The organism is Enterobacter sp. MGH 33 (genome assembly GCF_000534535.1).
GTDB lineage: Bacteria > Pseudomonadota > Gammaproteobacteria > Enterobacterales > Enterobacteriaceae > Enterobacter > Enterobacter hormaechei_C.
In genome coordinates this window covers 3,725,383-3,779,502 of sequence record NZ_KI973212.1, presented here as the reverse complement: position 1 = coordinate 3,779,502, position 54,120 = coordinate 3,725,383, and the positions used below count along the sequence as shown (strand labels likewise).

At 52.2% G+C, this 54,120-nt stretch carries 69 protein-coding genes, 1 tRNA gene and 1 pseudogene (1 of these 71 only partly in view); 56 read left to right on the top strand and 15 right to left on the bottom strand.

All coding sequences use genetic code 11. The features are described from left to right. Nucleotides 1–31: 31 nt before the first annotated feature. Nucleotides 32–721 (bottom strand): uracil-DNA glycosylase, encoded by a 690-nt coding sequence (ung, locus tag L379_RS06460; protein WP_032654620.1) that lies wholly within the window; start codon nucleotides 719–721, stop codon nucleotides 32–34. 315 nt (nucleotides 722–1,036) lie between these two features. Here ung and grcA point away from each other — a divergent pair, with 315 nt between their 5' ends. After that, nucleotides 1,037–1,420, top strand: a complete 384-nt coding sequence (gene grcA / locus L379_RS06465) for an autonomous glycyl radical cofactor GrcA (RefSeq protein ID WP_003860727.1) — start codon at nucleotides 1,037–1,039, stop codon at nucleotides 1,418–1,420. A gap of 51 nt (nucleotides 1,421–1,471) precedes the next feature. Here the strand turns inward: grcA and srmB are convergent, their stop codons facing one another. Continuing rightward, a complete protein-coding gene (srmB, locus tag L379_RS06470) occupies nucleotides 1,472–2,800 on the bottom strand; it encodes an ATP-dependent RNA helicase SrmB (protein ID WP_017383554.1) in 1,329 nt (442 codons plus the stop codon). Nucleotides 2,801–2,932: 132 nt separating this feature from the next. On the opposite strand from srmB, the gene L379_RS06475 reads away from it, so the two are divergent. Next, nucleotides 2,933–3,670, top strand: coding sequence for a tRNA(1)(Val) (adenine(37)-N(6))-methyltransferase TrmN (locus tag L379_RS06475; RefSeq protein WP_032654617.1), 738 nt, complete (start codon nucleotides 2,933–2,935; stop codon nucleotides 3,668–3,670). Here the strand turns inward: L379_RS06475 and nadB are convergent. Next, complete coding sequence (gene nadB / locus L379_RS06480) at nucleotides 3,655–5,274, bottom strand: L-aspartate oxidase (RefSeq protein WP_017692868.1); 1,620 nt, start codon at nucleotides 5,272–5,274, stop codon at nucleotides 3,655–3,657. The genes L379_RS06475 and nadB overlap by 16 nt on opposite strands. Nucleotides 5,275–5,699: 425 nt before the next feature. On the opposite strand from nadB, the gene rpoE reads away from it, so the two are divergent. The 5 genes from rpoE (at nucleotide 5,700) to L379_RS06505 (ending at nucleotide 10,044) form a co-directional block, all read left to right on the top strand. Continuing rightward, nucleotides 5,700–6,275 carry an RNA polymerase sigma factor RpoE gene (rpoE, locus tag L379_RS06485; RefSeq protein WP_006176728.1) on the top strand — a complete coding sequence of 192 codons (576 nt, stop codon included), beginning with the start codon at nucleotides 5,700–5,702 and terminating at the stop codon, nucleotides 6,273–6,275. Between the two features lie 31 nt (nucleotides 6,276–6,306). Further along, on the top strand, nucleotides 6,307–6,957 hold the full coding sequence (rseA, locus tag L379_RS06490) for an anti-sigma-E factor RseA (RefSeq protein WP_015572138.1): 651 nt from the start codon (nucleotides 6,307–6,309) through the stop codon (nucleotides 6,955–6,957). Continuing rightward, nucleotides 6,957–7,910 (top strand): sigma-E factor regulatory protein RseB, encoded by a 954-nt coding sequence (rseB, locus tag L379_RS06495; RefSeq protein ID WP_003860717.1) that lies wholly within the window; start codon nucleotides 6,957–6,959, stop codon nucleotides 7,908–7,910. The genes rseA and rseB overlap by 1 nt, the downstream gene beginning before the upstream one ends. Further along, complete coding sequence (gene rseC / locus L379_RS06500) at nucleotides 7,907–8,383, top strand: SoxR-reducing system protein RseC (RefSeq protein WP_006811609.1); 477 nt, start codon at nucleotides 7,907–7,909, stop codon at nucleotides 8,381–8,383. The genes rseB and rseC overlap by 4 nt, the downstream gene beginning before the upstream one ends. 431 nt (nucleotides 8,384–8,814) lie before the next feature. Further along, on the top strand, nucleotides 8,815–10,044 hold the full coding sequence (locus L379_RS06505) for a tyrosine-type recombinase/integrase (protein WP_032654614.1): 1,230 nt from the start codon (nucleotides 8,815–8,817) through the stop codon (nucleotides 10,042–10,044). Here the strand turns inward: L379_RS06505 and xis are convergent. The 10 genes and pseudogenes from xis to L379_RS06550 all read right to left on the bottom strand — a co-directional run bounded on the left by xis (nucleotide 10,022) and on the right by L379_RS06550 (nucleotide 16,944). Beyond that, the gene (gene xis / locus L379_RS06510; RefSeq protein ID WP_369797644.1) at nucleotides 10,022–10,276 is read right to left on the bottom strand and encodes an excisionase Xis; all 255 of its coding nucleotides are present in this window, start codon (nucleotides 10,274–10,276) and stop codon (nucleotides 10,022–10,024) included. The genes L379_RS06505 and xis overlap by 23 nt on opposite strands. Before the next feature lie 76 nt (nucleotides 10,277–10,352). Continuing rightward, nucleotides 10,353–10,595, bottom strand: coding sequence for a DUF4060 family protein (locus tag L379_RS06515; RefSeq protein ID WP_032654610.1), 243 nt, complete (start codon nucleotides 10,593–10,595; stop codon nucleotides 10,353–10,355). Continuing rightward, nucleotides 10,582–11,193, bottom strand: a complete 612-nt coding sequence (locus L379_RS06520) for an ASCH domain-containing protein (RefSeq protein ID WP_032635810.1) — start codon at nucleotides 11,191–11,193, stop codon at nucleotides 10,582–10,584. The genes L379_RS06515 and L379_RS06520 overlap by 14 nt, the downstream gene beginning before the upstream one ends. Before the next feature lie 34 nt (nucleotides 11,194–11,227). Next, nucleotides 11,228–12,313 (bottom strand): RecT family recombinase, encoded by a 1,086-nt coding sequence (locus tag L379_RS06525; protein WP_022651666.1) that lies wholly within the window; start codon nucleotides 12,311–12,313, stop codon nucleotides 11,228–11,230. A 9-nt stretch (nucleotides 12,314–12,322) separates the two neighbouring features. After that, the gene (locus L379_RS06530; protein WP_022651665.1) at nucleotides 12,323–15,388 is read right to left on the bottom strand and encodes a RecE family exodeoxyribonuclease; all 3,066 of its coding nucleotides are present in this window, start codon (nucleotides 15,386–15,388) and stop codon (nucleotides 12,323–12,325) included. Between the two features lie 122 nt (nucleotides 15,389–15,510). Beyond that, nucleotides 15,511–15,798: a hypothetical protein gene (locus L379_RS06535; protein ID WP_022651664.1), complete on the bottom strand. Its 288-nt coding sequence runs from the start codon at nucleotides 15,796–15,798 to the stop codon at nucleotides 15,511–15,513. A gap of 83 nt (nucleotides 15,799–15,881) precedes the next feature. Next, entirely contained in the window at nucleotides 15,882–16,040 is a 159-nt protein-coding gene (locus tag L379_RS26120) for a YdaE family protein (protein ID WP_032654607.1), read from the bottom strand. A 9-nt stretch (nucleotides 16,041–16,049) separates the two neighbouring features. Next, a complete protein-coding gene (locus tag L379_RS06545) occupies nucleotides 16,050–16,235 on the bottom strand; it encodes a YdfD/YebW family protein (RefSeq protein WP_022651662.1) in 186 nt (61 codons plus the stop codon). Further along, nucleotides 16,235–16,475 (bottom strand): annotated as a pseudogene (locus tag L379_RS26350) (hypothetical protein). Before L379_RS26350 ends, L379_RS06545 begins: the two are co-directional and overlap by 1 nt. 58 nt (nucleotides 16,476–16,533) lie before the next feature. After that, nucleotides 16,534–16,944: a helix-turn-helix domain-containing protein gene (locus tag L379_RS06550; protein ID WP_032645736.1), complete on the bottom strand. Its 411-nt coding sequence runs from the start codon at nucleotides 16,942–16,944 to the stop codon at nucleotides 16,534–16,536. Nucleotides 16,945–17,059: 115 nt separating this feature from the next. Here L379_RS06550 and L379_RS25205 point away from each other — a divergent pair, with 115 nt between their 5' ends. From L379_RS25205 to L379_RS26345, 8 genes are all read left to right on the top strand, one after another. After that, a complete protein-coding gene (locus L379_RS25205) occupies nucleotides 17,060–17,287 on the top strand; it encodes a transcriptional regulator (RefSeq protein WP_022651660.1) in 228 nt (75 codons plus the stop codon). A 2-nt stretch (nucleotides 17,288–17,289) separates the two neighbouring features. Beyond that, nucleotides 17,290–17,832 carry a toxin YdaT domain-containing protein gene (locus L379_RS06560; protein ID WP_006811599.1) on the top strand — a complete coding sequence of 181 codons (543 nt, stop codon included), beginning with the start codon at nucleotides 17,290–17,292 and terminating at the stop codon, nucleotides 17,830–17,832. 435 nt (nucleotides 17,833–18,267) lie between these two features. Continuing rightward, nucleotides 18,268–19,260: a replication protein gene (locus tag L379_RS06565; protein WP_032654604.1), complete on the top strand. Its 993-nt coding sequence runs from the start codon at nucleotides 18,268–18,270 to the stop codon at nucleotides 19,258–19,260. Continuing rightward, complete coding sequence (locus L379_RS06570) at nucleotides 19,244–19,936, top strand: replication protein P (protein ID WP_032654601.1); 693 nt, start codon at nucleotides 19,244–19,246, stop codon at nucleotides 19,934–19,936. The genes L379_RS06565 and L379_RS06570 overlap by 17 nt, the downstream gene beginning before the upstream one ends. An 11-nt stretch (nucleotides 19,937–19,947) precedes the next feature. Continuing rightward, entirely contained in the window at nucleotides 19,948–20,634 is a 687-nt protein-coding gene (locus L379_RS06575; RefSeq protein WP_032654598.1) for a DUF1627 domain-containing protein, read from the top strand. A gap of 3 nt (nucleotides 20,635–20,637) precedes the next feature. Continuing rightward, nucleotides 20,638–20,898, top strand: coding sequence for a DUF977 family protein (locus tag L379_RS06580; RefSeq protein ID WP_032654595.1), 261 nt, complete (start codon nucleotides 20,638–20,640; stop codon nucleotides 20,896–20,898). Next, nucleotides 20,895–21,314 (top strand): hypothetical protein, encoded by a 420-nt coding sequence (locus L379_RS0124235; protein WP_023304246.1) that lies wholly within the window; start codon nucleotides 20,895–20,897, stop codon nucleotides 21,312–21,314. Before L379_RS06580 ends, L379_RS0124235 begins: the two co-directional genes overlap by 4 nt. Before the next feature lie 319 nt (nucleotides 21,315–21,633). Beyond that, nucleotides 21,634–21,759, top strand: coding sequence for a hypothetical protein (locus L379_RS26345; protein ID WP_255248575.1), 126 nt, complete (start codon nucleotides 21,634–21,636; stop codon nucleotides 21,757–21,759). 132 nt (nucleotides 21,760–21,891) lie between these two features. Here L379_RS26345 and L379_RS06585 read toward each other — a convergent pair whose 3' ends face one another. Then, on the bottom strand, nucleotides 21,892–22,272 hold the full coding sequence (locus L379_RS06585; protein WP_006811590.1) for a hypothetical protein: 381 nt from the start codon (nucleotides 22,270–22,272) through the stop codon (nucleotides 21,892–21,894). A 449-nt stretch (nucleotides 22,273–22,721) separates the two neighbouring features. Between L379_RS06585 and L379_RS06590 the strand changes: the two genes are divergently transcribed. From L379_RS06590 to L379_RS06775, 41 genes are all read left to right on the top strand, one after another. Then, nucleotides 22,722–23,126, top strand: a complete 405-nt coding sequence (locus tag L379_RS06590; RefSeq protein ID WP_032654593.1) for a hypothetical protein — start codon at nucleotides 22,722–22,724, stop codon at nucleotides 23,124–23,126. A 156-nt stretch (nucleotides 23,127–23,282) separates the two neighbouring features. Then, complete coding sequence (locus tag L379_RS06595) at nucleotides 23,283–23,516, top strand: DinI family protein (RefSeq protein WP_006811588.1); 234 nt, start codon at nucleotides 23,283–23,285, stop codon at nucleotides 23,514–23,516. Nucleotides 23,517–23,920: 404 nt separating this feature from the next. Continuing rightward, entirely contained in the window at nucleotides 23,921–24,520 is a 600-nt protein-coding gene (locus L379_RS06600) for a DUF1367 family protein (RefSeq protein WP_032654587.1), read from the top strand. 5 nt (nucleotides 24,521–24,525) lie between these two features. Next, a complete protein-coding gene (locus tag L379_RS06605) occupies nucleotides 24,526–24,726 on the top strand; it encodes a hypothetical protein (RefSeq protein ID WP_032654584.1) in 201 nt (66 codons plus the stop codon). Further along, nucleotides 24,717–25,010: a DUF1364 family protein gene (locus L379_RS06610; RefSeq protein WP_032654581.1), complete on the top strand. Its 294-nt coding sequence runs from the start codon at nucleotides 24,717–24,719 to the stop codon at nucleotides 25,008–25,010. Before L379_RS06605 ends, L379_RS06610 begins: the two co-directional genes overlap by 10 nt. Then, nucleotides 25,007–25,363 carry a RusA family crossover junction endodeoxyribonuclease gene (locus L379_RS0124225; protein ID WP_023304241.1) on the top strand — a complete coding sequence of 119 codons (357 nt, stop codon included), beginning with the start codon at nucleotides 25,007–25,009 and terminating at the stop codon, nucleotides 25,361–25,363. The genes L379_RS06610 and L379_RS0124225 overlap by 4 nt, the downstream gene beginning before the upstream one ends. Continuing rightward, nucleotides 25,360–25,497 carry a YlcG family protein gene (locus L379_RS25935; RefSeq protein WP_048244230.1) on the top strand — a complete coding sequence of 46 codons (138 nt, stop codon included), beginning with the start codon at nucleotides 25,360–25,362 and terminating at the stop codon, nucleotides 25,495–25,497. The genes L379_RS0124225 and L379_RS25935 overlap by 4 nt, the downstream gene beginning before the upstream one ends. After that, the gene (locus tag L379_RS06615; RefSeq protein WP_032654578.1) at nucleotides 25,497–26,306 is read left to right on the top strand and encodes an antitermination protein Q; all 810 of its coding nucleotides are present in this window, start codon (nucleotides 25,497–25,499) and stop codon (nucleotides 26,304–26,306) included. The genes L379_RS25935 and L379_RS06615 overlap by 1 nt, the downstream gene beginning before the upstream one ends. 419 nt (nucleotides 26,307–26,725) lie before the next feature. Beyond that, nucleotides 26,726–26,802, top strand: a tRNA-Arg gene (locus tag L379_RS06620). 152 nt (nucleotides 26,803–26,954) lie between these two features. Then, nucleotides 26,955–27,926 (top strand): P63C domain-containing protein, encoded by a 972-nt coding sequence (locus tag L379_RS06625; protein ID WP_032654574.1) that lies wholly within the window; start codon nucleotides 26,955–26,957, stop codon nucleotides 27,924–27,926. A gap of 178 nt (nucleotides 27,927–28,104) precedes the next feature. After that, nucleotides 28,105–28,491, top strand: a complete 387-nt coding sequence (locus L379_RS06630; protein WP_032654570.1) for a phage holin family protein — start codon at nucleotides 28,105–28,107, stop codon at nucleotides 28,489–28,491. Further along, a complete protein-coding gene (locus tag L379_RS06635; RefSeq protein WP_022651286.1) occupies nucleotides 28,478–28,759 on the top strand; it encodes a phage holin family protein in 282 nt (93 codons plus the stop codon). The genes L379_RS06630 and L379_RS06635 overlap by 14 nt, the downstream gene beginning before the upstream one ends. Then, entirely contained in the window at nucleotides 28,759–29,388 is a 630-nt protein-coding gene (locus L379_RS06640) for a glycoside hydrolase family 19 protein (RefSeq protein ID WP_032654568.1), read from the top strand. The genes L379_RS06635 and L379_RS06640 overlap by 1 nt, the downstream gene beginning before the upstream one ends. A gap of 7 nt (nucleotides 29,389–29,395) precedes the next feature. Then, on the top strand, nucleotides 29,396–29,665 hold the full coding sequence (locus L379_RS06645) for a hypothetical protein (RefSeq protein WP_023314673.1): 270 nt from the start codon (nucleotides 29,396–29,398) through the stop codon (nucleotides 29,663–29,665). A gap of 1,095 nt (nucleotides 29,666–30,760) precedes the next feature. Continuing rightward, complete coding sequence (locus L379_RS06655; RefSeq protein ID WP_003859853.1) at nucleotides 30,761–30,991, top strand: hypothetical protein; 231 nt, start codon at nucleotides 30,761–30,763, stop codon at nucleotides 30,989–30,991. Nucleotides 30,992–31,210: 219 nt separating this feature from the next. Then, nucleotides 31,211–32,209: a terminase small subunit gene (locus tag L379_RS06660; protein WP_032654560.1), complete on the top strand. Its 999-nt coding sequence runs from the start codon at nucleotides 31,211–31,213 to the stop codon at nucleotides 32,207–32,209. Then, nucleotides 32,187–33,494 carry a terminase large subunit domain-containing protein gene (locus L379_RS06665; protein ID WP_032654557.1) on the top strand — a complete coding sequence of 436 codons (1,308 nt, stop codon included), beginning with the start codon at nucleotides 32,187–32,189 and terminating at the stop codon, nucleotides 33,492–33,494. Before L379_RS06660 ends, L379_RS06665 begins: the two co-directional genes overlap by 23 nt. A gap of 1 nt (nucleotide 33,495) precedes the next feature. After that, nucleotides 33,496–34,884: a DUF4055 domain-containing protein gene (locus L379_RS06670; RefSeq protein ID WP_032654554.1), complete on the top strand. Its 1,389-nt coding sequence runs from the start codon at nucleotides 33,496–33,498 to the stop codon at nucleotides 34,882–34,884. A gap of 1 nt (nucleotide 34,885) precedes the next feature. Further along, nucleotides 34,886–35,977, top strand: a complete 1,092-nt coding sequence (locus L379_RS06675) for a phage minor head protein (protein WP_032654550.1) — start codon at nucleotides 34,886–34,888, stop codon at nucleotides 35,975–35,977. 86 nt (nucleotides 35,978–36,063) lie between these two features. Then, nucleotides 36,064–36,834, top strand: a complete 771-nt coding sequence (locus L379_RS06680) for a hypothetical protein (protein ID WP_017693495.1) — start codon at nucleotides 36,064–36,066, stop codon at nucleotides 36,832–36,834. A 12-nt stretch (nucleotides 36,835–36,846) separates the two neighbouring features. Then, the gene (locus L379_RS06685) at nucleotides 36,847–37,800 is read left to right on the top strand and encodes a major capsid protein (RefSeq protein WP_032654547.1); all 954 of its coding nucleotides are present in this window, start codon (nucleotides 36,847–36,849) and stop codon (nucleotides 37,798–37,800) included. Next, entirely contained in the window at nucleotides 37,725–38,081 is a 357-nt protein-coding gene (locus L379_RS26115) for an Ig-like domain-containing protein (protein WP_127353320.1), read from the top strand. Before L379_RS06685 ends, L379_RS26115 begins: the two co-directional genes overlap by 76 nt. Nucleotides 38,082–38,117: 36 nt before the next feature. Then, entirely contained in the window at nucleotides 38,118–38,600 is a 483-nt protein-coding gene (locus L379_RS06690) for a DnaT-like ssDNA-binding protein (RefSeq protein ID WP_032654543.1), read from the top strand. Nucleotide 38,601: 1 nt separating this feature from the next. Continuing rightward, a complete protein-coding gene (locus tag L379_RS06695; RefSeq protein ID WP_032654540.1) occupies nucleotides 38,602–38,862 on the top strand; it encodes a hypothetical protein in 261 nt (86 codons plus the stop codon). Nucleotides 38,863–38,865: 3 nt separating this feature from the next. Continuing rightward, nucleotides 38,866–39,216: a hypothetical protein gene (locus L379_RS06700; protein WP_032654538.1), complete on the top strand. Its 351-nt coding sequence runs from the start codon at nucleotides 38,866–38,868 to the stop codon at nucleotides 39,214–39,216. Nucleotide 39,217: 1 nt separating this feature from the next. Beyond that, entirely contained in the window at nucleotides 39,218–39,802 is a 585-nt protein-coding gene (locus tag L379_RS06705) for a hypothetical protein (RefSeq protein WP_032654536.1), read from the top strand. Continuing rightward, nucleotides 39,799–40,209: a DUF4128 domain-containing protein gene (locus L379_RS06710; protein ID WP_032654534.1), complete on the top strand. Its 411-nt coding sequence runs from the start codon at nucleotides 39,799–39,801 to the stop codon at nucleotides 40,207–40,209. The genes L379_RS06705 and L379_RS06710 overlap by 4 nt, the downstream gene beginning before the upstream one ends. 69 nt (nucleotides 40,210–40,278) lie before the next feature. Next, the gene (locus tag L379_RS06715) at nucleotides 40,279–40,950 is read left to right on the top strand and encodes a phage tail protein (RefSeq protein ID WP_032654532.1); all 672 of its coding nucleotides are present in this window, start codon (nucleotides 40,279–40,281) and stop codon (nucleotides 40,948–40,950) included. Between the two features lie 61 nt (nucleotides 40,951–41,011). Continuing rightward, a complete protein-coding gene (locus L379_RS06720) occupies nucleotides 41,012–41,323 on the top strand; it encodes a phage tail assembly chaperone (RefSeq protein ID WP_032654531.1) in 312 nt (103 codons plus the stop codon). Next, a complete protein-coding gene (locus tag L379_RS0124215) occupies nucleotides 41,320–41,634 on the top strand; it encodes a DUF1799 domain-containing protein (RefSeq protein WP_032654529.1) in 315 nt (104 codons plus the stop codon). The genes L379_RS06720 and L379_RS0124215 overlap by 4 nt, the downstream gene beginning before the upstream one ends. Next, nucleotides 41,631–44,543, top strand: coding sequence for a phage tail tape measure protein (locus tag L379_RS06725; RefSeq protein ID WP_032654527.1), 2,913 nt, complete (start codon nucleotides 41,631–41,633; stop codon nucleotides 44,541–44,543). Before L379_RS0124215 ends, L379_RS06725 begins: the two co-directional genes overlap by 4 nt. A gap of 74 nt (nucleotides 44,544–44,617) precedes the next feature. Further along, nucleotides 44,618–44,971 carry a hypothetical protein gene (locus tag L379_RS06730; protein WP_020690998.1) on the top strand — a complete coding sequence of 118 codons (354 nt, stop codon included), beginning with the start codon at nucleotides 44,618–44,620 and terminating at the stop codon, nucleotides 44,969–44,971. Between the two features lie 58 nt (nucleotides 44,972–45,029). Continuing rightward, nucleotides 45,030–45,377, top strand: a complete 348-nt coding sequence (locus L379_RS06735) for a phage tail protein (RefSeq protein ID WP_015570921.1) — start codon at nucleotides 45,030–45,032, stop codon at nucleotides 45,375–45,377. Beyond that, the gene (locus L379_RS06740; RefSeq protein WP_032654526.1) at nucleotides 45,374–46,129 is read left to right on the top strand and encodes a phage minor tail protein L; all 756 of its coding nucleotides are present in this window, start codon (nucleotides 45,374–45,376) and stop codon (nucleotides 46,127–46,129) included. The genes L379_RS06735 and L379_RS06740 overlap by 4 nt, the downstream gene beginning before the upstream one ends. Nucleotide 46,130: 1 nt before the next feature. Further along, nucleotides 46,131–46,841 carry a C40 family peptidase gene (locus tag L379_RS06745; protein ID WP_032654525.1) on the top strand — a complete coding sequence of 237 codons (711 nt, stop codon included), beginning with the start codon at nucleotides 46,131–46,133 and terminating at the stop codon, nucleotides 46,839–46,841. A 33-nt stretch (nucleotides 46,842–46,874) separates the two neighbouring features. After that, nucleotides 46,875–47,504 (top strand): tail assembly protein, encoded by a 630-nt coding sequence (locus L379_RS06750; protein ID WP_015570918.1) that lies wholly within the window; start codon nucleotides 46,875–46,877, stop codon nucleotides 47,502–47,504. A gap of 52 nt (nucleotides 47,505–47,556) precedes the next feature. Continuing rightward, nucleotides 47,557–51,102: a TipJ family phage tail tip protein gene (locus L379_RS06755; RefSeq protein ID WP_032654524.1), complete on the top strand. Its 3,546-nt coding sequence runs from the start codon at nucleotides 47,557–47,559 to the stop codon at nucleotides 51,100–51,102. A gap of 43 nt (nucleotides 51,103–51,145) precedes the next feature. After that, the gene (locus tag L379_RS06760) at nucleotides 51,146–51,460 is read left to right on the top strand and encodes a hypothetical protein (protein ID WP_017382568.1); all 315 of its coding nucleotides are present in this window, start codon (nucleotides 51,146–51,148) and stop codon (nucleotides 51,458–51,460) included. Next, nucleotides 51,461–52,132 (top strand): hypothetical protein, encoded by a 672-nt coding sequence (locus L379_RS06765; RefSeq protein ID WP_022651030.1) that lies wholly within the window; start codon nucleotides 51,461–51,463, stop codon nucleotides 52,130–52,132. Between the two features lie 107 nt (nucleotides 52,133–52,239). Further along, nucleotides 52,240–52,473 carry a phage exclusion lipoprotein Cor gene (locus L379_RS06770; RefSeq protein WP_032654522.1) on the top strand — a complete coding sequence of 78 codons (234 nt, stop codon included), beginning with the start codon at nucleotides 52,240–52,242 and terminating at the stop codon, nucleotides 52,471–52,473. Between the two features lie 59 nt (nucleotides 52,474–52,532). Then, nucleotides 52,533–53,849 (top strand): phage tail fiber protein, encoded by a 1,317-nt coding sequence (locus L379_RS06775; RefSeq protein WP_032654520.1) that lies wholly within the window; start codon nucleotides 52,533–52,535, stop codon nucleotides 53,847–53,849. On the opposite strand, the gene L379_RS26340 is transcribed toward L379_RS06775, so the two are convergent. Then, a protein-coding gene (locus L379_RS26340; RefSeq protein WP_234863320.1) for a phage tail fiber protein crosses the window boundary here: on the bottom strand, nucleotides 53,815–54,120 show its end. 567 nt of this gene lie beyond the right edge of the window; the window shows 306 of its 873 coding nt (coding positions 568–873); its start codon lies off the right edge, out of view — the gene reads right to left on this strand; the stop codon is at nucleotides 53,815–53,817. The two genes, L379_RS06775 and L379_RS26340, sit on opposite strands and share 35 nt — an antisense overlap.

Genomic DNA, 54,120 nt, shown 5'->3' with positions numbered 1-54,120 from the left:
TGTGCCGGGCCTGACCCGGCACATTCAAACCCTACTCGCTCTCTGCGGGTAACACAGGCATCCAGTCAATCGGCTTTTCGCCACGCTTTTCCAGCCACTCATTCGTCAGAACAAAATGATTACTGCCAAAGAAACCGCGATGCGCAGACAGCGGCGACGGGTGCGGTGCCTTCAGCACGTAATGACGCTGACGATCGATAATCGCCCCTTTCTTTTGGGCATGCGAACCCCAGAGTAAAAACACGACGCCTTCACGATGCTCATTGATCAGGCTGATAACCTTATCGGTAAAGGTTTCCCATCCCAGACTGGCGTGGGAGTGTGCCTGACCCGCCCGGACGGTTAATACGGTATTCAGCAACAGCACGCCCTGGCGCGCCCAGCTTTCCAGATAACCGTGATTAGGGCGGGTAAAACCCGGAATCGTTCCTTCCAGCTCTTTATACATATTCAGCAGAGAAGGGGGGATGGCCACGCCCGGACGCACGGAAAATGCCAGTCCGTGAGCCTGCCCGGGGCCGTGGTACGGATCCTGCCCCAGGATAACCACCTTTACATCACTCAGTTCGGTGTAGCGGAAGGCGTTAAACACATCTTTCTGCGGCGGATAAATTGTCTGGCCGGCCTGCCGTTCAGCCGCAACGGTACTGAGGGTGTTAATAAAATAGGGCTGCTGCTTCTCTTCTGCCAGCACGTCATGCCAGGTTAAAGGTGTTGTCATCTCGCTCTCCTGCGGATCTCATTCTGTGTCTAGCTTACCTGCTAAACCCCAATGAGCAAAATTACCCGCGGAAAAGCAGGCTAAGTGTCTCAATTTATGTTGAAAACCAGGCAGGATAAGTTGAATTGGTAAACCTTTAAAATTGATCTAAAACAAAAAATACAGACCACACTCTTTGTGTGGTTGGTGGTTTTGTTGATTTAAATCAATAAATCACCCGGGTCTGAATGTTATATATACACACAACAAACAATGGTTTTACCAATTGGCCGCAAAAGGCCAGCATCAGTTAATGTAGCCTAAGGGAGGCAACACATGATTACAGGTATCCAGATTACTAAAGCTGCAAATGACGATCTGCTGAACTCTTTCTGGCTGCTGGACAGCGAGAAAAACGAAGCGCGCTGTGTAGTAGCGAAAGCAGGTTTTGCGGAAGACGAAATCGTTCCGGTGAGCAAACTGGGCGAAATTGAATACCGTGAAATTCCAATGCAAGTGCAACCAGAAGTACGCGTGGAAGGCGGTCAGCACCTGAACGTTAACGTCCTGCGTCGCGAAACGCTGATGGATGCCGTTGAGCATCCGGAAAAATACCCGCAGCTGACCATCCGTGTGTCTGGCTATGCGGTGCGTTTCAACTCTCTGACCCCGGAACAGCAGCGCGACGTTATCGCGCGTACCTTTACTGAAAGCCTGTAAAGTTCAGCTTCGGGGGTGGAATAAAAAAGCCGGGAATGTCCCGGCTTTTTTTTACTCTTCAGTTTTTGTCTCTGGCGCAGCAGAACTTGGCTTACGGCGCTTACCAATATTTTTGGTATCGCGGTGGCGCTGTTTAACGCGCGGCTTCTCTTTTTCTTTCTCTTTTCTCTCAGCACGTTTCGCGAGCGCTTTCTTGGACGGTTTACCCGTCATTTTTTCACTCGGCGCACGTGTGGTCGGACGAAGCCCGTCAATCACGCGAGCTTTCAGCGGCTCCTCAACGTAGCGGCCAATTTTCTGTAGCAGCAGATGGTCGTGCGCTTCTACCAGAGAGATAGCAATACCTTTGCGGCCCGCACGGCCGGTACGACCAATACGGTGCAGGTAAGTATCACCGCTGCGCGGCATATCAAAGTTGATTACGTGGCTCACGTCCGGGATGTCGATCCCACGCGCGGCAACATCGGTGGCAACCAGCACATTCACGCGGCCATCGGTCAGGCGCTTAATCCCTTCGGTTCGCTTAACCTGCGCCATTTCACCTTCGAGATAGCAGTTGTTAATGCCGGCGTTGCGCAGCATTTCTGCCAGCTCATGCACGCGCTCACGTTTGCGTACGAAGACGATGGTACGGGTTGCCTCTTCCTGCTTCAGCAGGTGTTTCAACAACTCAACCTTATGCTCAAGGTTATCTGCGCGGTAGTACCACTGGTGGATCTTCTTACGCTCACGGGTCGATGGCGTAGCGGACACTTCCACCGGATCTTCCAGCAGACGTTCGGCGAAATCTTTAATGGCATCCCCTTCAAGGGTTGCCGAGAACAGCATTGTCTGATTACGCCAGCGCGTTTCACCCGCGATGTGTTCGATATCCTGGGCAAAGCCCATGTCCAGCATGCGGTCAGCTTCATCGAGAATCAGCGTTTCCACCGCGCGGCAGTCGAAGTTCTCTTCTTTTATGTATTGCAGCAGACGGCCCGTCGTCGCGACAACGATATCCTGGTTTTCGCTGAACACTTCGGCGTGGTTCATATACGCTACGCCGCCGGTGATGGTCGCGATATCCAGATGGGTGTTCGCCGCCAACTCACGCGCGTGTTCGGCAACCTGCATCGCCAGTTCACGGGTCGGGGTCAGGATCAAAATGCGCGGCGGGCCTGATTTTTTACGCGGAAAGTCGAGCAAATGCTGCAACACAGGCAGCAAGTAGGCTGCTGTCTTCCCCGTGCCGGTTGGCGCAGAACCGAGCACATCGCGGCCCTCAAGCGCAGGCGGAATGGCCGCGGCCTGAATGGCGGTCGGGCGTGTAAAGCCTTTGCTCTCAAGGGCATTGAGCAGGCTTTCATCGAGTTCAAGTTCGGAAAAAGTCGTTACAGTCATGTTCTACCTCTGTGTGGGGCGCTGATTATAGACGTTACGGCTGTAATCTTCATCTGTTTGTATGGATATCGCTTTTCGACCACTTCGCTTTCCCCTATGCTACTCCAGTTTCACTCAGAAGGTTGCCCTGACATGTCTCAACTCAAAGCGCAGTTGCGCCGCGATGGTTTTACGTTTAAACAGTTTTTTGTGGCGCACGATCGTTGTGCGATGAAAGTCGGTACAGACGGTATTTTACTGGGTGCATGGGCGCCTGTCGCAGGTGTAAAACGCATTCTGGATATTGGTACGGGCAGCGGACTTCAGGCGCTGATGCTGGCGCAGCGAACGGAAGAACACGTCACGATCGACGCCGTTGAGCTTGATCCTCAGGCGTCCCGGCAGGCAAGTGAAAACGCTGCCGACTCTCCGTGGGCAGATCGCATCAGGGTAGAATGCGCCGATGTCCTGACCTGGGCGTCGGAGCAAACCGCGCGTTACGATTTGATTGTCAGCAATCCGCCCTATTTCACGCCAGGCGTGGAATGTGGAACGCCGGAACGCGAGCAGGCACGTTACACCGGCTCGCTCGATCACAAGGCGCTACTGACCAGTGCGGCGGAGCTCATCTCGGAAGAGGGATTTTTCTGCGTGGTCTTGCCTGAAAGCACGGGTAATACCTTCATTGAGATCGCACGGGGGATCGGCTGGAATCTGCGTCTTCGTACCGATATTTCGGATACGGAAGGACGCTTACCGCACCGCGTGTTGCTGGCGCTCTCGCCGAAAGAGGGGGAATGCTTTATCGACAGGATGGTCATTCGTGGGCCAGACCAGCGTTATTCCGAAGATTACACTGCCCTGACCCAGGCCTTTTATCTGTTTATGTGAACCTGCGGCGTCAACACCGACGGGCCGGACATTTCAAGCGGTTCGGGATAGTCCAGCGTATAATGCAGGCCACGGCTCTCTTTGCGCATCATCGCACAGCGCACAATCAGCTCGGCAACCTGCACAAGGTTGCGCAGCTCCAGCAGATTATTAGAAACGCGGAAGTTGGCGTAATATTCATCAATTTCCTGCTGCAACATCATGATGCGGCGTAACGCGCGTTCCAGGCGCTTCGTTGTGCGTACAATCCCGACATAATCCCACATGAAAAGCCGCAGCTCGTGCCAGTTATGCTGGATAACCACCAGTTCGTCCGGGTTTTCTACCCGACTTTCATCCCATGCCGGCAAGTGTGTTGTCGGACGTGCATAGGGCATGCGTTTGGTAATATCTTCCGCAGCCGACCACCCATACACCAGACACTCCAGCAGCGAGTTTGAGGCCATGCGATTCGCACCATGCAGGCCGGTGTAGCTGACCTCGCCGATCGCATACAAACCATCCACGTCGGTACGACCATGATCGTCAACCATCACCCCGCCACAGGTATAGTGTGCGGCAGGTACAATCGGCACCGGATCGCGGGTTAAATCAATACCCAGACTCAGCAGCTTTTCATAAATCATCGGGAAGTGCTGGCGAATAAAGTCTTCCGGTTTATGGCTAATGTCCAGATACATACAGTCGACGCCAAGCCGCTTCATCTCGTGGTCAATGGCGCGGGCCACGATATCCCGCGGGGCAAGTTCACCTCGGGGGTCGAAGTCCGGCATAAACCGGGAACCGTCCGGACGCTTCAGATACGCGCCTTCGCCGCGCAACGCTTCAGTTAACAGGAAGTTACGTGCCTGCGGGTGGAAAAGGGCGGTAGGATGGAACTGATTAAACTCCATATTCGCCACGCGGCAGCCTGCGCGCCAGGCCATGGCGATACCGTCTCCGGAGGCGATATCCGGGTTAGTCGTGTACTGGTAAACCTTGGAGGCGCCGCCAGTCGCCAGCACAACGGCTTTTGCCTGGCAGGTTTCCACCTTCTCTTTATTCCGATTCCACACCCATGCGCCGACAACACGGCGCGTGCCGGGCAGGCCAATCTTATCGGAAATAATCAGGTCGACGGCGTTGCTGCGCTCCAGCACCCGAATATTAGGATGGCTGAGGGCTTTGCTGACCAGCGTGGTTTCAACCGCTTTTCCGGTTGCATCAGCAGCGTGCAGAATACGGCGGTGGCTGTGCCCGCCTTCACGGGTCAGGTGATAGCTCTCTTCACCATTAGGCTGAACATGCGTATCAAACAGCACGCCCTGATCGATAAGCCATTGCACGCAGTGGCGGGCATTGCTGGCGACAAACTCTGCCGCATGCTCATCCACGATCCCGGCGCCGGCAATCAGGGTGTCTTCTACGTGCGAGGCTATACTATCCGTTTCATCAAACACGGCGGCAATACCGCCTTGTGCATAGAAGGTGGAACCTTCGCTCATCGGCCCTTTACTCAGCACGATTACGTTCTGATGTTCCGCCAGGCGCAGTGCGAGGGATAGGCCGGCAGCACCGCTGCCGATGATCAGTACATCACAATGAAGTTCAGGCGTCGTGTTCATGATGTTTGTTTAATTTACTAAACATGGTGTGGGGAGAATAGCATTGTGATGCGAGATATCGCACGTTTTTTTTGTTGTGTGTTGCAATGACTAAACGGAAGGCCAGAAGTTAAATCTGCGCTAAATGGCCGGAAATATTTTGCGAAGCAGATCGTTAGCTTCAGATTTTGTGGTGAAATAAAGCCTGTGTTGCGTTACTCTTCTGACGATAAAGTTGATGATTCTTGTCAGAAAGCGGGTGCGTATCGTGAACAGACTTATAATGAGAGAAAATGAACGGTCTGCGGCGCGATGAACAAAAACAAAGGCGTTACGGAACTTATTGAAGAACAGACACTCTAATTTGGTGCTTGCTCAAAGTGCAATGTTGTTAGAGTGGCGTTTCGATAACGCGTGGAATTTGGTTTGGGGAGACATTACCTCGGATGAGCGAGCAGTTAACGGACCAGGTCCTGGTTGAACGGGTCCAGAAGGGAGATCAGAAAGCTTTTAACCTACTGGTGGTGCGCTACCAGCATAAGGTAGCGAGTCTGGTTTCCCGCTATGTACCGTCAGGCGATGTTCCTGATGTGGTGCAAGAGTCTTTTATTAAGGCCTATCGCGCGCTGGATTCATTCCGGGGGGATAGTGCTTTTTATACCTGGCTGTATCGTATTGCAGTCAATACGGCTAAGAATTATTTGGTTGCTCAGGGCCGTCGTCCGCCTTCAAGTGACGTTGACGCTATCGACGCAGAAAACTTCGAAAGTGGCGGCGCGCTGAAAGAAATTTCGAACCCTGAGAACTTAATGTTGTCAGAAGAACTGAGACAAATCGTTTTTCGCACGATCGAGTCGCTCCCGGAAGATTTACGCATGGCAATTACGTTACGGGAGCTGGATGGCCTAAGCTATGAAGAGATAGCCGCCATCATGGATTGTCCGGTCGGCACGGTTCGTTCACGAATTTTCCGTGCGCGAGAAGCCATTGATAATAAAGTTCAACCGCTTATCAGGCGTTGACGATAGCGGGATACTGGAAAAGGTATTAGGCATGCAGAAAGAAAAACTTTCCGCTTTAATGGATGGTGAAACGCTGGATAATGAGCTGCTCGATGAGTTGTCTCATTCTCCCGAAATGCAACAGACCTGGGAGAGCTATCATCTTATCCGCGACTCTCTGCGCGGTGATACCAGCGAGGTTCTCCATTTCGATATCTCAGCACGCGTTATGGCGGCCATTGAGAACGAACCTGTTCATCAGACCACGCCGCTGATTCCTGAAGCGCAGCCTGCACCTCACCAATGGCAGAAAATGCCGTTCTGGCACAAGGTGCGTCCATGGGCCAGCCAGCTCACCCAAATGGGGGTCGCTGCGTGCGTATCGCTTGCAGTTATCGTTGGGGTCCAGCACTATAATACTCAGTCTGAAGCCAATCAGCAGCCTGAAGCGCCAGTGTTCAATACGCTGCCGATGATGGGTAAAGCCAGCCCGGTTAGCCTGGGCGTACCGGCAGATGCCTCCGCAAGCGGCGGACAGCAACAGCAGGTACAGGAGCAGCGCCGTCGCATTAATGCGATGTTGCAGGATTACGAGTTGCAGCGCCGTCTGCACTCCGAGCAGCTTCAGTTTGAGCAGGCCCAAACCCAGCAGGCTGCTGTGCAGGTGCCAGGAAACCAAACTTTAGGAACACAATCGCAGTAATGAAGCAACTTTGGTTCGCCATGTCTTTGATGGCGGGTAGCCTGTTCTTCTCTGCTAACGCCTCGGCTGATGTTTCATCCGGGGCGTTGTTGCAGCAAATGAATCTGGCCAGCCAGTCACTCAATTACGAGTTGGCATTTATCAGCATCAATAAGCAGGGTGTCGAATCGTTACGCTATCGCCACGCCCGCCTTGATAATCAGCCGCTCGCCCAGCTTTTACAGATGGATGGCCCGCGTCGGGAAGTGGTCCAGCGTGGGAACGAAATCAGCTATTTCGAGCCAGGCCTTGAGCCGTTTACGCTCAATGGTGACTACATCGTTGATTCCCTGCCGTCGCTCATTTACACCGATTTTAAACGTCTCGCCCCCTACTATGATTTTATCTCGGTGGGGCGAACGCGTATTGCCGACAGGCTGTGCGAAGTGATCCGCGTTGTCGCGCGGGATGGGACACGTTACAGCTATATCGTCTGGATTGACGCAGAGACGAAGCTGCCGATGCGTGTTGATCTGCTCGATCGCGACGGTGAAACGCTTGAGCAGTTCCGCGTGATCTCCTTCGATGTGAACAGTCAGGTTGGCAACAGCATGCAGAATCTGGCCAAAGCCAGCCTGCCGCCTTTGCTTTCCGTGCCTGCCGGCGATTCTGTCAATTTTAACTGGGTACCATCCTGGATCCCGCAAGGGTTCAGCGAAGTTTCCAGCAGCCGTCGCCAGCTCCCAACCATCGAAACACCGGTTGAGTCGCGACTCTATTCCGATGGGCTGTTTAGCTTCTCGGTGAATATCAATCGCGCTACGGCGAACAGTTCCGAACAGATGCTCCGTACCGGTCGCCGGACGGTCAGCACGACGGTGCGCGATAATGCGGAAATTACCATTGTCGGTGAATTACCGCCGCCAACGGCAAAACGTATTTCAGACAGCATTAAATTTAGGGCTGCGCAATGATTAAAGAGTGGGCCACGGTCGTATCCTGGCAGGATGGCGTAGCGCTTGTCAGCTGTGACGTTAAAGCATCGTGCAGCAGCTGCGCTTCGCGAGCCGGTTGCGGCAGCCGCGTGTTGAATAAGCTGGGGCCGCAAACGTCGCACACTATTGCTGTGCCGAGCGATCAGCCGCTGGTGGCAGGGCAAAAAGTGGAGCTGGGCATCGCTGAAGGTAGCCTGCTCACTTCCGCTATGCTGGTTTACCTTTCTCCGCTGGCAGGTCTGTTCGTGATGGGCGGGGTTTTCCAGATGCTGTTCGGCACAGATTTGGCCGCCATGTGCGGGGCCGCTTTGGGCGGCGTGGGCGGGTTCTGGCTTGCTAAAGGCGTTTCCCCAAGGCTTGCCGCCCGGGAAGCGTGGCAGCCCGTTATCCTCAGCGTTGCACTGGCACCCGACCAACTTCGTGTTGAGACGCTCTCTTCTGAGGCCCGGTAATCTGCCGGGCTTTATTATTATTTACATCGCAATAAAGAAAACGCCGTCTCTTCGCGCTATACCTGGCTCTAAGTGCATTTCCAGCTGACGAGGATGTAGTGTAGAATGCTGCGTTTTCGCACTGAAAAACGTCAGGCTAAGAACAGCGGCCTCCAGGAATTCGTAAGGCATAATTATTTAACTATATGAAGAACATACGTAACTTTTCGATCATTGCTCACATCGATAATTGATACCCCGTCAGCCTCCGCAAACCTCCGACAAAAACGCCTCAAGATCCCCATCAAATCAGCCTTTCCAAAAATTATACTGTTTGCATGTACAGTCAACCTACGACATCATAAGTCATGGTTTTTGTGTCCACCAGTGCGTCCATATCCTATGATGGACACATAACCCCCCGTTCTGATGGACACACGCAGGGACAAATCATGGCTATTTCAGATAGTTATCTAAAGTCGTGCCTTGGGCGCGAACGAGACAAAGTTGAAGAAAAGGCAGACCGTGATGGTCTGTGGGTACGTATCTCCAAAAAGGGGGCCGTTACTTTTTTCTACCGATTCCGCTTCCTGGGTAAACAGGACAAGATGACGATCGGCAGCTATCCGGAGTTCGGTTTAAAGGCTGCGCGCGATGAAGTGGCTAAGTGGGCCGCTATTCTTGCCCGTGGCGAAAACCCAAGGATCAGGCAAAGCCTCGACAAAGCCAAGATTAATAGCCAGTACACCTTCGAAGAGCTGTTCCGTGAATGGCACTCAATGGCCTGCATTCAGAAAGAATCAGCCGGGCAGGTCCTCCGCTCGTTTGAACTGCACGTTTTCCCCAAGCTCGGGAAATACCCTGCGCATCAGCTCACGTTACACAACTGGCTCACTGTCCTGGACAGATTGGCCCAGGGTTACAGCGAGATCACCCGGCGCGTGATCAGCAACGGCCGACAGTGTTATTCCTGGGCAGTGAAACGGCAGCTGCTGGAAGTTAACCCGCTGTCAGAAATGTCTGGGCGTGATTTCGGCATCCAGAAACAAATGGGTGAGCGAACCCTGGACCGTAAAGAACTGGCGATTGTCTGGCGAGCCATTGAGGATTCCCGACTCATTGAGCGAAACAAGATCCTCTATAAATTGTCACTGATATGGGCGTGCAGGGTCGGCGAACTCCGGCAGGCTGAAGTCGCACACTTTGATTTTGAAGAAGGGATCTGGACTGTTCCATGGGAAAACCACAAGACAGGGCGGAAGACAAAGAAACCGATAATTCGACCTATCATACCGGAAATGCTCCCGCTGATAAAACGGGCCATTGAGCTGGCGCCTGGACGCTTTGTTTTTTCAAAATATGAAGACAAGCCGATGAGTGAAGGCTTCCATATGAGCATCAGCAGCAACCTGGTTAAGTTCATGCTCAAGGCTTATAACGAGCAGGTCCCACACTTTACTATTCATGACCTACGCCGAACTGCGCGAACGAATTTCTCAGAGCTAACCGAGCCGCATATCGCCGAGATAATGCTCGGGCACAAACTGCCTGGGGTGTGGTCGGTATACGACAAGCACACCTATGTTGAGGAAATGAGAGTGGCATATGGTAAGTGGTGGGCCCGACTTATGAGCATCGTCGAGCCCGACATTCTGGAGTTCACGCCGCGTCAGGTCGGGTGAGGCGGCCTTTATCATCACGCGTGAGGTTTAAGTGGGACATAGGCTTGCGGGTGGTCCTGGACATCTCTCTGATTTGCCAGGCTGTAACTTTGGTTTTTAACCATTTATTGGGGCCGCCCATGTAAGCGCAATCGGGCTCAGGGAAAGGGTTCTCGTTTGGGGCTCTTTTCCTGTAGCGTTCGAGCGTACGTGAGGAAATACACAGCTGCCCGCAGATGTCTTTAGTGCTCATCAGCTCAAATTTATTCGTTGCTTTGCTCATCTTTATTCTCCAAGGGCCCCTACCGGGGCCGTTTGATAATTCTTTATCAGGACACCTGGCCGGGAAGGGCACGCAGGCGGCGCATGCCTGTCATTGCCGTGGCCACATAGCTCGTCTTGCGGTTCACCACCTCAACCCAGACCTTCACGCCTTCAACTCTCACCGTGTAGGTCTCTTTCATCTTGCTGCGCCCATAGTCGCCGTATCTTTGCTGGTGGGCTGCCAGCGCGATGTCGCATGCCTGACGCGCTAACGGGGATTGCTGGTTACCTCGGTTAATCAGTCGCATGGCCATCTCCTTCGATACGCTTAAACTTGATCACATAGACCCATGGGTTAGCGCGCCAGCTGTCAGAACCGTAGATAGACCGCCATAACGCTGCGTAAGCCTCTTTAACGTCACGTGCCGAGGAGCCAGAAATTCCCTCCGAACGTGCGTCTTCCTCACTGATATCGTTCAGCTGCTCGACCCGTACATCGGTGATCTCCAGCAGAATACGGCTGGCCCAGCGCGGCATGTGGATGCTGGGTGTCCAGCGGACATCCTCTGCCGGCGGCACGTTCTCGTAATGAGTTGGAACATGCGCAGGGTAATTCGCGCGATAAAGTTTCAGATCCGGCGCGCTTGCTCCAGCCTCTGCCCACGTCTCCCGCACCCAGATGCGATCACCGACGACACCGAACGGGCAATGGATTGCGATATCTTCAATTTTCGGCAACAACAGTCCGTTAAGAGGCCTGCTTAACCACATACCGGATAAACTTCCGCTTAATGTTCCCTCTGGCTGCGGCTTGATGATCCGCCGCGTCTGCGTCTTCCGTCCATCGAGGATCGCCCGCACCATCTCACCGTTAAAAATCATTCCGCGTTCGATAATTTTCGTCATATCGTTACCGGGAGGGCGAACCCTCCCGCCTCCCTTAGGCCACATATTCCGGTTTCATATCATCGAGGGTGATGCGGTACTTATCGTGCAATTCATCACCCAAGTGCCGTTTAGCCGCCAAGAGCATCTTTTCAACTTCCTCGAAGCGTTCTCCCGCACCTTCCACTCCCGGTTTTGGAAGTGCTTTGATAGCTGTATCAACTTTGTTTTTCGCATTCACAAAGTGGTACCGGCGCGTAGCTTTGTTTTTCAGTTCGGTGTGCAATGCTGCACCCAGTACGGATTTAGAAGCATTGATGTCGTTTCCGACGGTAGTGGCATCGTCCAGAGTTTCAGCAGAATCAATCCGTTTACGGTATTCATCAGCCAAAGTGTCGATATTTACTGAGGACTGCTGCGCGTTCTGTGTGGTAGATAAGTTGTCATCAGTAATTTCAGTCAAACTTATGTGCTGCACAGGGGCAGGGTTTACCTCCCGTTCTTCACGCCGATCATCCAGCTCGTCCGGGGTATAAACGCCCAGAATCACATCCGGGCAGAACAGGCGGGCCCAGCGCTTCACTGCGAGATATGCAAGCTGCTGGCGCGGGTCGTCAGCCCAGAGCGTTGAGTTACGGGTGCGAGCCTGAGCCAGCAGTAAATCGAGTTCTCTCGGCTGATCTTCACCCTTCAGGGTTGCGCGGATAATAATGCCGATCCCGGCTTCGTCAGCCAGGGTCCAGCCAGGGACCCGGTACTCGCCTTTTTCGCCTTTACGAATATGGAATTTTCCAACAACTTTTTCCCATGGCCCGTACCACTCATATTCAAAGCGGCTGGCAAGCACGCCGCTACGCGAAATGACGGCATTGACCAACTGCGCTTCGTACCCGAGCACACCATTAATCAGGTGCGTCTTCTGTGCTACAGCAAAGGGATTCATCTGCCATTGTGCTGCCTGCATCGCTACGGCCATGCAATCGGCCTGATTGCCCTGAAGATGCTTAGGAACTGTCGCGGTGCCCTGAGCCATAATCTGCGCAAAAGTGCTGATGGCGTTAAGGTATTGAGAATCGAACAGTGCCACGTTGGAATTAATAACGGTGTTCTGATCAGCAACGGTAACGTTGGTATTTTGCATATATCCCCCTTATGCCTGAGTACGCAGCGCTTCGAGGCGGCGCAGGTCGAAGTCGTTCAGTTCGTCGGTGTAGTCGGCAGTGATTGGTGCTGGCCATTCACCTGTGTCGAATCCGGTTGCGATAGCGCGCATCGCTTTGCGGTACTCGAGCATGCCCAGCTCCAGCAGTTCAGCGGATGCCTCGATGATGGCGATCCAGTGGTAGTTCTCGTCTTTGTTGACGAAAATCCAGAAGAACTGGTCCAGCGCCGCGGTTTCGCAGTACATGGCTGCGCTCAGGTGATAGTCGCGGTCAATGATTTCCCGGTGCAGTCTGGCGCGCAGGCTTTCCTGCTTTACGTTCCACATGCTGATAGTTTTCAGGTCTGCGCCGATACGTACACCGTCCAGGTCGATCTCGAGGTCCGGGCGCACACGAACTTCCAGGCCCGTCTCCTCGTCAAAGCCGAAGTAACTCACCTCGACGGCACGGCTCGGGTGGGTCAGCAGCATGCTGGCGGTCGGGTGAGCCAGAAGCGCTTTTTGAATATTCAGTGCGGTGCCCAGCTGCTGGCGGGTAACCAGCACTTTCCCCTCCGGGTTATCGCGCCAGGCATCCAGCAGCTCGTCGGCAAACACGGCATCTGGTTTGACTGTCTTCACGGCCTGAATCAGATCGGCCTTAGTGCCAGATACTTTCAGCGGCTGTGGCTTCTGCGCTTCCTGCGCCACCATGTCAGGGTTGATGATCGCTAACTGCTCGAGCAGCGCGTCACGGCTGCCGCTAGTTTTAACCGGCGTCGGCAGGGTGGCGTTGTACTCTTTGATGCAGGCTTTCATTGCCGTTGCCGTCTGCTTCTGGTCTGCATCGATACGCTGGAAGTTAGCTGGCAGCGTCATATAGTTCTGCGCTGTTTCTTCCAGGCTAGCGCCCAGCGGCACCTGAGCGGGCAGCGTGGCGTTATGCTCTTCAAGAAATCTTTTGATATCGTCTGCGCTCAGCAGTACAGGCAGGCCGTTGTTGTACTCATCGATAAAGGTGCGCAGTGTCGCCGTGGTGGTGAATGCGCCTTCTGGGATAACCGGTTCAATGCTGAACTCTGCATCCAGCTGTTCAGGCTGCAACGCCAGCGCATGCACTAAGTTGCCCATGTCCAGAACTGCGGAGCGCTCTTTGACGATGGTTTTTTCAACGTGGCGCGCATTGAAGTACATCAGCGACACGCGCGCATCTTTTACCTGGGTAGAGCTGATGCCGTTAGCGGCGTGATAAACCTCGTTCGGAAGACCTTCATAGCGGCCTGGCTCGAAATAAGCAGGATATTCAACAGCTGGTTCTTCCTGATGCACTTCTGGTTCGTTTTGTGCCGATTCTGGTTCGTTCTGGTCTACTGAATCAGGAATTTGGGTTGCATCATCCCTGTCCTGGCTGGCGAGACTCGGCGCGCTGGTGGCCAGAATCTCAGCGGCAGACGGCTCTACGGTAGCTGGTTCCTCACCAGTGTCAGCACTGCTTTCACCTGGCTGCAATACGACTTTGCCCGGTGACAGCGCATCACAAGTCGGTTCTTCATTACTGTTATTCTCTTGAACCTGCACATTGCTGGTGGTCTCCACTTCCGTTTTTTCTGCTTCATTTGAGGCGCTCTGGTTGAGCAGGCCTTCAATGGAAAACATGCCGTTGCCCATACTTGTGATTTCCGGCTGCTCTTTCATTTCCTCAGCGCGGCGCGCACCTTCTTCACGAATCCGTTGTAAATTCTCTTCGTGAGTAGTGGTGGTCATACGGTGGGTTATTTCCCATTTCGGATCTGTTGGGTCGCTAATACCCTCGACAAATTCTCCACGTTCGGCTGCCAGCTGCTTGTCCACGCCTTCACGTGAAATAACTGGGGCGGCAGAAGGCAGCGGCATTAACTCGGTCGTGGAGTTGAAATTTGTGGTCATTGTTCGATTAACAAATTCCAGATGAGCAGCAGGGGTCTTGTGGATGTTCTCAGGAGCGATACGCACGAGATTGAAGATTGCTGTGCGGTTCACTGCCAGCACCCCCGGTTGATTACGCAGGATGTTGCTCCACGATTTCCACGGTTCCTCTTTTTTAGCGACGATCTCCTTCGCGCGGCGCAGCACGCTGCCTGGTATTTCGTGTGGGTTGAAATCCATGGGTAGCAGGGCGCAGGCAATTTCAAGATCAAGAGAATCAAGCGTATGGTGCGCCCCTTCGCCGCGGTCCGTTTTATAGCCCCCGTCGGCATTAGTACCGGAGTCAGTACGCTGCACGGCGCTGATGCGGTTTCCTTTGGCCCATTCTTTTGTCAAAATTCCACGATCGAGGTGTGATGTTTCTGCCCATACTTGCGTAAACTTCAAAATCAGAGAGAGTTCGTGACGTTTCTCCATATCAAAAACGTCTCTGACGGCTCTGGTGTATTTCCACAGAAATGGCATATCCAGAGTCTGGATCTTTTCTACGCTTGCGGCTGCCAGCAGCAGGTTCTGGACGTATCCGTTATCAGTGTCCATTTCCAGCGTGCTTATTTCCTGATACTCCGCCTGCGTGAGGTGATAGCGAAGTTCATCCGACGTAAGCTGCGACAACAGCTGCTTGCGGAACGACATTTGCACGATCGGGTAGCGCGTGTTTTCGTCGTCGCCTTCGTCAATCTTCAGATCAGAATTGGTCGGAGGAACTGCATCAGCCTCGTTAAAAGCCTGTTCGTCGACGATTTCACCAGTAGACGTGTCAACGCCATTAACGACCGTGGCTTCGGCCATTTCCGCTTTTTGTGTTGCAGGATGCTCGGGCAGAGAAACCCCAGGGATCTGCTCCCAGTTCATTTTGCCTTTATCGAGCTGATAATAATCACAGAAGGTAAAACTGATTTCGCCTTCCGGTGGAAGTTCGTTTACAACAGGGAAATTAGTTGCGACCGCTTTGTAATAGTCTTTAAATTTGCGACCGGACTTAAGCAGTAAATAATCCAGGGTGGCATTAGCGGTTTCAAAGTCCTCGCTGCACCATAAAACTGCATCAGGCTGACCAGATTGTTTTTTTGCTCTTCGAACAAGAAATACAGGGTTCGTGTTAGTCATGACACATAATCCTCTTATCGTGTAGACTGGAGGTGCCTGAAAGACACCTCGTATTTACCTGGGGATGTCCGGTTCGCTTTGGTCGGTGAGACCGGACAGGCAGGCCCACTTCGGTGGGCTTTTTAATGGACAGTGATGAATGCACGCTCCATGAAGTTGCGCTTGTGCTGGCGATAGCTGCCGTGCCCGCTCTTTTCACCATCTTTAATTTTCACGGCCAGCAGGCTGATAGCCTCGATAGCGCAGTGCGGACAGTCGAACGAGTCAAGAACATAACCCCCATCAAGTACGACGGTGGTTTCGCCGTTTTCAGTGGTATGAATCAGGCCAGATACTTTCTTGTCGCAGTTGAATAAAGCGATGCTTTTGTTAATTGCTTTCAGATTTAATTCGACTTTTACGATTTCCATAGAATGTTCCTTTTGGTTTATTCAGGGTGTAAGAATCCACGCCAAATAAATGGCGAATTTTTTTCAAATTACAGGGCTGCTAATTACGCTTCGTGTGCCATCTGGTCTTTTTCAGCACACTGTTTTGAGCAATACTCTTTTTCTTTACGGGCAAGATTATTGCCACAAAAATAAAGCAAGGTGCGTTTAACTTCTTTCCCCGCTTCAAAAGGCTTGCGGCAGTATCCGCATTCTTTCTTCATTTCCGCTCCTTACAGGCTTGCCGGGATCTCGCCGTTACGAATAATTCCCTCTACAGGCCAGCACTCACCATTCACGTTTTGCTCGATAGCAGCTGCCTGGCACTGTTGCTGGTTGTCATATACATCGATTACTACATCCTGCGATTCACCGTTGAGGGAGATAACAGTCAGAACCAGTGCAAATAAAGTGTTCATTACGGAGTACCCTTTTGAGCCAGTAAGTAACAAAGCTGGCGGATTCTGACTTTAATCCAGTTGAGGCGAACGGCCTGCTGCTGTGCTGGTTTGCGTGCAAAATCAATCATCTCATCCTCTTTGCCTTGTCGCCGGCCAGCGGAACGTTTATTACCTGACAACGATGCGCTTGTTGTCGATGGAGATAACAATACAAATATTATTTACATCTAGCAAGCGGAATGAAATATGAATTTTCAATTAAGGGTGTGTCAATGCATCCAAACTATTGGATGCAATGAAAAAAAAGATGTGATTTTTACTTCTGAATGCTTTGGATGATGTTGGTAACGTCATCCTTGAGGAGATCTAACTCTTTAAGAGTAGCTTTTGCGTGAACGATGAGGCGAAGCTTTTCAGCTTCAGGCATCTGGTTGAATAATGAGAGCAAAGCGATTTCTTTTTCATCCAGTTGCCGTGGAGGTTTATGCATGCTCAGGTCATCATCACCTGCATCAGGCGGCATAAAAAACCAGTGCTCTGGTTTACCTGTGGCAGCTGCAAGGCGTTTCAACCTTACACCTCGAGGCGCTGACTCACCTTTAGCCCATTGCTGAACTGCCTGGGGAGTAACCATGGCTCTCCTGGCTATATCAGACATGTTCCAGCCGAATTCATCTTTGATGAGCTGAAGTCGGTAGGCGAACGCTTCATGAGGTGCTTTTTTCATGGCATTCATTCTACAAGGTAGCCTTTCATAGTGCATTGCAAAGATTTTTTTCATACATGATTGAAAATAATATTTTCATGCTGTAATCTCATTTTTCATTCACTGAGGGCTGGATATGACCAAATCAATTAAACAGCGAGTATGCGATGTCATGACTCAAACAGAGATCGCCAAGAATCTTGGCACAACTTCTCAAGCTGTAAGTCTGTGGCTGAACCATGAGGTTCCCGCGCATCGAGTGCTACCGATTTGCAAGTTGTTGGGATGGAAAATCACTCCGCATGAAGTACGTAGTGACATTTATCCAAATCCCACAGACGGGCTGCCAAAACAGGAGTCTTGACCATGCATGCCATTTCATATCAACAAAATACCGGATTAACTCCGGTTGCGATGATAAATCGCAATCAGCCAGGCGCGGCAGATAAGCACGAACAGATCCGAGACGCCGTTCGTGCCTGGGCTGCGTCACTGGATAACCAGGATGTCGTTGCCGGGATCATCGTTGAGGAGTGGGAACGACAGGGCGGCGCCGGGCTGGAATTTCCCGAAGACCTGAGCCGTAAGCGTCAGAAACTCTTCCGCTGGCTCGATGGTGATACGGAGTATGCGCGCAAAAACATCAGCCAGCTGTCGCCCGCGATCATCGCCGTTCTACCGCTTGAGTTCCGTGGCCGCCTGGTACCTCAGGACTGCTTTATGACGCGCTATGCAGCGATGGAGAAGGAGATCGGCGAAGCGAAACGCGCGGTGATTCTGAGGGCGCCGCAGCACCAGCTGGTGAAAGAAGTGAGGGAGGGCATTGAACACCTGCTGGCGCTTCTGCCTGGGGAGGCTGTTGTTCAGGTTCTGAGTGGTCTCGCAGTCATGGGACCGGGCGTCATGTGAGGTGTGCAGTGAATCATGTCGAATTTATTGAAAAGCACGTTCGCGAAGAACTTATCCGGCAGGGCTTCACCGCAGCTGTGGCGCAGGGGGGGCATTTCAGGCCGTCGATATGTACAAGCGAATGTCTCAGGCAAGTCGTAAGGGGAGAATTTTCGATGATGTTTTGCGTCACGCGAAGTTATGGGCAGAAAAACAGACAGTGCCGGCAGATCGGTTTGAGTCGAAGCGCATCAAGCGCGGTAAGCAGCAGGGGCTGTTCTAAAAGGGTGAAAGCCGCGGTGAGGGGTCACCAACGGCTTTCGGGTGCAAAAACGGGACGTAATTGCGAGGTCATTATGACAAACGCATGTACTAAACACCAGGCTAAAGGGGCATAGCATGTCAAATGTCGCTTATGCCGATTTTGGGGCACGTAGTGCCATCAGGAGCAACCGGATGGAGAACCAGAAGACCGGATTCATCCCGTTGTACCGGAGCGTACTGAAGAAGCCCTGGGCGAAAGATGTGTTCCTGCGCACGTTGTGGGAGAACCTTCTTTTGGGTGCTGCACGTCAGCCCTACACGGCGAACTTTAAAGGCCGTCAATGGCCCTTACAAACCGGACAACTGGTAACCACAACGGCCGATTTGGGGCTGAAATTATGCGACCGGGAAGGGAAGCCGAGTAGTCGCCACGCAGTGGACAGGATGCTTGATGTTTTCGAGCGCGAAGGAATGATTTCTCGTTCTGGAGAGAAGCGAAAAGGCACTGTGATAACCATCACAAATTATGAGCAATATGCTCAAAAAATAGACGATTTACCCGCGCAATTCCCCGCGCATAACGGCGAGCATTTCACCGCGCATGACGAAGCCAGTAGTGGCGCGGCTTGCGAGGGACATGCCGCGCATTTACCCGCGCATAAGACCGCGCAATTCCCCGCGCATCATGAACAACAATATAATAACAACAATATAAATAATAAGATCTCTTCGTCTCGGAATTCTGAAGAATCCCGAAACGAGGCGACTCAAAAATTCCTCTCTCGTCACCCTGAAGCTGCTGACGGAATTTACACCCCGGCAGGTAAATCATGGGGAACTGCTGACGATCTCAAAGCCGCTCGCTGGATTCATTCTCTGCGCCTGACCGTCAATGCCAGCCTGAGCGAACCGAAATGGGTCGAATGGGCTAACACAATCCGCCTGATGCGCGTCCAGGACAAACATACGCACTTCGAGATATGCGATCTGTTCAAGTGGGCCAATAAGGATGATTTCTGGAAAGACAACATCCTGAGCCCGTCAAGCCTGCGCAGGAAGTGGGACGACCTAACTACCAAGCGCCTGCGCAGCGGTGGACAGCCAGCGAAGACCACTGCGAAGGGCAAGGTGGATTTCAACAACACAGACTGGATCAACGGGGTGTTCGATGAAAAGTCTTTCTGAGCAGATGGTCAGCATAGACCGTGACAATTTTGCGCGCATAGCACGCGGCATGCCCGAATTGCCGGATGCGCAGGACACGCCCGCAGAGCAGACCGCTGAAATCTTCAACGCGCTGTTTAGCGCCTTGCGTGCAACATTCCCGGCCAGCGTGCATAGCTTCAGTGACCAGTCTGAGTTCGACGAACTGCGCCGCCAGTGGGCTCAGGCATTTCGTGAAAACGGGATCACCACCATGGAACAAGTGAACGCCGGGCTGCGCATTGCACGTCGCCAGGAACGCCCGTTCCTGCCGTCGCCAGGTCAGTTCATCGCATGGTGCCGGGAAGGTCATGGCGCCCTGGGTATCACCGTTGACGATGTCATGTCCGAATACTGGCGCTGGCGAAAGCTGGTATTTCGCTACCCGACCAGTGAGCAATATCCGTGGAGCCAGCCCGTGCTCTATCACATTTGCCTTGAACTGCGCAGGCGCGGTACTGACGGCCAGCTCAGCGAGAAAGAACTTGTTCGCGTTGCTGGTGATCTACTCCACGACTGGGAAATGCGTGTTCTTGATGGAAAGCCTGTTCCACCAGTACGCCGGGCACTAACCGCACCAGCTCAGGATCGAGGCCCGACTCCGGCGCAGATGCTAATGGCGAAATACAAACAGCGGAAAGACGCTGGACTGATTTGAGAGGAAATCACATGGAAACCGTAATTCAGGCACTGGAAAAAATGGGCCGGGCGACATACCGCGAAGTTGCTGCCCGTCTTGATATCGACCCGGTCGATGCGCTTACCATGTTACGTGAGCAGCGTGATCAGGGGTTGTGCGATTTTGGCGATGGCGGCTGGTTCCTCGGTACCGTGACAGGACAGCCTCAGCAGTCAACGCCAAAGGCTCCTGTGAATCCGGCCCCGCGTCTGAAAGGTGAGGAGCCGGAACCCATTGATCCTGATGTCGTCCGACAGCAGCTGCGTGAGCAGGGGGCAATGACGACAGTTTCGCTGGCTGCGGCCGTCAATCGCAATGCCCGCGGAATGGTCTCTGTTCTTCGCGCGCTGGAGCGCCAGGGCGTTGTGGTGAAGAACGGGAAGGGCAAAGGCGTTACCTGGTCCCTTGCTGTTGTTACAGAACCCGTTAAGCAAGAACCGGTACCGGAGGCACCTGCCGCGCCGGAAGAAGCAAAACCAGTCGAACAGATCGTGAGTGAAATCCCCTCGTTCACCGAAGGGCGCGCCGCAGTCGAAGCGGTACCAGCGGTGCGGGACATTTCGCGCGAAATCCGCCGCACCAGAAACAAGCTGGAGCAACTGACCAAACTGCGTGACGCGGTTCGTGTTATTGGTCGCCACAGAAATCTCGTGCAGCAGCTGACAGGGAGGGAATAACCGATGGCCAGAAAGAAAACCGACAAAGAACGCACCCTGATCATTAACCGGATTATCGAACTGGTGAAGGAGCAGGGACGCATCACCACGAATGATGTCGTTGCGATTTTCGGCCTGCACCGGACCACGGCGGAGAAATATCTCCGCGTAGCGGTGGAGCGGGGTGGCCTGGTTCGCCACGGGCGCTGCGGTATCTTCCGTGACCTGCGGGCAACAATCGACTTTGACCTGAAACGTTTTTCACACAACAAGGCGGCGGCATGATTACCGAGAAAGACAACGTTTTTTATTGTGACTGCGGATTTTCTTTTGAGAGGGGGCGCAGCGGTGCGCATAGCTGTGAACTTGGTTTGCGTAAGAAACTTGCCGAGTCAGAAGCCAAGCTCGCTGCGCTGGCTGCGGAGAATGCGGGGCTGAAAAAAGTCCCGGCTACTGACAGCGAAACAATGCTGTTGGCTTTGGACGCATTCAACACGCACGGCTCCATGAGGCCTGATGTGGGCTTACAGCAGGCGATAAATGTCGTAATGCAACGTAGAGAAACCCCGGCCACCGATACTTTCCTAGCTGAAGTTCGGGCGCAAGCAGTGGAGATGTTCGCCAAAGAGATGCATGCAGATATCAGCGGTGATGATGCCCGCGAGTTCGCCGCCCAACTTCGCAAAGGAGCAGCATCATGAGCAATACCCTAAAAGAATAGCTCCTGAAGACCATTTCGGAGCTTGAAGAAGAGCGCGATGCAACGCCTGGCATCGTAAACGAAGATGCGGGCGCTTGCTGTGATGAAGTTAGCGCTGGAATCGCTCGAAGCGGGGACTGCCATTCTTTGCTGGCGTCGTGTGACCGTTGAGCCATACGGCCCTTAACCTTGGCATAACGGTAATTTTATCGGCTTCTCAAAACCCGTTGAGGGCATTGAGGACGAGTATTTACTCCGCCCCGCCAGCGCAGGTATCTGTTCCTGGTGAGCTGACACGCGAAGAGTACAAGTGTAGGTTCATGGAAGAGGACAACTTTGATGTCACTTTTCGTTGCGGCTGGAATGCCTGCCGCGCCGCCAATCTTCAGGGTAGCCAACCTGTAAGTAATCGTGATGAGTTGCCGCCGCAACAGCAGGTTGAATGATGGCTAAATCCCCAGCAGAGCACAGAAGTAATTCTCTATGGCCGGAGCGTAAAGGGTTTTATCCAGAAATGGCGGAATCAGTATTTTTCTGATATGGATTATGAGCTATTGTTTTAACAATAGCCCCCTCCTTTAACGTTTTTGTGAGTTAGCAGCACCTCTAACGGCACACATAAAATCACCAATACCAGCGCCGACGCTGTTCCCTTCGGCAACATAATCACCTTTGAAAGCTAACTTCCCATCCATATAGAAGAGTTTTATCTCTCCATATCCACTATCGCAGTCGGCATCTTTAATACTAACTTTGTAATACTCTACTTTTTTATTTTTTGTTTGATACATGAACAAGGCAGATGAATCACCTTTAACATTCCTGTATGTCCCTGCTTTTGCTGAAAAAACGCCATCATCAGCTGTGGTAACCTCAACCCAGTTACTTGTAGTTTCAGCAAAAGCGACACTCGCAACAAACAGAGCAGAAAAGCCCAGCGATGCGGTTTTCTTATCCATAATTAATATTCCATTTTTAATGTTTTGTTTGATTCTATCTTCGTCTCAAAAACCGTTCAACAAAACACCGCTTACCAACTTAAATGGGCACGGAGAGCCATTCAACCCCGTAGCCTTAGCAACGCAACGTGCGCGAGAATGCTTCGCTCGTGATTCGCTGTAAGAGAAGTTTCATTAGTGACGCAAAGCAAACCCGCTTCGGCGGGTTTTTTCTTTCTCATTAATCCGTTGCGGCAATGCTGTGCCTCCGCCATTCGCTGAGGCGCTGGTGAGGGCGAATCTTCCTGATCTTTGTGTGCCAAGAGAGTTGGCGGCCTGATGACAAGCGATATCGTATTGTGGTTAATATTGCTATCCTATCTGAGGAAAATCCTAATTATTAGGCTTCAGCTTTTTCTCGACACTCTGCTGAGGAATAATCTTGTCAGAAATATATCAAAGGACTAATCGTGAAAAAATTCCTTCTTCTGGGCATGGTGCTTCCAGTGTTATCAGGTTGCGTGATTAAAGAACAAACAAGATATGTAGAATCTCCAGTTGCTACCAATCTCAACAATCCGGCTGGTGCTGCCACAAAAAAATGCAGCATCACGAATTATAAAGAAGCAAAACTTGATAGCCAGTCTCCATCAGGGACTGTGATTATTGATTACGGTAATCGTTTCGATATTATGTTTGAAAATTTTGGAAACGGTGAGATTTTCCATAGTCCTATACTGAATATTGCGAAAGAAAATATGATTATTGGCTATTCAGGGAGCATGATGTATAGCAAGGGAATAGGAAAGATGGCTGGGTTTTACGGAACCTATAATACAGAGTCAAAGTTCAACACCATATTCCAGTGCTATTAAGCAACGTATGTAAAAGCAACAAATAACCTGCCTTATTCGGCAGGTTTTTTTATGTCTAAAAGTTTATGTTTTTAACATTTTGTGCTCTTAACAGGTTGATCATTCTGAGTTTGCGGGTTACTGTATAAAAACACAGTATGTGCAAAGGAGGCCACCATGAAAGTTGAGTTAACCATTGATCGCACAAAGAAACTTCCTGATGGAGCAATGCCAGCGCTGGAAAAAGAACTGCTAAAACGGCTCCGGAATCAGTTCGAGGATTGCAGTCTGGTTGTTCGTCGTGCTGGTTCGGATGGGTTAAGCGTTTATGGTGGGGCAAAGGAAGCGAAGAAGACGGTTGAAGGTATCCTTCAGGAAACCTGGGAAAGTGCAGACGACTGGTTCTATTAAGGGTGTACTCAGGGGTAGCGCGCATTTTCAGAATACCGCAATTTGCGAATCCCTTTGATGCTGCTGCCGACAATTTCTAATCGCGTCTGTATGTCGCTCAGGGGGATTCCGTGGAGGGTGTAGTTCAGTCAGATCTGCGAGTGACCATAACCGATGGGAAAGGAAGGGAGTTGCTGTCCTTCAAGTTGGGGGCGGAAGAGCGCTATATAATTTCCACCAAAGATAGGTCCATAACTCACAGAAAACTAAGTAGGGATGATCGTTACTGGTCCAAAGAAACCATTATGGAAATTGTAAGGGAAATGGCTTCTAAAAATTGACTTGTCACTACGTACGCAATCATAATTCTTGAGCTGGCCTGAACAACCAGCAACCTGACCGCGATGCGCCACGGAGTGAACACCATGGCGCAGTTACAACTCATTAAGCAGTCCTCAGGGATCCTGATCCCGGCTACGCCGGAGACCAGCGATTTGCTGCAATCAAAAATCAAGCTCGGCGCCGTGCTGGTGGCCGACTTCAAACAGGTACGCAATCCTGCGTTTCATCGCCGCTTCTTCGCTCTGCTGAATCTGGGCTTCGAATACTGGGAGCCTACCGGCGGCGCAATCTCCTCCAACGAGCGCAAGCTGGTTACCGGCTACGCTAAATTCCTGGCTTCCTATGGCGGAAACGAAAGCGCACTGCTCGATGCCGCTGAGCACTATCTTGAGCAGGTTGCGAGCCGCCGCGTAACAAACGGGATCAGCCTCTGTAAATCTTTCGATGCATACCGCGCCTGGGTGACTATTCAGGCCGGGCATTACGACGCTATCAAACTTCCGGATGGCACACTTCAGAAGCACCCACGCAGTATTTCATTCGCCAACATGGACGAAATTGAGTTCCAGCAGCTGTACAAGGCCGCGCTCGATGTCCTCTGGCGTTGGATATTGTCAAAAGCGTTCAGAGACCAGGGCGAGGCGGAGAACGCCGCTGCGCAGCTCATGAGTTTTGCGGGGTGACGGGAATGAAGAAGACCTGGTTCCATCATACCGATTGCACAACCCAGCAGGCCGAAGAACTCATTGCGGAATACCAGCGCCGCGGCGTGAAGGTAGAGCGCAACCTGAACTCAGATTATCTCACCTGGACCGTCAGCGCCCGGCTGCCTGAAGGCAAGAAACCACCGCGTATAAATCGCCGGTGGCAAAACCGGATATGGGGGTGAGCGTGGCTATTTATCGCAGCAAAAAATGGCTCGCCGCCGTCGGGCAGATCGAGCGCTGTGTTCTTTGTGGAGCATGGGGAACGCAGGTGGCACACCGAAACGAAGGGAAAGGCATGGGATTAAAAACCGATGACTGTGCGACAGCTGCGCTCTGCGTTTGCTGTCATGACAGCATTGATAACGGGAATAAGCTGAACCGGGACGAGCGTCGGCAACTTATGGACCGCGCGATTGTTCTGACAGTGATTGAAGTTGCCCGCCGCGGGCTGGTGGTGCCCGCATGAAAATTTACGAAATTACGCCGATCGGCAAACCCCGAATGACTCAGCGCGACAGATGGCATAAACGGCCAGCAACAGCAGCTTACTGGGCATACAAAGAACAGGTCCGGTTGCTGGGGATCCGCCTGCCAGATTCCGGATATCACGTCACGTTCGTTATCCCCATGCCAAAGAGCTGGAGTAAGACGAAGCGGGCGCAATATGTCGGCCAGCCTCATCAACAAAAGCCGGACAAAGACAATCTGGAAAAAGCTCTGCTGGATGCAGTGTTTGACGAGGATAGCCATGTCTGGGACGGGCGGGTTACCAAAATCTGGGGAGAAACCGGGCAAATTATCATCGGGGAGGCCACATGAAGCCAGAAACGCTTGAGGTACTACGCGCGCGCTGGCAGCGCCTTCGCATTTACCGCTACCGGGGATCAGTGCTGGTGGACTACCGCATCCTTCGTAATTTTGTTCGAATCTATCATTCAGCAGGAGCCGCATAATGAACCTCGAATCAGTCGCTAAATATTTCGCGCCAAAATCACCGATGTTCAGTGACTCCTCGAGGGCGACTGCCACCGACAATCTGACCGGAACTGATGTTATGACCGCGCTTGGACTGGTTAACGCCAAGTGTGGGTTTGGATTCGATTTATACCTTGCAAAAATTGGTATCAGCAGCCCTGACCGGGCAATGGAGGCGCTTTATGGAGCATCGTTGGTCCTATGCCGACGCTTTAAATCAGTTACAGAACTCGATGAAAAAGTCCGGCAGCGCGTTCTCGAAATTATGTGTGCTTTTGCATACCAGGATTACGCCCGTAGTGCGGCAAGCGTTCGCAGATGTGACTGCTGCGATGGTAGCGGTTTTACCGAAGTCGAGGTATTCACCAACAAAATCCAATACCCTGACGGCAAGCCGCCAAAATGGGCAAAAGTTACAAAGGGTGTTTACCCCTCATACTGGGAGGAGTGGAAATCAGTTCGGGAGAGCGCGCGCGTTCTGTGCAAAGCGTGTAACGGCAAAGGCGTTATCAGCAATGCGTGTCGCTGCCACGGGAAAGGGAGGGTGCTGGATAAGAAAAAGACAGAGGAACAGGGCGTGCCGGTCATGAAGGTGTGTGACCGTTGCACGGGGAGAGGTTACGCCCGGCTAAAATTTTCCAATGTGCTGGAGGGCGTCCGCACCGTATGGGATGTAAAAAAAACCACCGCTTACGGTCAGCTGCAACCGCTGTTTGAATTGCTGGTGGAAGAATGCCACAGGCAAGAAGGTTATGCAGACAGCGCCTTAAAGTCAGTTACGATGTAGGCTGATTTTCTATAAAGCTCAATTGTCAGAGAAAAAAGGTGTTGAGGTCTGCGGAATTTTCGGCTAGCATTAACTCTAACGCTGGGAATCCGTTCATTCGTTCCGACCAGCAAGAAATCCTTAAAGCCCTGCGGTTAATACCGCGGGGTTTTTTCGTTTTAAACACAACGGAAAGCCTGATTTCATGCCCTGCTTAGGCGTGACACTAAGCATTCGGGAGAGCTGGCTTCCCGTTATGAGCAAAAGGTCATTTCTGATGGCCTTTGACAGAGTGAATTTTTTCATCAGTGCTATAGTTTTTATGGCATTTGATAATGCTCTCGATACTGATAACACTGGGTGGGGTATACACCCGCTTCGCAGAGACAACTGCATGACCCATGACCCATGACCAGCAACCCAATGCTGGTCTTTTTTTTCCGCCATTAGCTCAACTGGACAGTGCACGGAGCTTCTACCTCTGTGGTTCGAGGTTCAAATCCTCGATGGCGGACCATTAAGCACTACAACATTCGTTTACTGAAGGCTACCATCCGGCGGCCTTTTATATGCTCTTGACTATGCAAGCATGAAATAGTGAAAAATGCTTGCTATGTGTTTTGATTGCTGTTTATTATGCAAGCATATTTTACAGAAAGGTGCTTGCATATGTCAGACGATAAGAAAGATCCAAAGGGTAAAGCTAAGGGCGGGATTGCTAGGGCTAAGTCTCTTACTAAAGAGCAGCGTTCTGACATTGCCAAAAAGGCTGCTGCTGCAAGGTGGAGGGATAAAATTCACAAAGCCACCCATATGGGTAATTTCAAAGATGAATTTGGAATAGATGCTGAGTGTTATGTCTTAAGTGATGAATCGAAAACCGCAGTAGTTACTAAGGCTGGACTTGCTCGACTTTTAGGTATCGGCAACTTCGCAAGGGATGTCGATAAACTACTAAGCGCTGGTTACATGAAGGAGTTTGGTGGTCCAAGTTTAATAGCGAAAATTGAAAATCCTATTAATTTTCAATATAGTGGGCAGTCCAAAAACATCAATAACGCTCATGGGTTTGATATTGATGTGATCGTTGATATCGGAAAGGCGCTGATAGATGCAAAAAGTGCCGATGCTCTTCCACCGTCTAGAATTCCTGCTGCCGATACAGCTCAAAAACTAATAAATGCTTCCGCTAAATCAGGTATAAAAGGCGTAGCCTATGCATTGGCCGGTTATCGACCTGAAGTTCAAGAGGTAATCGATGCTTTTAAGGCATTTGTACGAGAGGAAGCCCGCCAATATGAGAAAGAGTTTCCCGACGAGTTGTATGAAGAATGGTATCGGTTATATGGACTTAATCGTCCGGAAAAAGGCAGGCCGATCCGCTTTGGACAGTTGACTAATATGCAAATTTACGTCCCACTGGCTAAGAGTAAGGGGAAGATATTAGAGCAAATTCACGCCAGTAGGGATGAGAATGGAAAGCAATCAGATAAGTTACACCTCTTCCTTTCTGAAATTGGCGTCAAGGCCTTACGACAACACATCGGCAAACTTCTTGGCGTTGCAGCAATGAGCGACAACAAAGAGGAGTATGAGGCCGGCATTGAAAAAGTTTTTGGCCGTATGAAGCCAGAATTATAAACTTTCTGCCCGGCCACCGCGCCGGGTTTTTATTGTCTAAAGTCTTTCCCAATACTGCCGATAATCTTCGTTCTGAAATTGAAAAAAATAAATATCTGCATTCGTTGCCCGCTCCCGTGCGGGCTTTTTTTATTCCCCTCATTACTGAGAGGATACACAGCTATATGAGGGGAGACCTATGTCCGATCCATTTTCCGGCACAGGGCTGGCCGGTTTAGCTTTGACTGGAGCAAGTGTTTACGGTCTATTGACCGGAACTGATTACGGTGTTGTTTTTGGAGCATTTGCAGGCGCAGTATTCTACATAGCGACAGCAGCTGACCTGAGTGTGTTACGTCGCCTGGCCTACTTCTTCGTGTCGTATATCGTCGGCATTCTTTGTTCGGGGTTGTTGGGGTCAAAACTCACATTTTGGACGGGGTACACCGAGAAGCCTCTGGATGCTATTGGTGCCGTAATAGCTTCTGCGTTAGCCGTTCAAATCCTTACGTTCCTGAACAAGCAGGACATCGGCTCGCTGGTGGCGCTGATAACGCGCCGGGGAGGTTCAGGTGGTACTAAATGACCCAACAGCAACTATCAACGCGCTGCTCTGCGCCGGAGTTGTAATTACTCTGATGTTTTACCGCCGTGGTGATTCGCGGCATCGGCCATGGATTTCGCGTTTAGCCTGGCTGATTACCGTCACTTACAGCGCTGTACCGCTGGCGTACCTGTGTGGGATCTACCCGCATTCATCATGGGCCACCATTGCGGCCAATATCATATTCCTTTCCGTGCTGGTGGCCGTCAAAGGCAACGTTGCACGTCTGGTTGATCATCTGAGGCACTAATGAACCAATCGCAATTTCAGAAGGCGGCTGGTATCAGCGCCGGATTAGCTGCGCGCTGGTTTCCGCATATCGACGCCGCCATGAAGGAATACGGCATCACCGCACCGCTTGATCAGGCCATGTTTATTGCCCAGATGGGGCATGAAAGCACCAGATTTACCCGACTGGTGGAGAACCTGAATTACGCGGTTGAAAACCTGGTACCGACGTTCGGCAGCCGCCGCATCACTCAACAGCAATCCGCCGCACTTGGCAGAACGGCAACGCAACCGGCAAACCAGAAAGCGATCGCCAATCTGGTATACGGTGGTGAGTGGGGAAAAGAACACCTTGGCAATCAGGTCGCTGGTGATGGCTGGAAATATCGCGGTCGTGGGCTGAAACAGATTACCGGCCTGAGCAACTATCGCAGTTGTGGCCAGGCGTTGAAACTGGACCTTGTTACTCATCCGGAGCTGCTTGAAAAGGATGAATACGCCGCGCGCTCTGCCGCATGGTTCTATGCCTCCCGCGGTTGCCTTCTTCATTCCGGCGACATTGAGCGCGTGACACTGTTAATCAATGGCGGCCGCAACGGGCTGGATAAACGCCGTGCGCTGTTTAATCTGGCGAAATCAGTTTTGGTGTGAGGTGAGAGTGGGTATCGAAACGATAATCGGGCTGGCCGCACTGGTGATTTCCGCCATTGCAGGCGCTTTTGGCCTGGGCCATATTCGCGGCACCAGCAAAGCTGAAGCGAAAGCCGACCAGCAGCGCACCAAAGATAACGCAGCGGCAACGGTCGCAGCAGCCGAACGCCGGGTAGAAGCAACGAAAGAGGCCAGCAATGTACAGCAGACTGTTAACCATATGTCTGACGACGATGTTGATCGCGAGCTGCGGGACAACTGGACCCGTAAGGGTTGAGGTAGCCGATACGTCTTGCGACTGGGTTAAACCCATCTACTGCACAGCGCACGACTGGGATGTACTGGACAGGCAGACGAAGCGCGACATCCTGGCGCATAACAAAGCGTGGCAGGCGAACTGCAAGTAGGCCTTAATTGAAAGATAACTAAATAAATTTTCCAAATGGTCGTTATATAGAGAGTGTGTTTAATTAAGGGGGCAAACAATGCCTTTTCTCATGGTGTTCTTTGTTGTCATTATGGTGTTACTCCTCTGGAAGGCAGGAATACCCCAGGCTATCATTATGTTAATCATACCCATCATGTTTAGTACTTTGGGAGGTATGGTTGCCGCCGTGGGAGTAAGCGCGTTCGCTACACCTATTGTTGGAGTGCCTGTTGGAATCGTTGTATTTTTAATGTTGATGGGTAAGTTTTTATCCAGAAGGTAACCTAAATCCAATACTGAGGACAGGCATGTCACATGAATAGCTATGGCTTTCTTATGCGCATTCTTCATCTATTACAAAGCTCATCTGCTGGTTGCTAATGATGATAAAATGCAGAGTCCCATGGATTTTGGGGTAGGAAAAGCCTGGATATGATGCTAGAAATCATAACATTAAAAAGACCGTGAGATGCAGTATGAAAATCTTAGGATTGGATGAGTACAGAACCCTTCGTGAGGGAGGGACAATGAAGTATTTTGAACTGGAACGCATGCCTAACAGCGCTTGGGTTGCCATTTTCGAAAGTTTGTTTGCAGAAAAGGATGAAAAGGCGTGGGTAGAGGGTTACTGCATTGTGACGAACTGCTCAAACAGTGAAGTATCCACCCGGTTCATATACCTGAAAGAAAAGTGCGAAGAAGCGAACTCTATATACAGGGTTAAGCATTCTGCACTATAACTAATTAAATAAACTTAAACTCCTGGTGATTTGTTTGCTGCCATTTTCACTTCTTTCAGAATTGAATTCAGGTGTATGAGTTAAAAAAGACTTTTGGGATATTAAAGGTAACGTAAATCACAGGCAAAAGATTCGTCAATGTGATTGAGTGTTCATGGGACTAACAATCTTCTCTTGTAAGGAATTATGTGTAGAAGGAGATTTTATGGCACAGCTATTGATTTTTGCTGATGATGAGCCTGCTAAGTTGCTGAAAATTCGAAGTTATCGGAGCAAGATTCTTTATCTGTATGCTAATGATGAGGTGAGGTGTTTGGATGTGGTGATTTTTTTTTCAACTTTTCTGAAAGGCGAAAGTGGAGCCATATTGGTGGCAGCCGACAGATACGTGAGCAGGAAAGAAATTATCGAGGCTTATGATGCTCTGATTGGTTGAAAGCAGCGAGACTGGCGCGTAGCAGTAGGATGGGGCATGCTTGGTTCTATACGTCAGTAGAGTGATACAGGAGTTCATATCGGCCAGACGAAGCGTGATGCTACTTTAATCCAGCGGGTGAGCGCTTAATATTGTTTGTCCCAACGGTTCGAACCCATTTCTGATTACCACATTCAAGCCACTGGCACTCGCTGGTGGCTTTTTTTATTGGAGTGAATAATGGCAAAACCGGACTGGGGAGAGCTTCAGCAACGGTTCCTGTCCGAACATGCCGCAACCGGCGTATCACCAAAGGAATGGTGTGAAGCGCAGGGACTGAACTACGCTACCGCCCGTCGATATATCAAAAAAACTTCTGCGCAAACTGCGCAAAAATCTGCGCAGAAAAAAGTGCGCATTGCGCAGAAAGAACAAAGCGCAAATGAGCTGATGGATGATGATGGACTTACTGCTCAGCAACGCTTATTTGTTGCGGAATACCTAAAGGATGGTAACGCCACACAAGCAGCTATCAGGGCGGGTTACAGCAAAAAATCCGCTGAACAAATTGGTTATCAACTCCTTCAGAAAACTTCAGTTGCCCAGGCTATTGCACAACAGCAGAAAGCCTCCATTGCGCGCACGCTTGGCGGTGCCGATGAAGTCCTCGCGCAGATGTGGCAGCTTGCCACCTTCGATACAAACCAGCTATCGCAGTATCGCCGCGGCGCGTGTCGTTACTGCTGGGGATTCGGTCACCAGTACCAGTGGCGCGATATGGTGGAGTTCGAAGAGAAACGACTCGAAGCGCTTGAGCGGAAAAGTCGCGAGCCCGCTGATGTTGGTGGCTATGGCTATGACCATAATCGTGAGCCTAACCCTGCCTGCCCACGCTGTAACGGCGATGGTATCGGCCAGCCTTACTTCGCTGATACGCGTAAACTCTCGCCAGTCTCGCGACTCGCTTACTCCGGCGTAAAGGTCGGAAAGAACGGCGTCGAGATAACCGCTATCAGCCGTGAGCGTATGTTCGAAGCCGTAATGAAACGGCTTGGCCTGGCGGATAGCGAGTTCGCTCAGCGTCTCCAGCAGATCGAAATCGACCGCCGGCAGCTGGAGGTTGAGAAACTCCGCAAAGAGCTGGCCGGTGATGGTGATGGTGACGAACCGACCCCAGTTCAGATCAATATCAACGTAGTGGACGCGAGGGCGGAAGATGGGGATCAGCCCGACACTTAACATTCCTCAGGCGCGTTTCCTCGCGATGCAGCACAAATTCAAAGCCTACGTTGCCGGGTTCGGTTCCGGTAAGACGTGGGTGGGTTGTGGCGGCATCTGTAAGGGGATGTGGGAGCACCCTAAAATCAACCAGGGTTATTTCGCGCCGACGTACCCGCAGATCCGTGACATCTTCTACCCGACGATTGAGGAAGTGGCCTTTGACTGGGGGCTGAGCGTCATAATCAATGAGGGGAACAAAGAGGTTCACTTCTACGAGGGGCGACGATACCGCGGAACCACAATCTGCCGCTCAATGGAGAAGCCAGGCTCGATAGTTGGTTTCAAAATCGGTAATGCGATGGTGGATGAACTGGACGTCATGGCGGCTGCCAAAGCGCAGCAGGCCTGGCGAAAAATCATCGCCCGTATGCGTTACAAGGTTGATGGGTTGCGTAACGGTATTGACGTAACGACCACGCCTGAAGGGTTCAAATTCGTCTACCAGCAGTTCTTGAAGGCGGTACGTGAAAAGCCAGAGCTTGCGGCCCTGTACGGTCTGATTCAGGCCAGCACATTCGACAACGCAAAGAACCTGCCGCCTGACTACATTCCATCGCTTCTGAGCTCATACCCTGACGAACTGATTCAGGCCTATCTGCGCGGCAAGTTCACCAACCTTAACAGCGGGACCATTTACCATACGTTCAACCGTAAGCTGAATAACTGTTCTGACGAGATTCAGGATGGGGATCCGCTCTTCATCGGTATGGACTTCAACGTGGGGAAAATGGCCGCGATTGTTCACGTAAAGCGTAACGGCCTTCCGCGCGCTGTTCGTGAGTTAGTGAAGGTCTACGACACGCCGGCGATGATTAAGCGCATTCAGGAGGAATTCTGGCGCTACGAGGATGGCCGCTATGTGAAAAACCGGGAGATTTATATTTACCCGGATGCCTCAGGCGATTCCCGTAAATCCCAGAACGCCAGTAAGACCGATATCGCCCAGCTCAACGAAGCCGGATTCAGCGTCATTGTTGATGATGCCAACCCGCCGGTTAAGGACCGTATCAACTCGATGAACGCCATGTTCTGTAACGCCAACGGCGAACGCCGCTATCTGGTCAACGTCCAGAACTGCCCGGTTTATACCGAGAGCCTCGAGCAGCAAATCTGGGCGGCAAATGGCGAACCGGATAAATCAGCGGATAACGATCACCCCAATGATGCTGGTGGGTACTTCATTGTGAAGGATTACCCCATCGTGAAACCGGCATACTCAATCACCATGGACACCACTTTCTGATATGGCAAACGACGACATCACCTGGGTTCGACCAGAACACCGGGCGGCTTCTGCTGCCTGGCGGAAATACAGAGACTTTTGCAAAGGCGCTGAGGCCGTAAAAGCGGCGGGCAATAAGTACTTGCCTTATCTCGATCCAACCGATAAATCCACGCGCAACCGTAAGCGCAACGAGGACTATCTGCGCCGCGCTGTATTTTACGCCATTGCCGGCAATACGAAGATCGGCATGCTTGGCATGGCGTATCGCAAAGACCCAACGTTTAACGGCCCGGAGAAGCTGAAATACCTGCTGGATAATGCTGACGGGGCGGGTACCAGCATTTATCAGCAGTCGCAGCTGGTGGTTGAGAACGTGCTGGAGGTGGCGCGTGATGGGCTTTACGTTGACTATGCAGAGGCATCAGACGAAGCGATCATTCTCCGCTATCCGGCAGAGAACATCATCAACTGGCGAACAAAGCGAATTAACGGACGCGATCAGCTGGTACTGGTGGTCCTGCGCGAATGCGTAGAAGAGCCGGATGGTTACGCTTACAAGGACGAAATTCAGTACCGCGAGCTGGCGCTGGAAGAAGGGAAGTTTATCTGCCGTGTATGGCGCCGGGCAGGTGGCACCGCAAGCGGAACCTACAGCGTTGACAGTGAATACCACCCTAAGCCGAAAGGGAAGGACTACTGGGACGAAATCCCGTTCACCTTTGTCGGTGCTCAGAACAACGATCCCACTATCGATGATTCACCGCTGGCCGCGCTGGTGGAGATAAACCATGGCCATTATCGAAACAGCGCTGACTATGAGGACAGCGTGTGGTTCTGTGGTCAGGTGCAGCCGTATATGACCGGGCTTGATACGGGCTGGCGAGATCACCTTGAAAAGACCGGGGTAAAAATAGGTTCCCGTTCACCGCTGATGCTTCCTAAAGACGGATCGTTTGGTTATGCCCAGGCGCAGCCGAACATGCTGGCTAAAGAGGCCATGGACAACAAGCGCGACTACATGGTGCAGCTGGGTGCCCGGCTGATTGAGCAGAACGCCACGGCGAAGACTGCAACCCAGGCGAGCGGTGAGCAAACATCATCAACATCGGTGCTCGGTATCTGTGTTTCCAACGTTTCCGAGGCCTACACGCTGGCGCTGGGCTGGTGTGCGAAATACCTCGGAATCAAGGACGAATCGACGAGCTACACGATCAACCAGGAATTCATCGCGAAGGTTGCCGAATCCGGGATGGTCACCGCTATTGTTAACGCCTGGCAGTCCGGCGCGCTGCGTGATACTGACATGATTCGGGCGCTTCAGAAACTCGACCTCATCAACCCGGCAGACAGCCCGGATGATGTGATTGATGCACTCCGCAATCAGGCTCCCTCATTGAACGGGGGATGATATGGCAACAGTCAACGAAAGTTTGCGGGATGAGGCCATTGCCCATTCTGTCTGGATTAGCCGCTATGCGACGGGCGTGGCTAACCGGATGGTGAAGTTGCTTAACGAGACGGACTCAGAACTGTCTGCCCGTCTGCTCGATGCGCTGGACAGATTGCCTCCTGATAGCTTCAGGGTTACACGTCTGGAAAGCTTGCTCGGCAGCGTACGCGAACTTAATCATCAGGCTGTCGCTTCGATGCAGTCCGGGCTGGAAGGCGAATTGCTGGCGCTTTCCAGGAACGAGGTCAGTTATCAGCTGAGCCTGTTCGATTCCCTTCTTCCCTCACAGGTGCTGGCACGCTACCCGCTACAGGGAATTAGCGCCGATATGGTTTATGCCGCGGCGATGGCGCAGCCATTTCAGGGGCGCCTGCTGAGTGAGTGGGCGGAGAATCTGGAATCGGACAGGCTGGCGCGGATCGTAAATGCTGTACGCCGTGGCTATCTTGCTGGCGACACGGTTGAAACCATCGCCCGAAGCGTGCGCGGCCATGCCAATAAAGACTATCGCGACGGAGCGCTCCAGATGAGCAGGGCAAACGCCGCAAGCATCGCTAAAACTGCCGTTAATCATCTGGCTGCCACCGCGCGCAACAGCTTCACCAGCGCCAACAGCGACATCGTGAAGGGTAAGCAGTGGCTGTCTACGCTGGATAATAAAACCAGCCACGACTGCATCATTCGCGACCTGCTGCGCTACACCCTGGATAATAAACCGGTCGGGCATAAGGTACCTTACCTGCAAGGACCCGGGAAAATTCATTTCTGCTGCCGTTCTACCGAAACCTTGATTCTGAAGTCGTGGCGCGAACTCGGTATCGATATCGATGAAATGGAGGATGGTACCCGCGCCAGCATGGACGGACAGGTACCGGCGAAAACCACGTATCTGGAATGGCTCGCGCGTCAGCCAGCTCAAAGGCAGGATCAGGTTCTGGGTGCCGAGCGTGGCCGTCTGTTCCGCGCGGGTGAAATCGATCTGGCTGATATGTTCACTGACAAAGGCGAGTGGATCAGCCTGGAACGTCTTAAGCAGCTATCAGGTCCTTGAACCTGACAACCACCACTTTCTACACGCCCTGGCATCCGCCGGGGCTTTTTTATGGGCGAGGCCCGACTAAATCCCGAGGGGAAATTATGTTAATTCGAAACATGCTTCTGAAATATTACGCACCTGAAAGCGGCGGTGAGGGCAGTGGTGGTGGCGGTATCGAAATCACCCCCGAAATCCAGAAGCTGATTGATGAGCGTGTGACCAATGAAGTTACAGGCCTGAAAACAAAAAATTCTGAGCTGCTGGGCACCATCAAGCAGCAAAAAGAAAACCTGTCACGTTTTGACGGTATCGACCCAGACGCTGTACGCGGCATTCTCCAGCGTTTTTCTGACGATGAAGAGGCGAAGCTTATCGCCGCCGGAAAAATTGACGAGGTGCTGGATAAGCGTACCGAGCGCATGCGTGCTGATGTGGATAAGCAGATCAAAGCGGCAAACGAGCGCGCGGAAAAAGCTGAAGCGTTCTCCAACAAATTCCGGGATCGGGTCCTCGGGGATGCAATCCGTGCAGCAGCCTCCAAAGCGGGCGCGCTGCCTGAAGCTTCTGACGATCTGATTCTGCGTGCCAAAGGCACATTCCAGCTCAACGACGAAGGCGAGGCCGTAGCGGTTGATGCAAATGGCGATGTTCTGTTCGGCAAAGACGGCAAAACCCCACTAAGCCCGCTTGAATGGGCGGAGTCACTCAAGGAGACGGCTCCGCATCTGTTCCCTCGCGCAGAAGGCACGGGCGCGGGCGGACACAAGCCAAACGGTGGTGGAAGCCTGAAACGTTCCGAAATGAGCGCCAGCGACAAAGCGGACTACATCCGCAAACACGGCCAGCAGGCCTTCCTCAAACTTCCGAAATAAGGGATTTATACCATGGCAACGACTGTTAATAACGACCTGGTTATTTATGACGATCTGGCGCAGACCGCGTTTCTTGAGCGTCGCCAGGACAATCTGGAAGTGTTCAACGCTTCCTCCAACGGTGCGATTTTGCTGGATAACGAACTGATTGAAGGTGATTTCCGTAAACGCGCCTTCTACAAAGTTGGTGGCTCCATCGAATCGCGCAATGTGAACTCTGTCGATAAAGTCACAGGTAAAAAAATCGGTGCCGGTGAAGCGGTATCCGTTAAAGCACCGTGGAAATACGGTCCGTATGAAACCACGGAAGAGGCCTTTAAACGCCGTGGCCGCTCCGTTGATGAGTTCTCCGAAGTGATCGGCGTTGATGTCGCAGATGCCACGCTGGAAGGCTATGTGAAATATGGCCTGAAAGCGCTGACTGCGGCGATTGGTGCTAACGCCGACATGGTCGTAACCGCCGACATTGAGACCGACGGTAAAAAGACCCTGACGCGTGGCCTGCGCAAATATGGCGACAAGTTTAACCGAGTGGTTCTGTTCGTGATGCACTCCGCGACCTACTTCGACATTGTGGATGAGGCGATTGCCAACAAAATTTACGAAGAAGCGGGCGTGGTGGTTTACGGCGGGCAGCCGGGCACGCTGGGTAAACCTGTGCTGGTGACCGACACCATGGATGCTGATGCGATCCTTGGGCTGGTGGCCGGCGCAGTGACCGTTACCGAGTCTCAGGCGCCGGGCTTCCGTTCCTACGATATCAACGATCAGGAAAACCTTGCGGTTGGCTATCGCGCTGAAGGTGTGGTGAACGTCGATCTGCTGGGCTACAGCTGGGATACCGCCAAAGGTGATAACCCTGACCTGACCGCCATCGGCACTGCTGGCAACTGGAAGAAGCACTTCACCAGCAACAAATCAACGGCAGGCGTGCTGATCAAACTGGAATCCGCAGTGGGGGAGTAACGCTGTCAGCGGATAAAACCTCCGCAACCGCTGACAGCACAGATGCGGTAACTGTTTCTCTGAAGTACACGCTGAACGGCTCCGGTGTATCCGGTAAAACCGTCGTGTGGACGTCTACAGGCGGCACGCTTAGCACGGCCAGTTCTCAAACCGGCTCTGCTGGTGGTGCAACGGTGAAACTCACATCAGACGTTGCTGGCACTTTCACGGTGACCGGCACGATTGAAGGAGTGGCGAAAACCACTGATGAGATCACCTTCACTGCGCCTGCCGGAGAATAACGAATGGGGCGAAAGCCCCATAAACAGGATGATTAGATGATCAATACCGATATCACCTCTCCTGATGCCAACAGCTACGCCAGTGAAGAGGAACTTGCCTCGTTTGCTGAATTACGCGGCATTAAACTGCCTGACAAGCTCACACCTTTGCTGATTAAGGCAATGGATTACCTGGAGGGGCTGGACTGGGTAGGCTCAAAAGCTGACCCGAGACAGGCTCTGGCATGGCCACGCATGAATGTCGTTCTGGATGAACATGATTTCCCGCCTGATGAAGTTCCACGGCAGGTTTTAACCGCGCAGTGCATGCTGGCGGTAGAGGCAATCGACGGAGATTTACTCTCCAGCGTGCGCGAAGCCGCTGTGAAAACTGAATGTGTGGAAGGTGCTGTCACCATGACCTATGCGGTCGCAGATGGTGAAGTTTTCACTCCGTCCTATCCTGCTGTCATGGCGCTGCTGGGCGATCTTGCTGGTGGTCGTGGCTACGCAATCAATGCATTTGCAGAGAGGGCATGACATGCCGGACTTGAAAGTTATTAACCTGGCTAGCAGAAAAGATGCTGATCTGGAACATAACCGAACAGAGGTTATTAGGCTTCTGGAAGAGGCGCTTCATGCTGCTCGCGAAGGCAATTATCGTAGCATGGCTATTTTGCTTATTGATGAAAGCGGTGCGGTTATGGATGCCTGGCATAGCGGTGGTTTTCCGTACGTTATGGTTGGCGCCATCGAATCACTCAAAACTGATTTTATCAATCTGCAAATCGAGAGGCGCTGACGAATGCCCATTGATTACCTACGTATGCAGGCCAGAACAACGCGCATGCTCAGGCAGAACGGAGCGTTATACAACGTCACCCGTAAAGGCTCGGTAACGGTTATCGGCGGCGTTGAACATAAAACTGAAGAGGTCCGTTTTACTGCTGTGGGCGTGAAGACTGAATACGCGCCAGGCGAAATAGATGGAACGGTCATCGTTAACGGCGACGTGCAGATTGTTTTTACGTCAGAGCAGGAAATTAAAATCGGCGATGTGGTTGATATAGACGGCACAGCCTACCGCATTGTGAACCCCAACCCTGCAAAACCTGCCTCGCTGGTTCTCTGCTACAAAGCGCAACTGAGGGCTTAACATGGGCGAGAACACGGCATTCCTCGCTGAAATCACAGCCTTCGTCAATAAGGCCAAAGCGAATCAAGAAGCTGTGGTGCGCACGGTTGGTATTAAAATACTTAACCAACTGGTGATGATGTCCCCAGTGGGCAACCCGGAGTTGTGGGAAGTTAACCAGACAGCCGTTTCCTATAATCGCGCTGTTTACGACCATAACGAGGCGCAGCGGGCAAATCCCGACAACCTGACCAAAACCGGGCGACTGAAGAAAAAAGCCCGGGTGGTGGATAGGATGGATATCAAAGCACCACCGGGGTATACGGGCGGACGCTTTCGCGGTAACTGGCAGGTATCGTTTGATGCTCCGACAGCTGATGAAACAGGGCGAATAGACAAGACCGGCGACCTGACAAAAGCAGCCGGGAACTACACGCTGTCACTGTTCAAAGTCGGGATGAAGGCCATTTATTTCTGCAACAACGTCCCGTATGCATACCCGCTTGAAATGGGGCATTCCACACAGGCACCGGGCGGAATGGTCCGTATAACCGCTGCTGAGTTTCAACGCTTCTTTGAGGAAGCTGTCAAGGAGGTGTCCAGGTGATTCCTGATATTGCATCTGCACTGGCCGCCAGACTGGGTACCTGGGCCGATGCCGAGGGCATTTCGGTTGCATGGGAGAACGTGCCGTTTACACCTCCTGCTAACGAGATGTACCTGGCCGTTCACGATATGCCTGTTACGCCGAGAACAATCGATCTCGGATTGCGCTGCCGGACTTATTCAGGCGTGTACCAGATTAATGTCGTGGCGCCAGCCGGCTCCGGCCGTACCTCCGTCGTTGCCCTGGCTGGCAGAGTAGCGGAATTGTTCCCCGAGGGGCTGGAAATTGCAGGCAAAGATTTTACCTGCTGGATTGGCAGCGCGCCTGGCATATTCCGCGGGGTCCCTACACCTGTGTCCTACTCCGTTCCTGTCAGCCTGAATTATAGGGCAGACATCACCAACTGATTCCCTCAGTGATGTCCCACAACTGACCGGCCTTGAGCCGGTTTTCCCGTTTCTGAAGGAGAAACCATTATGGGCTTTGCACTGCCTAACGGCGCTCATGTTTATCTGGCGTCGGGCTATGGCCCGGCCATTACTTTCACCGGCGCGACGAATGCTGAGCACGCGGTGATCACCGTCAGCGCCGCGGACGATATTGCGGTCGGCGATATCGTTCACGTGAACTGCAACTGGTCGGGTATTGATAACGTTATCGCGAAAATCGACGCGATTGCTGAGAATGCTGTCACTCTTCGCAACATCAATACCACCAACAAAAACAAATACGCCGTGGGCGGCGGTTCCGGCTCTATTCGCAAGATTGAGGAATGGACCGAACTTCCACAAATCACTGAGGTATCGAAATCTGGTGGCGATCAGAACACCACACAGATTCAGTTCCTCAGCGATGACCGTCAGCGCAACCTGAATACCTATAAATCCGCAGTCTCTCAGACTTACTCGATCGCGCATGACTCCACGCTCCCGGTATACCCACTGCTTCGCCAACTGGATGAAGACGAAGAGACAGTCGCAGCGTACATGTACGTGCCGAAGGCGAAGGAAAACCGTTACTGGGCGGCCACGGCATCTTTTGACGACACGCCGACCACGGCGGTGAACGAAGTCGAAACGGTAAGCGTCGTGCTGAACCTGCAATCGCCAGCAATGACGTTCTACAAAATCACAGGCGCCGCGGCATAAGCCAGGCATAACGATAGTCTAAGCCTCCTCCATGGAGGCTTTCTTTCACTAAGAGGCAACGATGGCGACTAAATTCACCCTTCAGCCCAAACCAACTTTTAAGGCCAACGTCTCGATCCCGCGCGCTGGCGATGAGGATGGCGTGCTGACATTCACGTTCAATCATAAACCACTTAAAGAGCTGGCTGACCTGGAAAAACTCGAAGGCAAAACCGCCACTGATTTTCTGATGGAAATTATTTCTGGCTGGGCACTTCCTGATGCATTTAACGCGGAAAACTTGTCGCTGCTGCTTGAGAACTATCCGGCGGCGATGAAGGCTATCCCTGAAACCTACTATCGCGAACTGATGGGGCAACGCGAAAAAAACTGATAGCGGTTGCCTCTGCATTCTATACGCCTGAACCCACAGCGGCAGACCTGGCACCCTATGGGCTTACGCCGGATGACTACGATGATCAATACATCGACGTCTGGCCAGATGTATGGCCTTCATTTCTGGTGTTTCAGGCTGTCAGTACGCAGTGGCGCACGGGCATGGGAGGCGCATCAGGTCTTGATTACAACGTGCTGCCCTGGGTGATGCGCCTGCACAACGTCGACGACGAGGCAACCGCGCTTTCGGACATCCGAATCATGGAGTGCGCCGCACTAAAAGTTATGCATAAAGAGAGGGCGGAATGAGTAACGACATCGCCACGATTTCCCTGCGCGTAAATACCACTGAGCTGGAGCGTGGTAACCAGGCACTGGATCGCTTTCAGGAGACTGCGTCCGCCGCGGCAGGTAAAGCGGATGACCTGAACAGTACGTTCCGCACCGGGATCGACAACCAGAAAAAAAACAGCGAAAGCCTGAAACAGCAACGGCAGGAACTGCAAAACCTGCTGAATAAAATCAGCCCTGTTAACAAGGCGCTGGACGAGCTGGATACCATTCAGGAAAGCCTGTCTAAATTCCGGAGCAAAGGTCTGGTGGGTGACGAGGATTTTACTCGTTACAACAGCGTGCTTGAGACGACCCGCGCGAAACTGGCGCAGGTCATGGAATCTGAAACAGCAGAGGGCCGAGCTCGCATTGAGCAGGCACAGGCAGCGCAACGGGCAACTGCCGCAGGCAAAACTTTTATCGACTCACTTGAGGACCAGGTTGCAGCTATCGGAAAAACCCGTGCAGAGTTACTCGAACTGAAGGCGGCCCAGCTTGGCGTGTCGGACCGCGCTGCGCCAATGATTGCCCGACTAAAAGAGCAGGAAGAGTCCTGGAAATCTGGAGCTATCAGTGCGGGGCAGTACCGTAATGCCATGCGTTACCTGCCAATGCAAATGACGGATATTGTGACCTCACTGGCCTCCGGTATGCCGGTTTATATGGTTGCTATCCAGCAGGGGGGGCAGCTGCGTGATTCCTTTGGTGGGGTGGGGAACGCGCTAAAAGCGATGTTATCCATGGTCACCCCGGCGCGTGTAGCGATTGGTGGTCTGGCCGGTGCAGTTCTCCTTGCCGCGAAGGCAGGATCTGATTACTTCACTGCCTATGACGAAATCAATAAAGCTATCATCCGCACCGGAAACATTGCCGGTACGTCAGCGCTACAGATTATGGCATCCTCCCAGTCAATCTCTGCTTCAACCGGGGCTACGGTGGGCACTGTCCAGAGTCTGATGACAGAGTTAGTTGGTATCGGCTCAATGTCTCAGCAACAGCTTGAGAAAGCTACCAAAGCGACGGCGCTGGCAGTTGAAACTGGCATTGTTTCGACTCAGGACATTACCAAGGCTTATAAGGATATTGAAAAGGATCCGGTTAAGGCTCTTCAGAACCTTAATGAGCAATTCAACTTTCTCACCGTTTCACAGCTTAAGCACATTGACGAGTTAGTTAAGCAGAAAGACCAGACCGCTGCCGTTACTCAAGCTATGGATTTGTTTGCCGACACGATGGCAGAGCGCGGAGAGCAGGCTTACGACTCGCTGACACCATTTGGCCGCCTGTGGCTTGATATCAAGGGATGGGCATCTGAGGCTATGCAGAGAATCGGTCAGTGGGTAGCTGAACTGGCATCAAACACGCTAAAGGAATTTAACGCAATTTATTACAGCGTCGCGATAGTTTTCCAGAAGCTGAACCAGATTATTTCTTCTTCTATCGCGGCTGCGATTAATCTCGTTCCTGACTGGGCGAAAACTGATACTTTGCAGGGATGGCAGGACTATAACGAACAAATGGCCGGCGCTTATGGTAACAGCGTGTCTCAGCTGAAAAAGGACTGGGACGCGGCTGACATTAGCGCAGGCAAGTACCTCGATACATCCCGCAAGATAAGCGCCGCGACCACTCAGAAGGATCGGGAAGCAGTCGCTTCGTTTGGCAAAAAAACGAAAACAGGAAAGCAGGGCACTGTATCTGCTGGCGACCGCAGTACTGACGCTGCTCAGACCGAATTGCTGGCGCTTCAGGCGCAGTTGCGTGCTCTTCAACAGCATAAAGGGCTGAACGACACTATCAGCCAGCAGCGCAAAGATCTGTGGACCACTGAGGCGAAATTTCAGGTGCTGGAAGAAGCCTCGCGTTCACGTTCCCTGACAAAGCAGGAACGATCCCTGCTGGCGAGTAAAGACCAGGTGCTTCAGTTGGCACGGCAGAAAGCCCTGTTAGGTGATCAGATTACCGAACAGGAACAGCTGAACAAGCGAATGGATACCTCGCAGAAATACGTCACGCAGATGACAGAGAAGCAGGCTGCTTTGGTCGGTGGAGCTGGAATGAGCGATCGGTTAGCTCAGCGTGAACTCGCGAAAAGTCAGCTTGCCGTAGGTTGGGTGAACGCCGGCGGTTCTCTGGAGGACGTTGGTTATCAGAAGCAGCTCAAAGCGGCGAATAATTACTATGCCGCAGAGGACAGGTTGCGTGGCGACTGGTTGACCGGCGCGAAAAAGGGCTGGGCTGAATTTGAGGACTCCGCAACCAATGTTTACTCACAAGTGCAGACAATTACCAGCAATGCATTCACCGGTATGGCCAGCACTCTTACAGACTTTTTTACCACTGGAAAAGCTAACTTCTCAGATTTCCTGACAACCTTTTTGAAAGGAACAGCCCAGATGCTGACACAGCTGGTGCTGGTTAACGGAATGAAGTCTGCGTTTGGGGGGACATCATTTGGTTCATTTTTCGGATTTTCTAGTGGCGGCGCAGTTCCGGAATTCGATACTGGCGGCTACACAGGGGATGGAGGAAAGTATCAGCCAAAAGGCGTGGTGCATGGTGGCGAATTCGTCTTCACCAAAGAGGCAACAAGTGCGCTGGGGGTTGGAAACCTCTATTCACTTATGCGAAGCGCACAGGGTTATGCAAATGGCGGTTATGTTGGCCACGCTCCGATGTATGGGCTTCAGTCATCATCGGCCGGTGGGGTAAGTATTCAAACGTCCGTAGTTGTTCAAAACCAAAATTCACAGCAGCAGACTTCTGCAAATAACGATGCTGTTTCTCGCGCTTACAAGCAGACTATTGATCAATCTGTTCGGGCAGGTATTGCGAAACAACTTCAGCCTGGTGGGCTCATCTGGAATGCAACAAAATCAAGATAAGAGACATGGTGTTTGTTTTATCACATTATTCATCATGTTAAGATGTTTCCGATTGCAATCAAAGGAAACTTAAAATGAAGAAGGTAGTGGCTTTAGCTCTTGGGGCTTTAATGTTGTCTGGCTGTACTGTTCGCGTTGCTGATATGACCGTTGGTAGTACTAAAAATTACAACCTGAACGCAGCTAAGTTTGAAAAAGGTCAACGTGTGACTGGTGAAGACAAAGCTCCAATTGTTATTTTCCCGCTGGGCATTCCAAGCGTTAAAACTGCAATGGATCGGGCTATTGAAAAAGACAAGTGTTCCGTAGGCCTAAGCGATGTTGTTATTTATCAATTAAACCACGCATTTCTGTTCGGCACATATGGTTACCGTGTTGAAGGCACGCAGATTATCGACAAGTCTCAGCTTGGTTGTGAAACCCGCTAATTTCCTTCTCATATTATCACAAGCCACCTTCGGGTGGCTTTTTTTTTATGGAGCAAACATGGCACTGGAAACGTTCACCTGGCGAACGCAGATACAGGCGGGAATGGAAGGAACGTTTAGCCATAAAACCCGCTCTGCAACCTTTGGCGATGGCTATGAGCAGATTGCAGGGGAAGGCATCAACCCTGAAAAGCAGTCATGGCCTGTAACCCTAACGGGCAAAAAAACGGACATGCTCCAGGCCCTTAAATTCTTTCGTTCTCACGTTATAAAGTCATTCATCTGGACATCGCCAGTTGGCGAAACTGGGCTCTACCGGATTGAGGCCGAATCAATCAAGTCACAGCCCTTATCCAGCAACGTTCTGACCATTTCCGCAACATTCAAACAGGCGTACGCACCATGATCACAGCAGACTATCAAAGCCTTGAGCCCGGTAATAAAGTCCGGCTTATCGAAGTTGATGGCTCTACGTTCGGCGTGGATGATGTACTGCGATTTCACGCATACAACCTCCCGCACACAGAAGAAGAAATCGCTGCCGCTGGTGGCGATGAATCAAAGCTGAAGGCGAAAAGTATCTGGTGGCAGGGGGAGGAATATGCCGCCTGGCCGTATCAAATAGAAGGGCTTGAAGCCTCCACAGACGGCAACAGTGCCCAGCCAACACTCACGGTTGCAGATATCGATAGCAAGATTACAGCGCTGTGCCTTGCTTATGACGATATGCTACAGGCGAAAGTCACTATCCATGACACTTATTCGCATTATCTCGATGCGAAGAACTTCCCAGCAGGTAACGCAACAGCTGATCCGCAACAGGTCAGAAAACGAGTTTTTTTCATTGATGGTAAAAGCAGCGAAATTCCGGGCGAAAGTATCGAATTCGTACTCGATAGCCCGATGTCGTTGCAGGGTAAGATGATCCCCACGCGCCAGCTTCATTCCCTGTGTACCTGGTGCATGCGCAATAAGTACCGAACCGGTGACGGTTGCGATTATGCCGGAACCAGATACTTCGATAACAATAATAATTCTGTCGATGATCCCTCGCTTGATGTCTGTAACGGCACGCTCACGGCGTGCAAACTTCGCTTCGGAGAGAATGAAGAACTGCCGTTTGGTGGTTTCCCGGGAACGTCTTTAATCAGGAGCTGATATGCGTCAGAAAACCATTGATGCGATTATGGCGCATGCAGCCGCTGAATATCCTCGTGAGTGCTGTGGTGTGGTGGCGCAGAAAAGTCGTGTTGAACGTTATTTCCCGTGCCGGAATCTTGCCGCGGCGCCGGAGGACAATTTTGTCCTCTGCCCGGAAGATTACGCAGCTGCTGAAGACTGGGGTACGGTGATCGCCATCGTTCACAGCCACCCTGACGCCACTATGCAGCCGAGCGAACTGGATAAAACGCAATGCGACGCAACGCTTTTACCCTGGCATATCGTGAGCTGGCCCGAGGGGGATTTACGCACCATTCAGCCGCGCGGAGAGCTGCCACTGCTGGAGCGTCCGTTTGTGCTTGGTCACTTTGACTGCTGGGGGCTGGTAATGAGCTATTTCCGGCAAAAGCATGGTATCGAACTCCACGATTACCGGGTTGATTATCCCTGGTGGGAAAACGACTATCCGGACAACTTCTATCAGGATTGCTGGTACGAGTGCGGATTCCGTGAATTCGACGGGCCGCCGAAACCTGGCGATATGGTGATCATGCAGGTTCAGGCTGATAAGTGGAATCATGCGGGGATTCTGCTGGAAGGCAACATGCTACTGCATCACCTTTATGGGCATCTGAGCCAGCGCGTACCTTATGGCGGTTACTGGCGTGAGCGCACAATGAAAATATTGCGGTTTAAAGACTGTTTCTGATAACCGCCTGTGACAGTTTTTTTTGGGGAAAAAATGGCTGCATTACTCAATGTTGAGCCTGTCCGCACAATTCGATTGTACGGCGTGCTAGGTGCCACCTTCGGGCGTGAATATCGTTTATCAGTAGCTTCACCAAAAGAGGCCATCCGCGCCCTGAGCGTTATCGTGCCGGGTTTTGAGCGTTTCCTTAACACCAGCAAACAACGGGGTTTAACTTATGCGGTATTCAGCGGGAAACGAAACCTCGTAAACGATGAACTCAGTATGGACAGGAGCACAGAGGAAATCCGTATCGCGCCGGTGATCATCGGCAGTAAGCGAGCCGGGGTTTTTCAGACAATCCTCGGGGTTGCCCTTGTCGCTGTTGCTGCGTTCGTCACGGGAGGGGCCGCGATCGGGATTGGTGGGACTGCTTTTGCTGGTGGATGGGGAGCTGTGGCGGGGATTGGGGCATCAATGGCGATCGGCGGCGTAGTCCAGATGCTTTCTCCACAGACTACCGGGCTAGCCAGCAAGCAATCAGCAGATAACCGCGCCAGCTATGCATTTGGTGGCGTGACGAACACAACCTCTCAGGGAAACCCTGTCCCCATTCTCTATGGTAAACGGCGAATCGGCGGCGCTGTTGCCTCTGCCGGGATTTACGTAGAAGATCAGCAATAACAAATATTTGTCAATCAGGCCACCTTCGGGTGGCTTTTTTTATGGGCGCGATATGGTTAAAACAATTACCGGACGTAAAGGCGGCAGCTCGAGTTCTCGCACCCCTGTCGAGCAGCCCGATGATCTCCAGTCCGTTGCGAAAGCGAAAATCCTGATGGTTCTCGGTGAAGGGGAGTTTGCTGGTGGGCTGACTGCGAGGGATATCTATCTTGACGGCACACCTTTACAAAACGCTGATGGTTCCGAGAACTTCAGCGGTGTCGTGTGGGAGTTTCGCCCAGGGACACAGGCTCAGGATTACATTCAGGGGATACCTGGCACAGAAAATGAAATCAGCGTCGGTACCGAAATATCCAGCGAAACATCCTGGACGCATACCTTCACCAATACGCAGCTTTCGGCGGTTCGCCTGCGCCTGAAGTGGCCATCTCTTTTCAAACAGCAGGATAACGGGGATTTAGTAGGGTACTCCATCAACTATGTGGTGGAGCTTCAGATGGACGGTGGTAGCTGGCAACAGGTCCTTGATACTAATGTGACCGGGAAAACCACATCAGGTTATGAACGCAGCCATCGTATCGATTTACCGAAAGCTGGCAGCACCTGGACCATCAGACTGCGCAAGATTACCGCTGACGCAAATAGTGCCAAAATCGGCGACACGATGACGCTTCAAAGTTATACAGAGGTCATCGATGCCAAACTGCGCTATCCAAACACAGCTCTATTGTACATCGAGTTTGATTCCAGCCAGTTCAATGGCTCTATTCCACAAATCGCCTGTGAACCACGTGGACGTGTCATCCGCGTACCGGATACTTACGAGCCGGAAACAAGAACTTATAGCGGTACGTGGCTTGGGACATTCAAATGGGCCTGGACTGATAACCCCGCGTGGATATTCTACGACCTGGTGGTTAGCGACCGTTTCGGGCTTGGGGATCGTCTCACAACAGCGAACATAGACAAATGGACACTTTACCAGGTTGCACAGTATTGCGATCAGATGGTGCCGGATGGCAAAGGCGGAAGTGGCACCGAACCACGTTATACCTGCAACGTCTACATTCAGGAACGCAACGACGCTTATACGGTCCTGCGTGATTTTGCTGCTATCTTCCGCGGGATGACCTACTGGGGCGACGACCAGATTGTGGCGCTGGCGGACATGCCGAGGGATGTTGATTTTACATACACGCATGCGAACGTTATCGATGGCCGGTTTACCTATTCCAGCAGCACCACAAAGAACCGTTATACCAATGCGCTCGTATCCTGGTCTGATCCCGATAACGCCTATTCTGATGCGATGGAACCTGTTTTTGAACAGGCGCTGGTTTCGCGTTATGGTTTTAATCAACTTGAGATAACAGCTATTGGTTGTACCCGGCAATCGGAGGCGAACCGAAAAGGGCGATGGGGGATCCTGACCAACAACAAAGATCGCGTTGTTACTTTCAATGTAGGGGAAGATGGCAACATTCCACAGCCTGGCTATGTAATCGCCGTAGCGGACCGAAATCTCTCCGGGCGCGACCTGGGCGGCCGTATCTCTGCGGTGAATGGTCGCGTGCTAACGCTGGACAGGGCGCCGGATGCTTCGCCAGCCGACAGGATGATTGTCAATCTTCCATCGGGTGTTTCACAGTCACGCACCATTCAGTCGATAACGGGCAATAAAGTGACCGTTACGACCGCTTACAGTGAAACGCCTGTGGCTGAGGCCGTATGGGTCATTGAGTCTGATGAGCTCTACGCACAGCAGTATCGCGTTATTACGGTAACTGATAATAATGACGGCACGTTCACAATCGTCGGTGCAAATCACGATCCGGATAAATTTGATCGCATTGATACCGGAGCCATCATTGACCAGCGGCCGGTGAGCGTGATCCCGCCGGGCAACCAGTCGCCGCCTGCGAACATCGTGATCAGCTCGTTTTCCGTGGTGCAGCAGAACATTAGCGTCGAAACCATGCGCGTGAGCTGGGACCAGGCGCAGAACGCTATCGCCTATGAAGCGCAATGGCGCCGCAACGAAGGGAACTGGGTTAACGTGCCGCGCAGCTCCACCACGTCATTCGACGTTCCTGGGATTTATGCCGGGCGTTATCTGGTACGGGTGCGCGCCATCAATGCCGCAGAAATTTCTTCCGGGTGGGGCTATTCAGAAGAGAAAACGCTGACCGGTAAAGTGGGCAATCCCCCGAAACCGGTCGGCTTCATCGCTTCTGATAATGTGGTTTTCGGTATCGAGCTGAGCTGGGGATTCCCGGCGAACACCGACGACACGCTGAAGACGGAAATTCAGTACAGCCTGACAGGGACGGAAGACGATGCGATGCTGCTGGCAGACGTACCCTATCCGCAGCGCAAGTATCAGCAGATGGGCCTTAAGGCAGGGCAAATTTTCTGGTACCGCGCGCAGCTGGTGGACCGCAGCGGAAACGAGTCAGGGTATACAGACTTTGTGCGCGGGCAGGCCAGCATCGATGTATCCGATATCACAGATGCAATCCTGGAGGACATGAAAGGCTCCGATACGTTCAAAGACCTGATCGAGAACGCGGTGGACAGCAATGAAAAAATTGCTGGCATGGCTGACGACATCAAACAGGCCAACGACGAACTGGCGCAACAGGCGCAGGAAATAGCAAAAAACGCCCAGGAAATCGGTAAGGTTCAGACCAGCGTTACTAACCTGTCGAGCACGGTCGGAGATGTGTCATCCTCTCTTTCAGAGCTTGAGCAGACCGTCGCAACGGCTGATACGGCGCTGGGCCAGCGCATCGATAACATCAGCGTGTCTGTGGACGGCATGGCGGGGGGAGTGAAGAACTCCGCCATCGCGATTATTCAGGGCAACCTGGCGCAGGTGGCCGCGCGCAAAACACTGTCGGCATCGGTCGCCGGTAACAGCGCGCAGCTGGACCGCATTGATGAGGTGATCGTCAACGAGAGGGAGGCAACGGCGCGTTCGCTGCTGAGTTTGCAGACTGACGTGAACGGCAACAAGGCATCCTTCAACAGCCTGAACCAGACCTTCTCCGATTACCAGCAGGCCACCGCCACGCAGATAAACGGCATCACGGCGACCGTCAACGGACACACATCAGCCATCACAACCAACGCTCAGGCCATAGCGAACGTTAATGGTGATCTGAAAGCGATGTATAACATCAAGGTTGGCGTCTCCAGTAATGGACAGTATTACGCCGCAGGGATGGGGATCGGCGTCGAGAACACGCCATCCGGCATGCAGTCACAGGTCATCTTCCTGGCTGACCGCTTCGCCGTAACGCACCAGGCCGGAGCCACAGTGACCTTACCGTTCGTTATCCAGAACGGGCAGGTGTTCATCAGAGACGCGCTGATAGGTGATGGCACCATCAGCAACGCCAAGATCGGCAACTACATCCAGTCCAATAACTATGTTGCTGGCTCAGTCGGGTGGAGGCTGGATAAGGGCGGTACGTTTGAGAACTACGGTTCGACAGCTGGTGAGGGGGCCATGAAACAGACAAACCAGACAATCAGCGTGCGGGACTCCAGGAATGTGTTGAGGGTGCAGATCGGGAGAATCACGGGAACATGGTAACGGGAGGCCTCTTACGGGGCCTCTTTTTTTTCAGGAGGACTGGATGGCGGAATATGGAGTTCAGACATGGGACGCCTCAGGCAAGGTAAACAACTATGGCGTTAAGCCTGTCAGCGTTTGTGGCTATCTCCAGCTGGCCCAGAACCAGAAAACAGGCTCTTACACCGTAGCGCTTCCACCGGGTTGTAGGCTGACCTATTTTCAGAGCATGAACGGCGATCAGTTTGGTACGAGTCGGAGGAAGATCACCATTTCGGGGGGAACAGCAACAGTGTCAGCAGCAGGCGATACCGACTACTCAGCAGGGACTGAGCCTGCGGCAGCGGCTTATCTCATTTTCCAGATCGAGAGGGCATAAATGGCGGAGTATGGCGTTTTACTGACGACCACGAGCGGGGAAGTATGGGTGACCGCTAACAGCTCGCCAATCGCTCTTCAGGCGCGAAAGACAGCGGCACTTCAGGGAACATCGGGGTTCAATACCAAAGTGACGCACACATTCCCCGCAGGTCAGCCTGTTGTCGCCTTCGTTCATTGCACGGTTGAGGTCGAAATAACTCAGACGATAAGCGGGAACACCATCACGATTGATTTTCTCAGACCGAATGCAACCGGCACAGCGTACGTTTATTTTTTCTCTATTTTCCCGCAGACAAAGCCAGACTACGGGCTGGCTGTGTGGGATGCATCAGGGACGCTGATTTTAACAAACGAAACGCGCACGCTGAGCGATGTTGTCACCCTCGGTACCGCCGGGGTGGATGCCAGCTCAGGATACAACATCAATACAACTCTGGCGGGGAAGTGGGCCTGCATGCCTGCCATGCTGGGACTAATTACCGGGGTTGTATCGGCTGGCGGTCAACCGCAGCCCTACTCGGCCATATACAAGAGCATGGCAAAACTTGAGGGAAGCAATACGCGGATATTCGCCAGGCCGCAGACAACCCCCGGCGGTAACCTTCAGAACGTTACGTATTCGAATCTGAGGAATGTGATTATGGCCATCAACTGCGCCAACTATGATTGATCGTTTTGAACGATCAATTTCGAATAATTGATCTACCAAATCAATTATATCCCATTGATTCATATTGTTATTGTGTAGCTTCATGAATGCCCTGGGATATAACCACTATGAAAAATATGATTCTTTGCCTGGCGGTAGCGGTATTGCTCTCCGGTTGCGCTGGCGTTATTGAGAAGCAGCAACCCGTATGCACCGGAACAGCCCTGGTCGGCGGACAGGAAAGCAGCGTCCAGATCTACGGAGTCCGTAAACAAAACAATCAGACACAGTACCGCGCCGGTTATCCCTTTAACTGGACCTGGGTGAGCGCCAACACATTCATCAGCACCACCTGCCAATAACTCATTCTGTCTCAAAACAAACCCCGCTCCGGCGGGGTTTTTTATTGCCTGGAGAAAATATGCTTTATAACACTGGCACCATCGCCATTAACGGAAACACCGCAACCGGCACCGGCACGAACTGGACGGCACCGGGCAGCCAGATTCGGATTGGCCAGACGTTGTTTGTTCTTTCTAACCCGGTACAGATGTTTCAGATCACGGCCATCAACAGTGCGACGTCACTGACGATTACACCCGCCGCGTCTCCGGCGTTGAGCGGCCAGAAGTACGGCATTCTGGTTACTGATAGTCTCTCGGTCGACGGCCTGGCGCAGAGCATGTCTCAGCTCATCAAAGAGTATGACGAGAACATCGGCGCGTGGGAGACGTTCGCCACCACCTCAGCAAACCAGAACATCACCGTTACCATCAACGGCACCGCCGTAACCATCCCAGGCATCGGTAAACTGGCTCAGAAAGGCAGCAATGGGGCGGTTGGAGTTTCTGACGGCGGGACCGGAGCAACGAATGCCGCTGACGCTCGCACAAACCTCGGTTTGGGAAACAGCGCTACACGAGACGTTGAAAGTCAGTTTTCCCCAGGTTCCGCGTATCTGAACGGAGCTGCTGTCATGACCCAGGTTCATCGGGATTACCGCAGTCTCGCCTCTTATGACTCTATAGCCCAATATCCTCTCGGCATGACCTTCGGGATTCAGTCCGGTGGTAATGCGTGGGGAGGAGGAAGCGGAGTAGATACATACACGGGTATGCTAACGCTACGTGGGTGGCATGATCCGTCAGGTGGTGGCTATGTGTCGTGGCAGCTTGCGTCAACCTCTCAGGGACTGAAGTATCGTCAGGGCAACGGTACAATTCAGGGCAATACTAACGTCGGGTTCTCAACGACGCACACCCTTTATTCGACGCAGAACGCCACGAAAGCCAGTGATGGAACGCTTAAAGTTGCATCACCGGTGATCAAAGTATTTTCAGATGGAACATACCAGACTAACGATGAATCTGAGGGCTGCACTGTAACGCGTCTGGCCACAGGCCAATATCTGGTTGAAGGTTGCCAGGGGCTGAACTCAGACGCAGCATGGGGCGGCATCGATGGTGGTTTTGACATCCCAACCGATCGCAACAGGCAGCCGCTTATCTGGCTGGATTATGAGGTTAACGCGGATGGCTCGGTGCTGGTAAAAACCTATCACCGCACACACCCTGATGCGCCAGCATTTTCCAGGAACGAAATAGACGGCGTAAGTGATGGTGATCCTGTCGACATTCCCGGCGATCAGTTTGTGTCCGTCCGTGTGGAAATGCCGCAGAGCAGCATCTGGAATCAGCGTGCCGCTATTCCTGAGGCTCCTGATTCATCCGCCGGTTAAAGTGTGAATCAGTGGGCATATCCAGGCGTACATCGATCCAACTGTTCACCGGCACGTCCATCGGTTCCCCTTTCGTTTTGACAATCTCTCCGTCATCACTCAGCATGTATTTTCGCTTGAACAGGCGGATAGTCAGCCCACCGCTTACTGTCTGCTCTGCTTCAACAATCCCAAGCTCTCCCATGCCACCTGGGTCCATTGGCGGTAGTAACTGCCATCCTTCAGACGCCAGGCCAGCCGAACCAGTGAGTTCGTAAACCCCTGTGTCGAG

What these genes read in the sequence shown, in the direction of transcription:
- ung (WP_032654620.1), bottom strand. Translation starts at nt 721, where the DNA reads ATGACAACACCTTTAACCTGGCATGACGTGCTGGCAGAAGAGAAGCAG.
- grcA (WP_003860727.1), top strand. Translation starts at nt 1,037, where the DNA reads ATGATTACAGGTATCCAGATTACTAAAGCTGCAAATGACGATCTGCTG.
- srmB (WP_017383554.1), bottom strand. Translation starts at nt 2,800, where the DNA reads ATGACTGTAACGACTTTTTCCGAACTTGAACTCGATGAAAGCCTGCTC.
- L379_RS06475 (WP_032654617.1), top strand. Translation starts at nt 2,933, where the DNA reads ATGTCTCAACTCAAAGCGCAGTTGCGCCGCGATGGTTTTACGTTTAAA.
- nadB (WP_017692868.1), bottom strand. Translation starts at nt 5,274, where the DNA reads ATGAACACGACGCCTGAACTTCATTGTGATGTACTGATCATCGGCAGC.
- rpoE (WP_006176728.1), top strand. Translation starts at nt 5,700, where the DNA reads ATGAGCGAGCAGTTAACGGACCAGGTCCTGGTTGAACGGGTCCAGAAG.
- rseA (WP_015572138.1), top strand. Translation starts at nt 6,307, where the DNA reads ATGCAGAAAGAAAAACTTTCCGCTTTAATGGATGGTGAAACGCTGGAT.
- rseB (WP_003860717.1), top strand. Translation starts at nt 6,957, where the DNA reads ATGAAGCAACTTTGGTTCGCCATGTCTTTGATGGCGGGTAGCCTGTTC.
- rseC (WP_006811609.1), top strand. Translation starts at nt 7,907, where the DNA reads ATGATTAAAGAGTGGGCCACGGTCGTATCCTGGCAGGATGGCGTAGCG.
- L379_RS06505 (WP_032654614.1), top strand. Translation starts at nt 8,815, where the DNA reads ATGGCTATTTCAGATAGTTATCTAAAGTCGTGCCTTGGGCGCGAACGA.
- xis (WP_369797644.1), bottom strand. Translation starts at nt 10,276, where the DNA reads ATGAGCACTAAAGACATCTGCGGGCAGCTGTGTATTTCCTCACGTACG.
- L379_RS06515 (WP_032654610.1), bottom strand. Translation starts at nt 10,595, where the DNA reads ATGCGACTGATTAACCGAGGTAACCAGCAATCCCCGTTAGCGCGTCAG.
- L379_RS06520 (WP_032635810.1), bottom strand. Translation starts at nt 11,193, where the DNA reads ATGACGAAAATTATCGAACGCGGAATGATTTTTAACGGTGAGATGGTG.
- L379_RS06525 (WP_022651666.1), bottom strand. Translation starts at nt 12,313, where the DNA reads ATGCAAAATACCAACGTTACCGTTGCTGATCAGAACACCGTTATTAAT.
- L379_RS06530 (WP_022651665.1), bottom strand. Translation starts at nt 15,388, where the DNA reads ATGACTAACACGAACCCTGTATTTCTTGTTCGAAGAGCAAAAAAACAA.
- L379_RS06535 (WP_022651664.1), bottom strand. Translation starts at nt 15,798, where the DNA reads ATGGAAATCGTAAAAGTCGAATTAAATCTGAAAGCAATTAACAAAAGC.
- L379_RS26120 (WP_032654607.1), bottom strand. Translation starts at nt 16,040, where the DNA reads ATGAAGAAAGAATGCGGATACTGCCGCAAGCCTTTTGAAGCGGGGAAA.
- L379_RS06545 (WP_022651662.1), bottom strand. Translation starts at nt 16,235, where the DNA reads ATGAACACTTTATTTGCACTGGTTCTGACTGTTATCTCCCTCAACGGT.
- L379_RS06550 (WP_032645736.1), bottom strand. Translation starts at nt 16,944, where the DNA reads ATGAAAAAAGCACCTCATGAAGCGTTCGCCTACCGACTTCAGCTCATC.
- L379_RS25205 (WP_022651660.1), top strand. Translation starts at nt 17,060, where the DNA reads ATGACCAAATCAATTAAACAGCGAGTATGCGATGTCATGACTCAAACA.
- L379_RS06560 (WP_006811599.1), top strand. Translation starts at nt 17,290, where the DNA reads ATGCATGCCATTTCATATCAACAAAATACCGGATTAACTCCGGTTGCG.
- L379_RS06565 (WP_032654604.1), top strand. Translation starts at nt 18,268, where the DNA reads ATGGAGAACCAGAAGACCGGATTCATCCCGTTGTACCGGAGCGTACTG.
- L379_RS06570 (WP_032654601.1), top strand. Translation starts at nt 19,244, where the DNA reads ATGAAAAGTCTTTCTGAGCAGATGGTCAGCATAGACCGTGACAATTTT.
- L379_RS06575 (WP_032654598.1), top strand. Translation starts at nt 19,948, where the DNA reads ATGGAAACCGTAATTCAGGCACTGGAAAAAATGGGCCGGGCGACATAC.
- L379_RS06580 (WP_032654595.1), top strand. Translation starts at nt 20,638, where the DNA reads ATGGCCAGAAAGAAAACCGACAAAGAACGCACCCTGATCATTAACCGG.
- L379_RS0124235 (WP_023304246.1), top strand. Translation starts at nt 20,895, where the DNA reads ATGATTACCGAGAAAGACAACGTTTTTTATTGTGACTGCGGATTTTCT.
- L379_RS26345 (WP_255248575.1), top strand. Translation starts at nt 21,634, where the DNA reads ATGGAAGAGGACAACTTTGATGTCACTTTTCGTTGCGGCTGGAATGCC.
- L379_RS06585 (WP_006811590.1), bottom strand. Translation starts at nt 22,272, where the DNA reads ATGGATAAGAAAACCGCATCGCTGGGCTTTTCTGCTCTGTTTGTTGCG.
- L379_RS06595 (WP_006811588.1), top strand. Translation starts at nt 23,283, where the DNA reads ATGAAAGTTGAGTTAACCATTGATCGCACAAAGAAACTTCCTGATGGA.
- L379_RS06600 (WP_032654587.1), top strand. Translation starts at nt 23,921, where the DNA reads ATGGCGCAGTTACAACTCATTAAGCAGTCCTCAGGGATCCTGATCCCG.
- L379_RS06605 (WP_032654584.1), top strand. Translation starts at nt 24,526, where the DNA reads ATGAAGAAGACCTGGTTCCATCATACCGATTGCACAACCCAGCAGGCC.
- L379_RS06610 (WP_032654581.1), top strand. Translation starts at nt 24,717, where the DNA reads ATGGGGGTGAGCGTGGCTATTTATCGCAGCAAAAAATGGCTCGCCGCC.
- L379_RS0124225 (WP_023304241.1), top strand. Translation starts at nt 25,007, where the DNA reads ATGAAAATTTACGAAATTACGCCGATCGGCAAACCCCGAATGACTCAG.
- L379_RS25935 (WP_048244230.1), top strand. Translation starts at nt 25,360, where the DNA reads ATGAAGCCAGAAACGCTTGAGGTACTACGCGCGCGCTGGCAGCGCCTT.
- L379_RS06615 (WP_032654578.1), top strand. Translation starts at nt 25,497, where the DNA reads ATGAACCTCGAATCAGTCGCTAAATATTTCGCGCCAAAATCACCGATG.
- L379_RS06625 (WP_032654574.1), top strand. Translation starts at nt 26,955, where the DNA reads ATGTCAGACGATAAGAAAGATCCAAAGGGTAAAGCTAAGGGCGGGATT.
- L379_RS06630 (WP_032654570.1), top strand. Translation starts at nt 28,105, where the DNA reads ATGTCCGATCCATTTTCCGGCACAGGGCTGGCCGGTTTAGCTTTGACT.
- L379_RS06640 (WP_032654568.1), top strand. Translation starts at nt 28,759, where the DNA reads ATGAACCAATCGCAATTTCAGAAGGCGGCTGGTATCAGCGCCGGATTA.
- L379_RS06655 (WP_003859853.1), top strand. Translation starts at nt 30,761, where the DNA reads ATGGCACAGCTATTGATTTTTGCTGATGATGAGCCTGCTAAGTTGCTG.
- L379_RS06660 (WP_032654560.1), top strand. Translation starts at nt 31,211, where the DNA reads ATGGCAAAACCGGACTGGGGAGAGCTTCAGCAACGGTTCCTGTCCGAA.
- L379_RS06665 (WP_032654557.1), top strand. Translation starts at nt 32,187, where the DNA reads ATGGGGATCAGCCCGACACTTAACATTCCTCAGGCGCGTTTCCTCGCG.
- L379_RS06670 (WP_032654554.1), top strand. Translation starts at nt 33,496, where the DNA reads ATGGCAAACGACGACATCACCTGGGTTCGACCAGAACACCGGGCGGCT.
- L379_RS06675 (WP_032654550.1), top strand. Translation starts at nt 34,886, where the DNA reads ATGGCAACAGTCAACGAAAGTTTGCGGGATGAGGCCATTGCCCATTCT.
- L379_RS06680 (WP_017693495.1), top strand. Translation starts at nt 36,064, where the DNA reads ATGTTAATTCGAAACATGCTTCTGAAATATTACGCACCTGAAAGCGGC.
- L379_RS06685 (WP_032654547.1), top strand. Translation starts at nt 36,847, where the DNA reads ATGGCAACGACTGTTAATAACGACCTGGTTATTTATGACGATCTGGCG.
- L379_RS06690 (WP_032654543.1), top strand. Translation starts at nt 38,118, where the DNA reads ATGATCAATACCGATATCACCTCTCCTGATGCCAACAGCTACGCCAGT.
- L379_RS06695 (WP_032654540.1), top strand. Translation starts at nt 38,602, where the DNA reads ATGCCGGACTTGAAAGTTATTAACCTGGCTAGCAGAAAAGATGCTGAT.
- L379_RS06700 (WP_032654538.1), top strand. Translation starts at nt 38,866, where the DNA reads ATGCCCATTGATTACCTACGTATGCAGGCCAGAACAACGCGCATGCTC.
- L379_RS06705 (WP_032654536.1), top strand. Translation starts at nt 39,218, where the DNA reads ATGGGCGAGAACACGGCATTCCTCGCTGAAATCACAGCCTTCGTCAAT.
- L379_RS06715 (WP_032654532.1), top strand. Translation starts at nt 40,279, where the DNA reads ATGGGCTTTGCACTGCCTAACGGCGCTCATGTTTATCTGGCGTCGGGC.
- L379_RS06720 (WP_032654531.1), top strand. Translation starts at nt 41,012, where the DNA reads ATGGCGACTAAATTCACCCTTCAGCCCAAACCAACTTTTAAGGCCAAC.
- L379_RS06725 (WP_032654527.1), top strand. Translation starts at nt 41,631, where the DNA reads ATGAGTAACGACATCGCCACGATTTCCCTGCGCGTAAATACCACTGAG.
- L379_RS06730 (WP_020690998.1), top strand. Translation starts at nt 44,618, where the DNA reads ATGAAGAAGGTAGTGGCTTTAGCTCTTGGGGCTTTAATGTTGTCTGGC.
- L379_RS06735 (WP_015570921.1), top strand. Translation starts at nt 45,030, where the DNA reads ATGGCACTGGAAACGTTCACCTGGCGAACGCAGATACAGGCGGGAATG.
- L379_RS06740 (WP_032654526.1), top strand. Translation starts at nt 45,374, where the DNA reads ATGATCACAGCAGACTATCAAAGCCTTGAGCCCGGTAATAAAGTCCGG.
- L379_RS06745 (WP_032654525.1), top strand. Translation starts at nt 46,131, where the DNA reads ATGCGTCAGAAAACCATTGATGCGATTATGGCGCATGCAGCCGCTGAA.
- L379_RS06750 (WP_015570918.1), top strand. Translation starts at nt 46,875, where the DNA reads ATGGCTGCATTACTCAATGTTGAGCCTGTCCGCACAATTCGATTGTAC.
- L379_RS06755 (WP_032654524.1), top strand. Translation starts at nt 47,557, where the DNA reads ATGGTTAAAACAATTACCGGACGTAAAGGCGGCAGCTCGAGTTCTCGC.
- L379_RS06760 (WP_017382568.1), top strand. Translation starts at nt 51,146, where the DNA reads ATGGCGGAATATGGAGTTCAGACATGGGACGCCTCAGGCAAGGTAAAC.
- L379_RS06765 (WP_022651030.1), top strand. Translation starts at nt 51,461, where the DNA reads ATGGCGGAGTATGGCGTTTTACTGACGACCACGAGCGGGGAAGTATGG.
- L379_RS06770 (WP_032654522.1), top strand. Translation starts at nt 52,240, where the DNA reads ATGAAAAATATGATTCTTTGCCTGGCGGTAGCGGTATTGCTCTCCGGT.
- L379_RS06775 (WP_032654520.1), top strand. Translation starts at nt 52,533, where the DNA reads ATGCTTTATAACACTGGCACCATCGCCATTAACGGAAACACCGCAACC.